The following is a 57063-nucleotide window of genomic DNA, read 5'->3' as shown; positions in this document are numbered from 1 at the left end:
GTACGCATCCGGGTAAGTTTTTTGCTTTGCCTCAATCACCGCAGTTGTTCAAACAAATGCTGATGATGAGTGGCTTTGACCGCTATTACCAGATTGTCCGCTGTTTCCGTGATGAGGATTTACGCGCTGATCGGCAGCCGGAATTCACCCAGCTCGATATTGAAGCATCTTTTATCGCCGAAGAAGATCTCATGGCGATGATGGAAGAGATGGTTCAAGGTCTGTTCAAAGAGCATATGAATGTAAGCTTTGATGCGTTCCCGCGTATGCCTTATGCCGAAGCGATACGCCGATTTGCCTCTGATAAGCCTGATTTACGTATTCCGTTGGAACTGCAAGATATTGACGATCTGGTTAAAGACTGTGAATTCAAGGTCTTTGCAGCGCCTGCAAAACAAGCTGATGGTCGCGTGGTGGCGCTTAATATTCCAAACGGCGCTCAGCTAACCCGTAAAGAAATCGATACCTACACCCAATACGTTGGGCGTTATGGCGCGAAAGGTCTGGCGTATATTAAAGTCAACGATCGCAGTCAAGGCGCTGCAGGTCTGCAGTCACCGATTGTTAAATTCTTAGGCGATGAGGTGGCTAACGCGATTGTTGAGCGCGTTGGCGCGCAAGATGGCGATTTAATCTTCTTTGGCGCCGATAAAGCGACTGTAGTTAACGATGCTATTGGTGCGTTACGGGTTAAGGTTGGTCATGATCTAGAGATGCTGACCTGTGATTGGGCGCCATTATGGGTGGTTGATTTCCCGATGTTTGAATACGACGAGAAAACCCAGCGCTGGTACTCAATGCACCATCCATTTACCGCACCTAGCACAGATAACCTTGATGAGCTTGATACCAAGCCGGGTGAGGTCAATTCTCGCGCCTATGACATGGTGCTTAATGGCACAGAAGTCGGCGGTGGCTCGATTCGTATTCACGACCAAGCCGTCCAGCAACGCGTATTTAAGAGCTTAGGCATCGACGCTGAAGAAGCGCAAGAAAAATTCGGCTTCTTGTTGAACGCCCTGAAATACGGCTGTCCGCCGCATGGTGGGATCGCTTTTGGCTTAGATCGCTTGATTATGCTGATGGCGGGTGCGAAATCTATCCGCGATGTGATGGCGTTTCCAAAAACCCAAACCGCGTATTGCTTGCTCACTGATGCACCAGCTGATGTCAGCGACGCGCAGCTTCGTGAACTGCATATTCGCCGTCGGCAAAGCACAGAGCAGGCGTGAGTAATCCATTATTAATGCGATGACTTCGAAACATTCAGGCAACGGTTAAGGAGCGTATCATGCGTCAGATTATTTTCGATACCGAAACCACCGGTATGAATAAAGGTGGCCATAACGTTGCCGAAGGTCATCGTATTATTGAAATTGGCTGTGTGGAGCTCGTGAATCGCTTGCCGACAGGTAATCATTTTCATGTCTATCTCAAGCCCGATCGCAGTGTTGATCCGGAAGCGGTGAATGTGCATGGGATTACCGATGAATTTCTTGCCGATAAACCGAGCTTTAAAGAGATCGCTGGCCAATTGTGGGCGTATCTGAACGGCGCTGATGAGCTGATCGCGCACAATATGGCCTTTGACCAGGCCTTTTTTGATGAGGAAATACGACTGCTCGATGGCGGCAGCCCGTTAGCTGATCGCTTTCATTTAATCGATTCGTTAGAGATTGCGCGTGAGCGACATCCAGGGCAACGCAACAATCTTGATGCCCTGTGTAAACGCTACAATGTCGATAACCGCAGTCGTGATTTACACGGAGCGTTACTTGATGCTGAATTGCTCGCCGAGGTGTATTTACGCCTAACCGGTGGGCAGAACAGTTTGGATTTGAGTATGCAAGCCCCAAGCCCCCAGGCTACGGCGCCTGGGGTAATCCCTGAGGATCAAGGCTCTTGGGTGATAGCGAGCGTGAGTGAGGCCGAACAGGCTGAGCATCAGCGTATTCTCGCTGAGATTGGCCGTCAATAAAGGCCAAACGGCACTTTATTGACTTGCCCTTGGGTTAGATCAGCACTAATGGCTCATCACCGGACTTCATTTCGCCGATAAGCATTGCCTGCTCACCTTCAGTACGCAGGGTGTCTAACACCGCATCACGTTCTTCTGCCGGCACAATCAACACAAAACCAATACCCATATTGAAGGTACCAAAGCATTCTTCTCGGCTGACATGTTCACTAATTGCCGACATTAACGGCAGCGTTGGTAGCTTGGCTGTATCGATCTGTGCGGATAGACCAGCGCCATAGGCGCGTGGCAAGTTCTCTGGTAATCCACCACCAGTAATATGAGCCAGGCCATGAATACGGTGTTTACTTAACGCGCTAAGTACTGACTTAACATAGATACGTGTTGGGGTGAGTAACCATTCGCCTACACTTTTACCCTCAACCTCCTGCGTGAAATCGGTAAATATTTTGCGTAGCAGTGAATAGCCATTACTGTGAAAACCGCTCGCCGCTAAGCCGATGATGCTATCGCCTGCTTGTACGCGGCTGCCATCAATCAGTGCATCTTTTTCAACTACACCAACTGAGAACCCTGCGACATCGTACTCGCCATCGTCGTAAAATCCAGGCATTTCAGCAGTTTCTCCACCGATCAGCGCCGCACCGGCTTGGCTGCAACCTTCAGCGATTCCTTTAACCATATCAGCGGCCACGCTCGGCTCAAGTTTGCCGCAGGCGAGGTAATCGAGGAAAAATTGTGGCGCAGCGCCGTGGCAAAGAATATCGTTAACGCACATCGCCACCGCATCAATACCGATGGTGTCGTAGCGCTCCATCGCAAAAGCAACTTTGAGCTTGGTGCCCACGCCGTCGGTCCCGGAAACCAAAATGGGGTGTTGGTAGCCAGATAAATCATAAAACGCACCAAAGGCGCCAATTTGCCCTAAAACCCGTGGGTTATGGGTAGCTTTAGCAAAGTCTTTGATGCGACGCACGGTATCGTAGCCAGCTTCTTTATCAACCCCGCTGGATTTGTAATCAATCTGACTCATGCCATCTCACTCCATGCCTGTAAACGTTCCAGCACATCTTGATAGGCATTGGTGAGCCCGCCCAAGTCACGGCGGAAGCGGTCTTTATCGAGTTTCTCTTGGGTATCAGCATCCCACAGGCGACAGGTATCAGGAGAAATTTCATCGGCTAAGACGATATTGCCTTGCGCGTTGCGGCCAAATTCAATTTTGAAATCGACCAAGATGATGCTGCAATCAGCGAACAGGTTATCAAGTGTTTGGTTGATTTTGTCCGTCATTTCATAGACGACATCAAGTTCCTCATAACTTGCTGCACCCAAGGTAACTGCGTGATCGTCGTTAATCAGCGGATCGCCGAGGGCGTCATTTTTATAACACAGCTCATAAATCACATTGGGTGGCAGTGTGCCTTCTTCAATACCTAAGCGTTTGGCCATCGAGCCGGCAATTCGATTACGCACAATCACTTCCAGCGGAATGATCTCGACTTTTTCACAGAGTTGTTCACGCTCGTTAAGGGTTTCGCGGTAGTGGGTGGCAATGCCCGCTTCGTTTAAGGCTTGGTAAATGATGGTGGTAATTTGGTTATTCAGAATCCCTTTATTGTCAATAACATCATGTTTTTCACCATTACCCGCAGTCGCGTCATCGTTGTAATGAATGATCACTAAATTCGGATCATCTGTGCTGTAAACGGCTTTGGCTTTGCCGGTGTAGAGTAAGTCTTTTTTGTCCATGGGGCGTTCCTTAAATTGAAGCAGGCAAGATGGTGTGGATGAGATAGGCATTGTAGGCGATAAATGCACAAAGCAACAGTGCACCTTCGACTCGATTGATACGACCGCCGCGACGGCGTGAGAGCTGTAAGCCCATCAGCATTAAAATAACCGTCATCGCCGCCATCACCGGCATATCTCGGGTAAAAATGGCCGGTGAGACGTCCATTGGATGGATAATCCCGGCGATACCAACCACGGCGAGGGTGTTAAATAAATTGGAACCAATGATGTTGCCGATGGCGATATCCGGCTGATTTTTACGCACCGCGGTGAGGGTGGAAGCAAGCTCAGGGAGCGAAGTGCCGACGGCAAAAACGGTTAGGCCAATCAGTAAATCATCGACGCCAAAGTGGCTGGCGATATTTGCAGCACCCCAAACCATGCCTCGCGAGGCAGCCATTAGAACGAGCAAGCCAACAACCGTCATCATCCACGCGCGCCGAACAGGCAGCTTTGGTGAATCATCACGATCATAATCGTTGGGGTGGCGCATGCCTTGATAGATGGTCCAAGCCATTAAGGCAAAAAATACCGCAAGCAACCCCCAAGCTTCTAAGCGTGTGATGCTGGCATCTGATACCTGCCACGCGGCAAGTCCTGTGACCGCTAGTAGGATAGGGAATTCTTTTTTCAATACCTGTGAATGTACGGCAATCGGCATAAGCAGCGCGGTGACGCCAATAATCAAGCCAATATTGGCGATATTAGAGCCGTAGGCGTTACCTAGGGCCAGCCCTGGGGTCCCTTGCCAGGCGGCAAACGCTGAGACGACCATTTCTGGTGCTGAGGTGCCAAAACCAATGATCACCATACCAACCAGCAGTGGCGGCATACCATATTGTCTGGCTAAACCAGCAGCGCCGTCTATAAAGTAATCGGCGCTCCAAATGAGCGCCAATAGGCCAATGATAATGGCAATAACAGAAAATGGTATCATTCGTTCAGTCCATAGAAAATTGTCATCAATAGGGCGCGTATCTTATCTACGTCTTTATGTGAATTGTCAAGGTGTGTGCGCATGATCTGTCGTCCTAGGTTAAAACGCACGAATACCGGCGCGGAAAATATCTTGCGCTCTGAAGTCAGGATAGTTCTGCTGTCCATGCAACTGATGACGCTCGCTATGGCCCATTTTGCCGTAAATTTGCCCACATGGGCTGGTGATGCCTTCAACTGCATAGTCGGAGCCATTAGGGTTGTATCTAGGCTCTAATGATGGTTCACCGGTAAACGGATGGGCGTATTGGGTGGCAATTTGCCCATTGCGCACTAATTGCAAAATAACCTGATCATTAGCAACAAAGCGGCCTTCACCATGGGAAAATGCGACATCATGAATCTCGCCAACCTTAAAATCAGCCAGCCACGGACTATGGTTGTTTGCAACCACTGTGCTCGCGACTCGGGCAATATGACGATCAATCAGGTTGTGCGTTAGCGTCGGATCGCCAGGTTCAGGGGTACGAATGATGCCGTGTGGCAATAAGCCAGATTTAATCAGCGCCTGAAAGCCGTTACAAATCCCTAAAATTAGCCCGCCACGCTCTAAAAATGCCGCAACAGCATCCGCAATTTGGGGGTTTGATAGAACAGCGACAATAAATTTACCTGAACCATCAGGCTCGTCACCGGCGCTAAATCCACCGCTAAGTGCCATAATCTGGCTGTTATTGAGGTTATCGACCAGTGCGGTGAGTGAGTGCTCAATATCGCTGCGGTTACGGTTGCAGATAAGTGTTTCTTCGACAATGCCCCCGGCGCGTTGGAAAGCGCGCGCAGTGTCGAGTTCGCTGTTAATCCCTGGGAATACCGGTAAACATACACGCGGTTTAGCAGTGTGTGGTGCCTGATGGTTAATCGATTGCTCGGCGCTTGCGAGCGCTACAGGGCCACTACGTGTTGGTTGGCTTGGGTTGAGTGGGTAAACCGATTCAAGCACATTTTCTGCGATTTCATGCAGCGTATCAATGTCTTCGCTCACCCCGTTAATCGAGAGCGTTGCTTCGTCAACCGTATAACCAATATTAAAGAGGTTCGGCGCAATACCTAATCCGCCTTCAGCACTAATTAAATAACCGCCGTATTCTGGGCCAAATAAATCATCGAGTTGTTCAATTTCAACGCCAATACGGTTGCCCAATGCACTCTCATAAAGTGCTTGCATGATGCCACCATGGCGCACGCTACGAATGCTTTGGATCAGTCCTTCATTGATCGCTTCATGAATAAATTGATTATTGGCGATAAACGCATCCATATCTGGGAGGCCTAGCGCATTTTGTGGACAACGTAACCAATAGAGTTGGTGGCCGGCTGCTTTAAATTCGGGGCTAATCACCTGGCGTGTGTCTACTGTGCTCACAGCAAAAGCGATTAATGTTGGTGGGACATGCAAATCATTAAAGCTGCCGCTCATCGAGTCTTTGCCGCCAATTGCTGCGCGTTCCAAGCGCGATAGGGCGTAGTGTGCGCCTAATAAGGCCGCATATGGCAGTCCCCAATATTCTGGGTTATCGCCTAAGCGACGGAAATATTCTTGTAAAGAAAAGTGCGCCTTGTTCGCATCTCCACCACAAGCCACCAAACGTGCGGTTGCTTCAATAACCGCGTAAACGCCACCATGATACGGGCTCCATGCGCTCAGGTTGGGATTAAATCCGTAGGCAAGGATAGAGGCGGTATGGGTTTGTCCCTCAGTGGGTAACATATACACTGAAGCTTCAGCCGGGGTGCGTTGGCTATAACCGCCATAAGGTAATAATACGCCTGCTGCACCGACGCTATGATCAAAACGATCGCCAAGACCGCGTTGATCGGCAAATTCAAGGCTCGCAAGCTGCGTTTTAAGGGTCTCTGACCAATCATTATCTGACTGATCACTCGCGAGTGGCGATTCATTTTGATTGATATCCGGCAGACGTACGACGCTTTGGCTCAAATCAGCACCAGCGGTATCTAAAAAGGCACGCTTCAGCGATACAATCACTTCACCACGCCAGCGCATGGTCAAGGTGTCATCGTCGGTAATATCGGCAATATGGGTAGCAGTTAGGTTTTCTTCGGCCGCTAGCGCTTGCATCGTTGCCACGTGTTGCGGGTTAACAACTACTGCCATTCGCTCTTGCGATTCAGAGATCGCTAATTCTGTGCCTGACAGGCCTTGGTATTTTACCGGTAATTGGTCTAGATCGATTGAGAGTCCATCGGCAAGCTCACCAATGGCTACGGCAACACCACCAGCGCCAAAATCATTACAGCGTTTGATATGACGGGCGAAAGCTTTTTTGCGGAATAGGCGCTGTAATTTGCGTTCTTCAGGTGGGTTGCCTTTTTGTACTTCCGCGGCACTTTCGCTGAGGGATTCACCATGTTGTGCGCGTGATGAACCAGTGGCACCACCACAACCATCACGGCCGGTTGCGCCACCTAGTAATAGCACAACATCACCGGCTTGGGGTTCTTCACGAACCACATGATCGGCTGGAGTTGCGGCCACCACCGCGCCGACCTCCATATGTTTGGCTTTATAACCAGGATGGTAAAGCTCGACCACTTGTCCGGTAGCCAGACCAATCTGGTTACCATACGATGAGGCACCTGCGGCTGATCCTTCAGCGATCACACTTTGTGGTAATTTTCCGGGTAAGGTTTTACCAATCGGCTCACGTGGGTCAGCGCTGCCGGATAGGCGCAATGCTTGATAGACAAAAGCACGACCTGAAAGTGGATCACGAATGGCCCCACCAATACAGGTTGCCGCACCACCATAGGGTTCAATTTCGGTCGGGTGGTTATGGGTTTCGTTTTTAAACTGCAATAGCCACTTGCTTTGCTGACCATCTTCATCAACGTCAACAAAGACCGAACAGGCGTTCACTTCAGCAGAAAATTCAACGTCATCGATTTTGCCAAGCTGGCGTAAATATTTCGCATCAATGGTGGCTAAATCCATCAGGCTATCGCCTCGAGATTCTGCCTTTGTGCCATAAACGTGTTGGCGTTGATCCTGGTAGCGTGACCATTCCTGGCGCAGGTGATTGCCAAAATCACCTGCAGGGAACTCGAGTGATTCAATCCGTGTGGTGAAGGTTGTGTGGCGGCAGTGATCCGACCAATAGGTATCGAGTACGCGGATTTCTGTTTCACTTGGCGCTCGACCTTGTTCACGGAAATAGTCTTGTACTAAGGCAAGATCGGCTGGAGTCATTGCGAGGCCGTGTGCTTCATGCCAAGCGAGTAATGCGGTATCGTCTAGGGCGTTAAAGTCTTCATAGCGAGGCACAGGCGCAGGTTCATGTGGTTCAGGTAACTCCCAAACCGATAAATCTTTTTCGCGGCTCTCAATCGGGTTGATGAAATGGTTGCGTAACCGCTCGCGCTCATCGTCATTAAGGGCGCCAGTAAATAAATAAGCCACAGCGCTGGTGACAACGGTGTCTGCGAAGTCTGAATCAATCAGACGCAGGCATTGTTCTGCCGAATCAGCGCGTTGATCAAACTGTCCTGGCAGAGGTTCAACAACCAGCGTAAAGTCGCTTTCTGGTAATTTATCTAATACTTCATCGCTGACTGGATCAGCAAATACCTTTGACTGTGCGCGCTCTAATAACGCCTCAGGACAATGATGGATATCGTAAATCGCCACACTTTGCCAAGACAATAAACTCGGGATATTGAGCTGCTCTTTGAGGCGTTCAAGGTGTGCAGCTTGTCGCTGAAAGGCTGGACGTTTAGCGATAAACAGACGATGAGGCATAAGGAGAATTCCACAGTTAAAAAACCGCTCAATTTTAGCATATAAACGACACAAAGCGGATCGCTTAAGGGAATTCTTGAGCGTTCTTAAATAGGGATTAATGTAAGCGCTTTAAAACAGGTTTTGTCCGAAAGCCAGGTAGAAGTTGGGAAATTATTAAAAGCCAAGGCTAAATGTGCAAATAATGAATCAGGCTACTTGGTTTGGATAAGAGGGGGAAGATGGTGGGTTGTGAAGGATTCGAACCTTCGAGCCCATATTGATCAAGGGTTAAAAGCCAAGGCTAAATGCGCAAATAATGAATCAGGCTACTTGGTTTGGATAAGAGGGGGAAGATGGTGGGTTGTGAAGGATTCGAACCTTCGAGCCCATATTGATCAAGGGTTAAAAGCCAAGGCTAAATGCGCAAATAATGAATCAGGCTACTTGGTTTAGATAAGAAGGGGGAGATGGTGGGTTGTGAAGGATTCGAACCTTCGAGCCCATATTGATCAAGGGTTAAAAGCCAAGGCTAAATGTGCAAATAATGAATCAGGCTACTTGGTTTGGATAAGAAGAGGGAGATGGTGGGTTGTGAAGGATTCGAACCTTCGACCAATTGGTTAAAAGCCAACTGCTCTACCACTGAGCTAACAACCCATCTGTGTTGGAAGGCGCACATTATAAATGCTCTAGATGATGATGCAAGCTTTTTGTTAAAAAAAAATGCTATTTTTTCGTAAACACAGGAAAACGCGCACAAAGTATTGCTTCACGATGGTTGAGTTGTGCGCAAATTTGTTCGTATTGTTGGTGCTCGGGGGTGATCAGGCCATGACGGATAAAGAGATCAATGAGTACAATATTGGCGTTAAATTTGAACTGATCGGTGCGTGAGACTAGTTCCATCACCTCTTCAAGCGGCAAACAGTCAAAAGAAGCCACTTCGCCATCTTGGTTATGCGGGATGAAGCTTTCTGGTAACCAGAGGTCGTAATTGAAGAGTTGATCCGCGCGGATGCCATTTTCTACCGCATAAAAATAGCTACTCATACTCACCGCAGTCGCGGTTTCGCTAAGTGATAGAGGGATGGACGCCTCTTCGTCGCACTCTTTTTGCATATTGGCAAATACATCGATGCCATGCGGGATGCCCCCAGCGGCAATTTGATCGAGTTTGCCCGGGTCGGTGGGTTTGTCATCAGCGCGTTTAGCGATCCATAGGTGGGTTTTGCCCTGTTTTTTGGTGAGTCCGTTTACATGCACGCCATAGCCACAGGCGCCAAAAATAGGCATCGAAGCGCGCTCGATCAACGCTTTAGGTGGGGCGTAAAAATCACGACTCAGTGCATACTGTTCGCCTCGCCAACCGGGAACAAAACCTTCTGTGGCTAGCGAGAGAATGATGTCGTTTAAATAGGCGCTACGCGTTTGACAATCTCCATCATAGTCCCAGTGGTAAGCGTTTTCTTGCACATCAAGCGCTAAGCCTTGCTCATTAAGCCGAACGACATTGGTGTGATGTATTAAGCCAACCGCGCAGCCGTCAATCACAAAAGGCGCATAATCATCTAAACGCGCATTGTTGGCGGATTCAATATGGGCAAGAAAATCGAGCATGCTTATAAGGCCGCGTTATCGCTGATCCGTCCATTGTAATAAAGCAGCGGTTGGCGTGAAGTATCGACTTCGCTACTGATGACTTCTGCGATAAAAATATCATGATCGCCTTGGGCGATTTGTTCGCGGATTTTAAGCAGCATTGTTGCCTGGGCGTGTTCAATCATCGGACACGATTGTTCGTTACGCTGATGAATGATGGACTCTAAATTAGTGCGGTCCGGGCCGGCAAAGCGATAGGCGATGTCGGTTTGTTCGGCAGAGAGAATGCTCAAGCCGACATGGTTTTGCATGCTGATTTCAGGAAAAATATAGGCGTTGTGATCAATACAAAATAAAACCAAAGGTGGGTTCAGCGACAGCGAAGCGAAGGAACTCACCGTAATGCCTTGAGTTTGATTTCCTTCATGCCAGGTAATCACTGTCACACCGCTGGCGAAAAGCGCCATCGTTTGTTTGAATTGTTGTTCGTTAATCATAAAATACTTCTTTTAAGGGGCACTGACTTCTAAAAACAGTTCATGATACTAAAGTTGGGCTTTATTTGAAGTTGAATTCGTCTTACAATCGTTTGCTAAGATATAGATAATATCTTTTTTACTCGCAAAACAGACTAACGAATAGGTTGGTGCTTGATAAGCATCGGCGACAAGATACACTGAAATAAAAGGAACACGCATGAGTGAAGTAAGCTTGACCTCTTTAGACAGACCATGGCTAGAGCATTATCCACCAGGGCGTCCCGCTGAAATCGAATCATTTCATCATCAAAATCTTGCTGACTACTTACAAGCAGTATTTGTCGAATATGCGGATGAACCAAGTTATACCAACTTTGGCACTACACTGACTTTTCGTCAGGTGAGCGAGCGAGCCCATGCGTTTGCCGCTTACTTGCAGCACGAGTTAGGCTATAAGAAGGGCGATCGTATTGCCTTAATGATGCCGAATTTATTGCAATATCCGGTGTGCTTTTATGGCTGCCAGTTAGCGGGTTTGGTGGTAGTGAATGTGAATCCACTCTATACTGCACGTGAATTAGAGCATCAACTGCATGATGCGCAAGTTAAAGGGATAGTGATCGCTGAGAACTTCGCCCACACTTTAGCCGATGCGCGCAATCAGTTACCAGAAATCGAAGATATTATCGTTACCAAATTTGGCGATGAACTCGGTTTTTTCAAAGGCATGGCGCTGAATTTTGCGATTCGCTACATTAAAAAATTAGTCCCTAATTATTATTTAGCCGGTGCGCTGAACTATAGCGACGTGGTCAGTAAGGGTAAATCGCTTGAATTAAAACGCGTCGAAATGACGCTTGATGACGTGGCGATGCTGCAATATACCGGTGGAACGACGGGTGTTGCCAAGGGGGCAATGCTCACCCATAAAAATATTCTCGCCAACGTTGAGCAAGTGAATTTATGGGTCGGCGAGGAAGTAAAAGAATCTGGCTTGATTATGATTACCGCATTGCCGCTTTATCATATTTTCTGCTGTACAGTCAATTGCTTATTGTTCCCGAGTAAAGGGATGCACAGCGTGCTAGTGACCAATCCAAGAGACATGAAATCGTTTGTTAAACTCTTGGCCAAATATCCACCAGCGGTGACCACTGGGGTGAATACCCTATTTAAAGGGCTACTCAATACGGATGGTTTTGATCGCTTGGATTTCTCAGATTTAAAATTTGTGATTTCTGGCGGGATGCCACTGGAAAAAGTGGTTTCTGAAGAATGGCAGGCGGTGACCGGTAATGTGATTATTGAAGGTTACGGCCTCACTGAAACCTCCCCCATTGTTTGTGTGAACTGGCTTTACGCCGATGGGTTTACGAATGGTATTGGCTATCCGATGCCGTCAACCGAAGTGATGCTGTGTGATGAAGATGGTGAAGTGGTCGGCGTTGATACACCAGGTGAAATGTGGGTGCGTGGACCACAAGTGATGAAAGGGTATTGGAATCAGCCAGAAGAAAACAAAACGGCGATTACCGAAGAAGGCTGGTTTAAAACTGGCGATATGGCGCAGATGGATGAAACCGGCTTCTTCAAGATTGTTGACCGTAAGAAAGATATGATTCTGGTTTCTGGCTTTAACGTCTATCCAACAGAAGTGGAAGGCGTGATTATGGAGCATCCGGCAGTGCTTGAAGTCGGTTGTATTGGCGTACCATCAGAAGAATCTGGTGAGGTGGTTAAGGCTTATATCGTCTTGAAAAAAGGCAAGAAAGTCAGCGAAGAAGAATTACGTAAATTTGCCAAGGAAAATTTAACCGGCTATAAACGTCCGAAGTTTTATCAGTTCTGTGACGAGCTACCAAAATCCAATGTGGGTAAGATCTTACGTCGTAAATTACCGGAGCTTGATCCACAAGATAACGATTGATCAATCGATTGGTTAATCTTGAATGGTGCGGTGGCGTTAAACCACCGCACTTTTCATATGCTTAGCTTAGAAAGCGAAAACGAACCGTGTCGCCGGGCTTGCTTTGCGCTAATGCACAGCGACTGCTCTCGCTAAGCGCGCCAATTTTAGGGTAGCCACCGAGCGATTGCGCGTCTTGTTGTAACACAATCGGTTGTCCTTCATTGGTGATCTGGATTGCGCCAGGCAGTAGACCTTCTGAGAGTAGTTCACCGCCGGTAAAAGATAACGCTTCTTCAGCTCGTAAGCGCGTCCCCATACGGTCTCCGGCCTGTATTTGATAATCTTGCGCAGTAAAAAGTTCGTGCATCTCCAGACTAAAATTGTCGTACTGGTAGGCTGGGATAACATCGAGTGTGTGCTGTTGTAGGGTATCAATATTCCCACGCGATACCCCGCGGGGTTCACTGATTTGCGTTATTGCTTGAGCAGATAGAATGCTGCCGTCACCAATGGTTTGTGCGCTAATCCCTAAGCGATCGGTGGTGGCATAACTCTCTAGAAAAGCTTTACCAGCAAAGCCACCTTTAACCGCTAAATAAGCGTAGATACCGTACTTAGCAAAGGCGAACTGTAGCCGTTGGCCTTGCTTGAGATTATGGGCGCAATAATTGGTTAAAGGTTTGTTATCGAGCGTAGGCTTCATATACGCGCCACTGATGGCAATGGTACAGTCAGCTAACACCTCAAGCATCAATCCGCCTAGAGCGATTTCAACTTGCGCGGCGTGTTCATTATCATCAAGCAGTTGGTAATTATGGGTAAAGGCGCGACTGTCCATCGGGCCGCTATGGCTAAAGCCTAAATGCAGCGCACCAAAACGACCACCATCTTGAAGCTGGGTAAGCGGGGCTGCTCGAATCACGCGCAAGATAGGTTGTGCTTGATTTGGATTCATGAAGCGCTAGCCTCGTTGTCCTGCCACGCGTGAAATTCATCGATACTGATTGGCTGGAAGCGTACTTCATCACCAATAGCAAAGCGTGAATATAGCTCCTGCTGCGGATCGTAGAGCAGCTCTGGGCAGCGGCCAATGATTTGCCAGCCACCAGGTGAGTCTGCAGGGTAAATACCGGTTTGACGGCCGGCAATCCCCACGCTACCGGCAGCAACCTTTGCGCGTGGGTTTTGGTGTCTTGGGGTGGCTATCGCTTCATCGACATAACCAAGAAAGGCAAATCCGGGAATAAACCCTAGGCAGCATACTTGGTAGCTTTGCGCACTATGCTTGGCGATAACTTGATCGGTGCTTAAGTCGTGGGTTTGTGCAAGTGTTGCTAAATCAGGGGCTAAAGATTCGTCATAGCATACTTCGATGGTGTGACGGGTAATCTCTGGGGGGGTATCTTGTGGGTCGTGGCTGTGTAAAAACTGTTGCGCTGCATGGCAAATCTGCTTTCCCTCATGATCGCTGATGGGGTTATCAAAGACCAATAACAAGCTGCGATACGCCGGAACGACATCACGCAAAGAAGCGCTGTATTGCTCGCGGCAATGCTCAAGCAAGGCACGACAGATCAGCGGATACGTTGGTGTGACAGGCTCAGGTAAATAGAGTAAGAGCGCGCACTCGTTGGCGCGTCGCCAAGTTAGTTGTGCCACTGCGCGATCGCTTGAACAGAGGGTTCATGATCCCCATGAATACAAATGGTACTGGCGTGAGCAATGTCTAATTGGGTGCCATCGATAGCGGTTATTTGCCCACGGCTGGTAATTTCATCAAGCTGCGAGAGTATCCGCGCTGGGGTGGCATGAAGTGCATCATCATACTTTCGTGGACGCAGTAAGCCGCTTGGCTCATAGGCACGATCGGCAAAAACTTCCCACCAAATCGTCAGTCCGCGTCGTTTGGCAATCGCTTGTTGGGCATCCTGACGCGCGTTTGTTGGTACCATGATCGCTAAATCAGGGCTTAGCGCATAGGTCACACGACAGATGGTGTCGAAAATCTCGTCGTGTTGCAGCATGTCATGATTGAGTGCACCATGGGGTTTGACGTAGTGTAGGGGATGGGTGATGTTGAGCGCCATCTCGCTAAGGGTGGTGATTTGCTCAGTCAGTGTGCGCTCGAGTTCAGCAATCGGCAGATCGAGCGAGTGACGACCAAAATGTTCGCGGTCCGGGTATCCAGGATGTGCACCAGGCATCACTTGATGGGTTTTAGCCAGCTCAAGGGTTTGTTGCATCACGGTTTGATCACCTGCGTGCGCACCGCAGGCTATATTGGCGCAGTCAATATACGGCATCACCAAGCTGTCATCACAGCCTTCGCCAACATCAGCGTTGAGTAACCAGTGTGTCATTGAGCCTCCGTCATTGTGGTTGGTAGCCACGTTGCAATTTCTGGGAAGAACCAAAGTAGCACAATCGCGAGCATCATAAGTAAGAAAAATGGCAGGGTGTAGCGGGCAATTTGTAAAAGGTCTCGTCCAGTTAAGCTTTGTAGCACAAATAAGTTAAATCCTACTGGTGGGGTGATTTGTGACATTTCAACCACCAGCACCAGATAGATACCAAACCACAGTGGATCAATACCGGCGGCCTGCACCATCGGTAAAATGGTTGCTGTAGTCAGCAAAATCACTGAAATACCGTCTAAGAAACATCCTAAGACAATAAAAAGCAGGGTGAGCATGACGATCAGCATACCGAGCGATAAATCCATATCAGCAACGACATTCGCGAGCGCACGCGGCAGACCAATAAAGCCCATCGCGTTGGTCAATACAGACGCGGTGACGATAATAAATAACAGCATAGCTGTGGTGCGTACCGCGGCCATCAAGCCTTCACAAAAAGTGGCAAAATCCAAGCTGCCTTCAATACGTGTGAGCACTAAAGCGCCGAGCACCCCTAAGCCTGAAGCTTCAATAGGTGAGGCCAGCCCAGTATAGATAGAGCCAAGGACGGCGATTATCAGTAATACTACCGGCAGGAGTTTTAAGGTGGCTTTGACTTTATTATCTTGCGCGTTTTCGCTGGCTTCTTGTGGTACGGCCTCGGGGTTTAACCAGCAATATACTGCGGTATAGCCCATAAACAGGACAATCAATAAAATCCCGGGAAGGACGCCGGCCATAAACAATCTCGATACTGAAACTTCTGCTGCCACCCCATAAATGATCATCATGATTGATGGGGGGATGAGCAGGCCAAGCGTGCCAGAGCCGCCTAGGCCACCAATGGCGAACGACTCACGGTAGCCTAAGCGTTTGAGCTGTGGCAAGGTGATGTTGCCCACCGTTGCGACGGTCGCAGCAGATGATCCGGAAACGGCGGCAAAAATACCACAGCTTAAGGTGTTAACGTGAAATAGCTTGCCGGGAATACGATTGAGCCATACCGACAAACCGTCGAATAAGTTCTTTGACAGCCCGGAGCGAAAGAGAATTTCGCCCATCCAGATAAACATTGGTAGCGGGGCGAGCTTCCAATCGGCAATCGAGCCCCAGCTGATGGTCGCGGTAATGTTGCCCCATTGACTGTTATCAATCAGCCAGTAACCACTGACCGCCATCAGCAGTAACGCCAAAGAAACCCACAGTCCCATGGCCAAACTGATAAATAAGATAGTCAGTAAAATAGCGGCAATTTCCATATGGCCCATGAGGTGTCCTTAGGTGATTTCGGTTGCCGCTGGTTTGGCGAAAAAATCCTCAAACATCGCACTGAGCATCGATAGGGTGAAAAGTACCGCACCAACGGCCATAGGCAGCTGCATGAGCCAAAGTGGCATCGCAATTTCTCCATCGGTTACATCGCCGTAGTGCCAAGATTCGTAGACCAATTGAATAATAAAATAGCTAAATATCGAGAGCATCGTGCAGGCAAAAGCCGCGACTAACAATAATAACCAGCGACGGTGTTCGCGACGCATTCTGGTAATGAAAAGCTCTACGCGGATATGTCCGCGCGCTTGCATGGTATAAGGCAGGCCAAGAAAGGTTGCCCACACCACTGCAAACCCAATCAAATCACCGGATGACGGGATATGGGTATCGAGTTGTCGGGCAATGATTTGCGCAATAATTAAAACAAATACGATGATAATTGAGAGCGCAGCGCATAAGCCTGCTAAACGGTACAGACCATTTAGCAGGCGGTTTAAGCGATTAAACACGGTTTATTGATTGCTGCGATAAGCGTCAAGAATAGCCGCGCCATCTTCACCGGTTTCAGCAGACCAGGCTTCAGCCATTTCGTGACCAATGTCGTTAAGTTTCTCTTTTAGAGCATCGCTGGCATCAGCAACGTTCATGCCGTTTTCAGCCAAAATAGCCTCGCTGTTCGCGTTTTTCTCTTGTGACATTTCCCAACCGCGTTTTTCAGCCGCTGCTGCAGCGTCAAGAATGGCTTGTTGGGTGGCTTCATCCAGGCGATTCCAAGTGCGCTGGTTAATAAAGATCATGTTTTTCGGCAACCAAGCATTTACACGGGTGTAATTTGAAACAAAATCCCATGCTTGAGAAGACGCACCGGTGGCACTCGAGGTGATCATCGCGTCAATCTGTCCGGTTGAAAATGCCTGTGCAATATCAGAGACTTCAATTGTGGTTGGTGCAGCGTCAAGTTTGGCCGCAATTTCAGAAGTCATCGCGTTGTAGGCGCGCATTTTTTTACCCTTGAGACCCTCAGCATCAGTCAAAGGCTCTTTGGTGTAGAAGTTTTGCCCTGGCCATGGTGTGGTATAGAGCAAAATAGCGCCTTCTTCTTTGAGTGCTTCGGTGATATACGGCTTAGAAGCGGCCCAAAGTTTTTGTGCGTCGTCATAGTCGCTGGCGAGAAACGGTAGGGTGTCTACCTGGAAAATCGGGTTGTCGTTACCCAAGCTTGATACCAGCAGCTCACCTAGTTGAATCTGGTTTGAGCGTACCGCTTTAAAAATCTCCGGTGCTTTATACAGTGAAGCGCCGGAATGGAGGGTGATTTGAATATCTCCATTGGTATTCTCGGCAACGTCTTCGACAAATTGTTTGATGTTTTGGGTGTGGAATTCAGCATCAGGATAAGGGGAAGCCATATTCCATGTGGTGGCGGCTTGTGCGCTACCAATGGCAACGGCTAATGATAAAGCAAGTGGTTTTAACATCTTGGGCTCCTGTGTTCAGTAGAGCTTTTTATTATTACTAAAGCACTAAGTAAATGCAAATTTAACCCTGTTAGCTTATTAATCATGCTTGCAAATAATGCTTATGGGCTGTTTTCGGTTACTTCACTACGTTGTAAGGTGATGGTTGGTGTAGCAGCAGTCGGTGCGTTATCGAGGCTAAATCGAGCGCTGGCGCTTTCGCCTTGTTGATCGATCACACTCAGGTAATAGGTGCCACCGGTTTGTGGCTGAAATTGGGCGCGCGGGGTAGCAGTCTGTGCAACAACCTCATCGTTGATAAACCATAAATACGGCGCTTGACCGCCTTTAACCACTAAGCTAATCGGGCTATTCTCTCGCCAATCAATTTGGCTGTTCGATAATGGGCTGACGATATGTAAGACGTTTTGTTTAACCGTGGTGCTGGGTTGTACTGCGCGTCGGGTTTGTGTGATATAGCGTTCAAGTGGCGGTAGCGCCGTGTAAGGGGTTTTCTCTTTAGGTAGTAATGCGACCAACTGACGCATTGGGCTGAGCAACGCTTCACCACCGCTGCGCTGTTCACCAGCGCTACCATCAGCGCGACCTTCCCAGAGTAATAAAGTAACATCGCGTGTGTAGCCAATTAACCACCCATCACGCCAGCCGTACGATGTTCCGGTTTTTAGTGCCACCGGTTCGTCACCATAGCGTAGATCACTGACCTGATAAAGGATACGTGTCACATTAATACAAGCGCGTTGTTCGGCGAGCTCTTGGCGTGGATTAAAGGTACAGTTCGCCAAATCACGGTATAGATGAATAAGCTCGTCAGCACGCACACCGACACCGCCTAAAGCGATTGCTAAATTGGCTTGCTTATTGCCAGGAAAGAATAACGATAACCCACGGCGTCGAAGGGCTGCTGCGAAATAATCAGGGTCAATAGCCGCGAGTAAGCGTACAGCAGGAACGTTACGTGAGCGCGCTAGTGCATCAGCCAGGGTAATTTCTCCACTAAATCTGCCATCATAATTGACCGGACGATATGAGCCTCTGGTGATTGGTGTGTCGTTTATATGGCTACTGGGGTGATAATTCAACCAATCAAAAGCGAATAGGGTGATAAAGGGTTTTAAGGTGGATCCGGGTGAGCGCACCGCGCGGAGCATATCGATTTGCCCATCACGTTTTAGGGAGAAAAAGTCGGCACTACCAACATAGGCTAAATACTCACCACTGCTATTATCAAGCACCGCGCCAGCCATATTGCTCTTGGCATCACGCGAGCGCAGGGTTTGTGCTAACAACGTTTCTAAAGCGGTTTGCAGGTTGGCATCGAGTGTGCTGCCTATCACGCATTGTTCAGGCTGACGATTGCGTAGATAGGCAGAGATATGCGGGGCATGGCGCGGCATCGGTCGGGCTTTAATGATTATAGGTTCGGCGAGTGCACGTTCAATTTCTTCGCGCGCAATAACGTCTTGTGTTAATGCACGCTGTAAGACTTTATCGCGCGCTTCTTGGGCGTATATTGGATCGCTGTAGCGTTTAGGCGATTGCGGTAAGGCGACCAGCCAGGCGGCTTCACTCAAGGTTAAATCGCGTGCAGGTTTGGCAAAATAGTACCAGGAAGCGGTTTCAACGCCTTGAACATTACCGCCCATTGGCGCAAGCGTTGCGTACATCTCGAGGATAGTTTTTTTATCATAATGCCACTCGAGCTGAAGGGCGCGTAACGCTTCAATCGCTTTGTTTGCTAGAGTACGGGGGCGAGGCTCGAGCAGGCGTGCGGTTTGCATGGTTAGCGTTGACGCACCAGAAATCACCCGCATATTGCTGATGTTTTGCCAGGTGGCGCGAGCAATGGCCAGTGGGTCAACACCAATATGCGCGAAAAAAGATTGATCTTCATAAGCAATCAGTAGCTTAAGATAGTGTGGTGAGAGTTGCGCGACACTGAGCCGCCACTGTTCGTCTTGGCTTAAAGCGATGTTGAGGACTTTGCCTTCGCGATCAACGACGACCGATGAACAATCTTGATAGCGGCTTAAATCAGGGGGAAAAAGTCTATCGAGCAACCAAGCGAGTGCAACCAGCAAGATAGCGGTGATGACCAGCCATTTAACCGTCTTCAAAAGTTCGCACCTGAGGATCAATTCTAAAGCGACGTTGACTGAGCATCGGCATTTGCGTGCGCGCTTGTACCAAACACTCGGATTCAAGGGTAGCGTAGAGCTCACCAGGTTGTGCGCCAAGTTGGGCAATCGCCACCCCATAAGGATCGACCACACGGCTCATGCCAATTCGCCGTGTGCTACAACTATCAATAGCTACCAGATACACACCATTTTCAATCGCTCGCGCGGCGCATAATACCTGCCAATGCCACTCTTTTAACGGGCCGGCAAACCAAGCGGTAGGCACGATAATGACATCAGCGCCACGTTCAGCCAAGAGTCGTGCAAGCTCTGGAAAGCGTAAGTCATAGCACGTCATTAGCCCACAATGCAGGCCACTAACCTCAAAAATGGGCGGTAATTCATCACCAGCAACAAACTCATCGGATTCGCGGTAGCTAAAGGCATCATAGAGATGCAATTTACGGTAGTGATGTTGTAGTGCACCGTCTGCAAGTACCACGGTCGTATTATAAACCCGTGAATCTGTGGCAGGCTCGCTCATTCCGGCAACAATGGTGATCGATAACTCTTCAGATAGCGTACTCAACGCTTGCACGAAAGGCCCATCAAGCGGTTGAGCGTAGAGGGTTTGATCGCCTGGTTCTCGAGTGTAGAGTGAGGATTCAGGCAGGACAATCAGTTTTGCGTCACGTGCGGCCGCACGACGAATGGCTTGTTCGCTGGTGGTTAAATTCAGTGACCAATTACTGCTTGGAGCAAATTGAATACCGGCAACGTTTAAGGAAGGCATGTGGACCTCTGGCAAAACTTTTCTCTATTTTAGAAGGTTTAGCGAGATAAATCAGTATGCTTATTGTTTTATAGTAATTGAATGTATCGTAATGACTGCACTGCAGTGGGTGATTGATGTCACCTATATCGTTTTGTCGAATCTTGATGGACTAGTTAGAACGCTTTGTTTAATCATAGACTTTAGCAAAAAAAGACGTGTTTATTTTTCGTGTTCCAACTGTGCTTTTTGCCTGTGTGGTAACCACAGGTATTTTTTTGTTTATCCACTTAAACAAGTAAAGAACAGAACTAGATGAATATCTTTCCGGTAAGTGCAAAATAGTTAGTATTGCTCTCGACCTTGTTGGCACTGAGTTAGTGATGGTGTTTGAACGGGATATGGTGGCGGGTTAGAACGTAAAAAATGGTTGTTAGATTTTGAAAAACAGCAAAATCATCAATCTAATGCATATTGATTTTGTTGCATGAATGTTCAGCGACATGGCGATGACTTGTTTTCGTACGCCAATAGCCGCAGAGTGAGTTTTTGTACCATTGGTGCCAGCAACAACACGCCGATAAACGCTGCAGGAAAGGCCATCAGCCATGCTTTGAACCAAAGATTTATAAATTGCTCAGTAAAGCCGAGGTTAATCCATGTGACGTAAAAAGTCATGAATAACGATAAGAATATGCTCATGATGGCGGTATTGACGATGCGAAATTTGAAAGACATGGTGTGCTCCTATTGCTCGATACCGGACCAACCCGCGTCGGGGTAACGTTTTCCGGTGATGCTGTCTGTGTGAAAAAGTTTATCTAGGCGGGCGATTTGCGAGGGTGTCAAGATGACGTCGGCGGCTGCGCTATTTTCAATTAAATAGTGTTCGCGACGCGTACCGGCGATTGGAATCACGTGTGCGTATTTGTTGAGCATCCACGCGAGACAAAGCTGGGCATTGCTAAGTTGCCAAGTGTTGGCAAGTTGGCTTAATGTATCGACTAATGTCTGGTTGTGGACGGCGGCTTGACCATGAAAGCGCGGCAGTATTCGACGAAAGTCATTATCTGTGAGTGTGCTGGTGTCGACTTTTCCGGTTAAAAACGCGCGTCCTAAAGGGCTATAGGCAACAAATTGAATGCCCAGTTCTGCGCAAACAGGGATAATTTCTGTTTCCACTTCGCGTGTCCATAATGAATATTCGCTTTGCACGGCGCTAAGCGGATGGATGGCGTGTGCACGGCGAATGGTTTTGGCATTGACTTCTGAAAGACCAATGCCACGAATTTTTCCGGTATCGAGGAGATGCCCAAGCGCATGCATCATTTCTTCAAGCGGTGTGTCAGGGTTGCGGCGGTGGCAGTAATAAACATCAATATAATCGGTTTGCAACCGCTTTAGTGATGCATCGCAGGCGTATCGAATGTAGTCGGGAGAATTGTCGATATAGCGTTCATATTGTCCCGGCTGGCGAACAATGCCGAATTTCGTGGCAATAACGAGTTGTTCACGAAGTTGGTGGTTTGTGTCGCGGGTTTTTAGCCACTCGCCAAGCAACGCTTCGTTGTGTCCAAAACCATAAGTATCGGCGCTATCCCAGAAATTCACGCCCAGCTCGTAAGCTTTGTCGAGGAGCGCTAAGGACGCCTGGTCATCACTGTCACCATAAAACTCACTCATGCCCATACACCCCAGACCAATGGGAAAAATGGGGGTGTTGGCTAATGATTTTTGTTGCATGGTTTGCTCGCCTTTATCCAGGAGTTGAGAGTAGTATAAACAAACCAATTTTGCATAAAAATAGCAGGAATAAGCATATAATGTGCAAATTTACACAGTAAGAGCGTCGTAATGAACTGGAATGATGTACGTTATTTTATTTGTCTGGTCAATGAACAAACATTGTCAGCGGCGGCCGAGAAGCTTGATGTGCAGCATACCACTGTTGCCAGACGTGTCGCGGCGCTTGAAGAAGCGCTTAATGTACGATTATTCGACCGCATGGGTAAACGTTATACCTTGACCCAGGAAGGGCAGATACTTTATGGACAAGCCTGCGACATCGAAAACAGCATGCATACGTTACACCGCATGGCCATAAAGCAAACAGTGATGCAAGGCGTGGTGACATTATCAGCGCCACCTGTGCTCGTCAATGAAATTTTAGCACCTAAATTGTCAGATTTTTATAAGCAATACCCTGATATTTATTTGAATATTCAAGGTGAAGTGCGCCATAGTAATTTGTATCACAGAGAGTCTGATATTGCGTTGCGCCTTAATCGTCCCAGCGAACAGGATTTGGTCATCCGTAAATTAGGTGACATCGATTACCATTTTTATGCACATAAAGATTATTGGCAGCGCTGCCAAAATGGGTTTTGTGCTTGGCGTTGGGTGGCATTTCAGGCCAATACACGTTTGCAGAGTTGGTTTGAGCAGATTAAACAGCGGCGTGACGGAAATGTCGTATTTTCGACTAATGATTTCTATCTGGCTAAAAATGCTATTAAGAATCAGTTGGGTATGGGTATTTTACCGGCGTTTTTGGCTTGCGACGACACGCAATTGGTTGCTGTTAATCCAATAAAAGGGGATTTGCTCGTCGCAAATCCTAATCAAGACAGCGATATATTTCGTCGCTTCGCACTCTATTTGGTAATGCACGAAGACCTCAGGCACACGCCACGGATTCGCGCCGTGGCAGATTGGCTGATTTCTGCATTTGCTCGTGTTTGAGGCGTTTTGTGAAGAATTTGCCTGTCCAGACAGCATCTATCGATTATCCGTAATGGATACTGTCAGGCAAAAGCATACCGGCAAAACCGAGGGCGAGGAAGAGGCTGCCGCTGCACAGCATGATGAAGGCGTGCCAGTGTTGTCGCCGATAAGCGATGATGGGGGCGAGTGGTAGGATGATGCTGATTAACCCGTCTAGCCAGTGGCGGGTAAAAAACGATGAAAAAACGATGATTAACCAGCCTGCGGTGAGTGCGCCAACGCCAAGCAGGCTGAGTAAGACGCATAGGGCATTGAGTGTTTGCATGGATTAAGGAAGTAGTCTGCGATGGCCGATACCTTGAAAGCCGAAGCGATCGGCGTCTTCGGCAGTACGTGTACAAGGCCGCTCTACAATTGCGGATTGCCCGTTAATAAGCGCGCTTTCACGTAGATAGCAAGGGGCGAACTCGTTGGTATACACATCAAGCGTGGGGCGTAAGCGGATGATGCGCGGTTGTGGGTCGATAATCTGCACTCGACCATCAGCAAATAGAGCAATGGCGGCTTGTTTGCTGATGTTGGCGTGATCGCGCCAGGCACCATCGCTAATCGCTGCTTGTGCGTTATGCGGGGTAGTGCTTTGACAAGCACTCAGTAAGAAACCCAGTAGTATGAGTGCAAGATAACGGTATTTGCGACTAACTAACATGGCGTAATCCCCGGGATGATGGTTTTGCGTTGTATCAAAGGTCCTTGGTTCTTTGGCGCTTGCTGACAGGGTTGGCGCGTTGGCACGATGATGACATTAACCGGCTGCGGTGGTGGCACTGCTTCGATAGTCAGTGCGCCACGGCCATCTTGATCGATCCGCCCTTTGATGACGGGCGCAACCTGTTCACGATCATGCCATTGCGCTTGATGGGTTTGGGTAATCTGTTCACCACGATAATTGAGCGTCGTGGTGTTTTGATACTCGTGGTAGCTAGATTGTTGCACGCAGCCGCTGAGCGTCCATAAAACGCTTAAGCTTGCGAGCGCTAAGCTACAGCGATGGCTCTTTGTCTTCTTTGAGCGCATAGATGCCCGGTAAATGACGGAGATAACCATGATAATCCATGCCGCAGCCGTAAATATAGCGATCAACGACCTCGCGACCAATAAAATCCGCTTTAAAGTTAGGAACTTTGCGGTCATGGTTTTTATTCAGCAGTACACAGCAATTCAGCGTAGCTGGTGATTCCTGGCTTAATTCATCAACAATCGCTTTCAGTGTGTAGCCTTCATCGAAAATATCATCAATCAGCAGTACATGTTCGCCGCGTAAATCGATATTTGGGCGCATTTTCCATTGCAGGTCATCGGTGCCTTGGTTATCACGGTAACGCGTGGCGTGGATGTACTCCATGCGGTGAAAGAAAAACAGTTTGGTCAGTAGCTGGCCGGCAGGAATAAGTCCCCCGTTCATCACCACCATCACAATAGGATTGAGTCCGGCGTAATGCAGGTTCAGCTGGGCAGCAAGTTTGTCGTAGGCGGCGTTGACTTCTGCTGTGGTAATCAGGCATTCAGAGTTGCGTAGAACGTTTTCGAGTTCTTGGTTGCTTAGTTGGCTCATGGTCTTCTTTATATTGGGTTAATTTATAAGGGGTTAATAGGTTAGGGTGGTGACATTGCTGTTCATGATTTCGCCAACGATATAGCCACCACTGACCACCTCGCTGACTTCGGCAATCAAATTATCGCCCCATTTTTGTACCACAAATTTACTGACTTTAATCTGCACGCCGCTTTGGTAGGCTTCTTTTAATAAATCATAAACCGTTTCATCGGTTTTACGTGGCGATTCGATGGCCTCAGCGACACCACGAATGGCGATTTCGCCCGCACGACCAGCGAGAATGATTTCCGCTTCATAGTCCATTGAGGCGGCAATGGTAGCATGATAAATCGGCTCAACCATTTCGCTTTGATTTTCCGGGTTGCTGTTGAGTATGACGACGACAAGTTTTTCAGCCATCAGATCGCTCCTGGTGAGAAAAAAGGGTTAAATAGTGGGTGTTAAAAAGTGCTTTAGCATGATTGTAGCGTTGTAGCGCATCGTTTGAGGGTTGGAATCGGTGACGCAGCGCTGCTATCCGGGTTTGTGAATGTTTTGCCTGTGGTTGGTCGTAGTTGGCAGCTAGCGCTGCATCGATTGCCACAAAATTGTTACAGATTAACGTCAAATCAGCACCAGCAGTCAGCGCTTTTTGTACTTTCGCTGGTCCGTCACCAATGATATCGGCACCGGCCATATCTAAATCATCGCTGATAATTGCACCATCAAAGCCATAATCACGCAGGCGTTGTAACATGAGCGACGAAAATCCCGCTGGCAAGCCGTCACTTTCCGGATAGACGATATGCGCAGGCATCAGCGCTTCGATACCATCGTGGATTTGGGTGAGAAACGGCGCTAAATCGGCCTCACGCTCACATTCTGAGCGTGTGTCATGAGGGAGCACATGATGTGAATCGCCACAGACGCGGCCATGTCCAGGATAGTGTTTACCAACCGCGACCATACCCATATCGGCAAGCCCTTTACGCAGCGCACTGGCGAGGATGCTGACTTCGGCAGGATGTGCTGAAAGGGCACGTTCACCAATTACGCTCGATGCGCTGTCTTGTAAATCGAGTACCGGAGTGAAGCTAAAATCAATATCGAGCGAGGCGAGCTCGTAAGCGATAATCACCCCGCAAGCGTGGGCGAGCTGTAGCGCCAAGACTGGACGTTCGCTAAATATTTTGCCGAATGTGGCCATTGCAGGAATGCGGGTAAAGCCATCCATGAACCGTTGTACGCGGCCACCTTCATGATCCACACATACTAAGGCATCAGGTTTGCATGCGCGAATATCTTCAATAAGCGTGCGCAGTTGATCATAAGAGGAAAAATTACGCGTGAATAAAATGGCGCCGGCACAGTTTGTTGCGCGCAGACGGCGTTGGTCTGCAGCGCATAATGTCTGTTCTTCGATGCCAATAATGATTGCCGACATAAACAGGGTTTATCACAAAAAGGCAATTTTACCAGAGCAGGGCGCTATTTGGTATGCTGTATACCAGCATTTAGTGATGAGGAGCTTTTATGAAGGTTTTTTGCCAAAAACTTCAACGTGAAGGAGAAGCGTTAACACGTAAACCGATGCCAGGTGAGCTTGGTGAGCGGATTGTCAATCATATCTCGCAAGAAGCATGGAGTATGTGGCTTGAACAGCAAACGATGTTAATTAATGAGCATCATTTATCTTCCTTCGAGCCTGAGGCTCAGGCTTTTTTGCGTGAGCAAATGCAGGCATTTTTGTTTAATGACGAAGCGGTTGCGCCTAAGGCTTATGTTCCTGGCTCATCTGAAGCATAAAATACGTTCACTATTTGATGTGTAAAGTATTTAACAGGCACTATAAGTGTGCCGGAAGTGTGCCGAATTAAGGGAAAAAGTAAAAAAGTTATGGAAAGAGTTGACGCAGGGCGCAAAATGCTGTTTAATGCGCAGCCTTCCGGGGCCAAGTAGCTCAGTTGGTAGAGCAGCGGATTGAAAATCCGCGTGTCGGTGGTTCGATTCCGCCCTTGGCCACCATTGTATGGTTTTTAATTTAATATAAGAGGTACGGCTATGGCCCGCATTTGCCAGGTGACCGGTAAAAAGCCGATGGTCGGTAATACCGTTTCCCACGCGAACAACAAATCTAAGCGCCGTTTTCTGCCGAACATCCAAGAGCATCGCTTTTGGGTTCAGAGCGAGAACCGGTTTGTGAAACTAAAAGTATCCACCCACGGGATGCGCATTATCGATAAAAAAGGTATTGATGCCGTTTTGAGCGATATCCGTGCACGTGGCGATAAGGTGTAAGGAGTAAGCGATGGCTAAGAAAAACGTTCGCGAGAAAATTCGTTTGGTTTCTTCTGAAGGAACTGGGCATTTTTACACCACGACCAAAAATAAGCGCAACATGCCTGAGAAAATGGAGATCAAGAAATTTGATCCTGTTGTCCGTAAGCATGTGATCTATAAAGAAGCGAAGATTAAGTAATTTAATCACACATTGCGCTAAAAACCCGCTAATATGCGGGTTTTTTTACGCATCTTTTTTATGACCCTAATCCAAGCCAACGCGATTAGCTATCGCCACCACGCAAAGTGCATTCTTGATGATTGTTCGCTTAGCGTAGGTGCGCAAGAGATCGTTGCCTTGGTAGGTGAGAATGGGTCAGGAAAAACAACGCTGCTTCAATTGCTTGCTGGTATGAAAACGCCACAAAAAGGCACAATTGATTATCGCGACGGTGTTGCTGAGCATTTAGCTATGATGCCGGATAAAGCCCCCATCTATCCTGATTGGAGCGTCTATGAAGCGTTGTGTCGCCTGCAAAATACGTATCGACAAGATAGTGTACACCTTGATGAAATCATTGAGCTCTGCGCCTTAGAGAAGGTACTTAATCAGCGTGGTTGTGCATTGTCTCATGGTTATCGCCAACGCTTAGCGCTGGCACAAGTGTTGCTGACTAGTCCGCAAGTGTTACTGCTTGATGAGCCCAGTAATGGTTTGGATGTAGCGCAACGTCAAGCGATGAAGGTTTTGTTTAAACAGATCGCACAAACGAGCGCTATTGTCTTAGTGAGTCATGATTTAGGCGAAGTGGCGGCACTTGCTGACCGTGTGTATGTGCTTAGAGAAGGCCGCTGTTTGGCGCTCGATTTACCAGAGCCGCGACATGATTTACAGTGGTTGGCGTTTAAGAATCGACATATAGCAGAGCAAATTCCTGATGCTGTGGTGCGTGATGGGCGATTTATTGGGTTATCCGCCGAGCAATCGATGTTGCCTGAAGGTGTGTTGAGTGTGAGCCAAGACTATCCGGCTGAAGCGCTACAGGAGAAAATCGATGCGCTTTCGTGACGTGTTTGCCAAAGAGTGGCGCTTGCTGTGCGGCGGCGCTTTTTATGTGAGTCTCCTACTGATGTGGCTGGGTTTGACGATTTATCTCCTCGCTGCTTTTGAAGCCTATCAAGACCTGGCACCCAAGCTTGCACAACTGAATAATCAACGTGGTGCTACCGAGCTATTGCTCGGTCAGGGCAGTCGTGTGGTGGTGTGGTTGATTATCATCTTTAGTCTTTATTTTGCCGCGCGGTGCTTAGGAATAGAGCGAGAGTGGCGTACTGACCAATTATGGCGATTCAATCAAGGACGCTGGCGCGTCATTTGGGCAAAGTTGCTGGTCTTATTGATTGGCAGCATGTTGGTAGCGTTGCCATTTTGGTTGTTTGTTGGCGCACTCACGCCAGGAACCGATTGGGATAACGGTTTGTTATGGGCTATGGTGCTTGCTCAAGGGTTAGTGATCATTTATGCCTTGTTACTTGGCCTGATGGTTTCAGCAAAACTACCGCCGTTAGTAGCCTCACTCTGTTTGGCACTTATCTGGCTGCTATTGTGGCTTATGCCGATTTTGTTGAGTTCACCGGATTGGCTGGTGGCGATTACGCGCTGGCTATCACCGTTTGAACATATTGAGTTATTACATCAAGGGATTCTCAGCATGCAAACGGTGTTTTTTTTGCTGCTGCATATTTTGTGTTTTACGACGCTTTTGTCATTATTTTTAACTGAGGAATCATAAGTTTATGAGCGCTTTTTTCTACGAGTATGGATTGTTTTTTGCCAAGATCGCAACATTCGTCCTCGCATTAGTCATTATCATCGGCGTGGCAGCGGCCGCGCGCAAACATAAAAATGACGATGATAAGCTGCACATTCGTTCGTTGAATGAATCGTTTGCCGCTCAGCGTGAACAACTCAAAACGGTCTTGCTCGATAAAAAAGCATTAAAAGCACACCATAAAGCGGAAAAAAAGCTGAAAAGAACCGTCAAGAACAACAAGCCGAGAAGCCGAATATGTATATTCTCGATTTTGATGGCGATATCGAGGCGAGCGCGGTGGTTAGTTTACGCGAACAGATTAGTGCGGTACTGCAAGTGGCGGGTAGCAATGATCATGTCATGCTTCGCTTAGAAAGCGCTGGTGGTTTGGTACACGCTTACGGCCTTGCAGCCTCGCAATTGGCACGCCTGCGCGCACAATCGGTACGCTTAGTGATTTGTGTCGATAAGGTTGCTGCAAGTGGCGGTTATATGATGGCGTGTGTGGCGGATGAATTACTCGCTGCACCTTTTGCGATTATGGGTTCGGTAGGGGTAATCGGTGCGCTGCCAAACTTCCATGATTTACTGGAAAAAAATGCGATTCATTACGAACAACACACCGCTGGCAAGCACAAACGTAGCCTGACGATGTTTGCTGAGAATACTGATGAGGATCGCGCACAATTTAAGCACGAACTGGCGATGACCCACGATCTGTTTAAAGACCATATTCGTGCCGCACGCCCACAATTAGATGTGGATAGTATTGCCACCGGCGAAACCTGGTATGGCACACAGGCGGTTGAAAATGGCTTGATTGATGGTGTGCGTACCAGCGACGATTACATTTTGGCGCACTTGGATAGCCATAACCTATTACTGATTGAGGACGAAGTGCATGAAAGCTTGTTCGATAAGCTGAAATCGCGCTTTCTCGGTAAAGCGATGGTACAAGGACCATTTAAAGCGCATATTCAATAGATTTGCCAAGCGGTAATCGCCTCATCTTGTACCTGCAAGGTGCTGGCGATACCATAGCCCAATCGATTATTTAAGGACGTTCTATGACCATTAAAGACCTTCAACCGCAGCTATTGTGGGGCTATTTTCATGCCTTAACGCAAATTCCGCGGCCGTCGTATCATGAAGAGGCCGTGCGCCAGTACGTGCTCGACGAAGCGGCGCGTCTCGGTTTGTTTGCAGAGATAGATGAAGTAGGCAATGTATTGGTGCGTAAACCAGCAACCGCTGGTAAGGAATATTCTCCTGGGGTTATCTTACAATCACATTTGGATATGGTGGCGCAAAAAAATAATGACAGCGATCATGATTTCCAGCGTGATCCGATCCGCACACAGGTCGATGGCGACTGGTTGCGCGCACAAGGCACAACGCTCGGTGCGGATAACGGCATTGGTGCAGCTGCGGCATTGGCTGTATTAGCTGATAAAAACCTCGTCCATGGTCCGATTGAAGCGCTTTTTACGGCGACAGAAGAATGCGGGATGGATGGTGCGAAAGGGTTGCGCGAAGGATGGCTGCAAGGCGATATTCTGTTGAACCTTGATTCTGAAGAAGAAGGAGAGCTCTATATTGGCTGCGCGGGTGGGGTTGATGCTGAAATTACCTTGCCGCTAACCCGTGAAAATAATACTCAGACACACGCGTATCATCTGACGATCAGTGGCTTATCCGGTGGTCACTCAGGGCTGAACATTATCGATCAACGTGGTAATGCGACTATTATCCTTATGCGGGTGATTGATGAACTGGTAGAGCATTATGAGATCAAGCTTGCCAGCGCTGAAGGCGGTAATATGCGTAATGCGATTCCTCGTGAGGCAGAGGCGGTACTGTGTGGCGAGATCGATGAATCAACCCTGCAGGCACACATTGAGGCGATTAATAAGGCGTTACGTGCTGAGTTACCGAAAGAAGATCAAAAGCTTGCGATTGGCTTGAAGAAGGCTGAACGTCCGGCAACCGTTCTCGAGCAAAGCTCGCTGCAACGCTTGATTGCCGGTGTGTTAGGTTGCCCAAATGGTGTGGTGCGCATGGATCTTGCGATGTCAAACTTGGTAGAAACCTCGAGCAATTTAGCCATTATTCGCGTCGGCGAAGACCAAGCCAGCCTGCAAGCGCTGATCCGCTCATCGCATGAAGATGCAAAAGCAGATTTGGCACGCCGTTTCTCAATCCTGGCTGCTGCTTTAGAGGGTAGTGCAACATTTGAAGGCGATTATCCAGGCTGGCAACCGGATCCTGAGGCAGCCATTGTGCAAACGATGCTCAAAACCGGAGAGGCTTTGTTCGGGAAAACCCCACAACTTAAAGCCATCCATGCGGGATTAGAGTGTGGCATTTTGGGTGAACATTACCCCGATTGGCAGATGATCTCTTTTGGCCCAACCATCACCGGCGCGCATTCACCCGATGAACAGGTGCATATCCCTTCGGTGGTGACGTTTTGGCAATGGCTGTCCGCATCATTGAGCAGCATCGCAGATCAAGATAGTGCAGCATAATTTCCACTAGCAACACGCTGAATTCACGCTTATGCTTTGGTATTAAATGCGCTATATTGAGTGCATAAACCGCTCATTGAGCGTGATTAAGAGGGTTGGCTATGTTTAAACATACACTCACGCAAACTGAGATTGAAGATACGCTTGCGAAGCTGCGTGGATTTTATCAAAGTGGGCAGAGTAAACCGCTTGCTTGGCGACTTGAACAACTCAAAGCACTCGCGCGAATGCTTGATGAGCAGGAAGCGGCATTTACCGAAGCATTAAAGCAAGATTTAGGCAAGGCGGCGTGCGAAAGCGCGTTAACCGAAATTGGTTTTGTCGCCAGCGAAATCCGCTACACCTTAAAGCATTTAAAAAAATGGTTGAAACCAAAGCGCGTGCGCATACCGTTGTCGTTGCAACCAGCCAGTGGGCGCTTGATCTATGAGCCTTTGGGCACAGTGTTAATCATCGCACCGTGGAATTATCCGCTGATGTTATTACTCTCACCATTAGTTGGCGCACTAGCCGCGGGTAATACTGCGTTACTTAAACCCAGTGAACATGCGCCGAATGTCGCGCGTCTGTGTGCCGAATTATTACCGAAATACCTCGATCAACGCGCGATAGCGGTGATCATCACTGATGGTGCCGGTAGTGCAAAATTATTAGAAGCGCGCTTTGATCATATTTTCTACACCGGTGGTGCAGCAGTCGCACAAAAGGTGATGGCCGCGGCTGCCCGTCACCTGACACCAGTCACTCTTGAACTCGGCGGTAAATCGCCGCTATGGATCGATGGTAGCGTTCATTTAGAGAATGCGGCCTACCGTATTGCTTGGGCGAAATGGCTTAACGCTGGGCAAACCTGTGTCGCCCCGGATTATATTTTAACCACTGAAGCAATGGCTGAGCCCTTGATTGCTGCGCTCAAAAAAGCTGTGGTGCAGATCTATAGCGAGCACGTTCGTGAGAGTGCGGATTATGGGCGGATTATTCATGAGCAACATCTAGAGCGTCTAAAAGGGTTATTAACAGACGTTGACCCACAACAGGTTGTGTTGGGCGGTGAGATCGATGCCGAGACGCGTTATATCGCGCCAACGATTGTTGATCGCGTATTAAATGATGCGCAGTTGATGCAAGAAGAAATCTTTGGCCCGATATTACCGATTGTGCGCGTAGCTGATGTTGATGAAGCGATTGCGTTTATTAATGCTCGTGAGAAACCGTTAGCGCTCTATGTGTTTAGCGACGATGAAATAATACGCACAAAATATAGAGAACAAACAAGCTCAGGGGCGCTTTGTTTTAATATCGCTGTTGCGCATCTAAGTGCGCCAGAATTGCCATTTGGCGGCGTGGGGCAAAGCGGCTTTGGTCGTTATATGGGGCGCTACTCATTAGAGACCTTTAGTCACCAAAAGCCGATCATGAGTAAACCGCTATGGCTAGAGACGATGCGATGGATTGCACCACCGTATAATCGACTGACCCAATGGGTTATTAAACATATCGTTAATCGCTAGGAGTGGACTATGGGATATGGCGTTTCAGGAAAAAATGTGCTGATTACCGGCGCTGCTATGGGCATGGGGCGGCTTTATGCACTCAGAGCAGCAAGAGAAGGTGCCACAACGCTCCATTTATGGGACCAAGATGTTGCTGGTATGCAAGAAACCGCAGATCTTGTTCGTGAAGCGTCTAACACGCCTATCGAGGTGATCACTACTGAGGTCGATTTAAGTGATAGCGCAGTAATTGACCAACAGTTAACCACGCTGCTTGAGCGTGGGGCGGCCGGTGAGATTGATGTGTTGATTAATAATGCCGGCGTGGTGTCCGGTAATGCGTATTTCTGGCAAGATGAAAAACCACCTGAATGGTGTATGCAAATCAATACGCTTGCGCCAATGCAAATCACACGCGCTCTATTGCCACAAATGATAGAGCGTAAGTCGCAAGAGATGCGGATTTTAAATATTGCCTCCGCTGCGGCTACGGTATCAAATCCACGTATGGCGGTCTATTGTGCGTCAAAATGGGCGATGTTAGGTTGGGGTGATTCGCTACGTTTGGAGCTGATCAACGCCGGCCACGAGCACATTAAACTAACCACATTTTGCCCGAGTTATATCAGCACTGGTATGTTTGCAGGTGCGAAAAAGATGTTCCTCACCCCGATATTAACCCCAGAACAAGCAGTAAATGCCGCTTGGCAGGCTATGCTGGATGGCAAAGCAGTTCGTTATTTGCCGTGGTCGGTGCGTTTAGCGATGATCATTAAGGCACTGTTGCCTCAGCCGTGGTGGGACTGGACGGCAAAACATATCCTCAAAGTGACCTCATCGATGGACGAGTTTCGCGGGCACTAAAGCAGTAGCTGCCAACTAGCTTTCCCTGCTGACACTGAGTGGCGCAAATGCCTGACACGTTGGCATGATTTCGATGGTGTTGACGTTCATATGCGCCGGTGTACTGGCAATCCAGGCAACGGTTTCGGCGATATCTTCAGGGGTGAGCGCAGATGTGCCTTGATAAACGGCTTGTGCTTTCGCATCATCACCATGAAAGCGCACGTTGGAAAACTCACTGCCACCAGCCAAGCCTGGCTCGATATTACTTACGCGCACGCCGCTACCGGCTAAATCAGCGCGTAAATTGAGACTAAATTGGTGGACAAACGCTTTGGTAGCGCCATAGACATTACCGCCTGGATACGGGTAAGTGCCGGCGATCGAGCCGATATTAATCACCAGTCCACTACCACGAGAAACCATCTGCGGTAGGATAGCGCGTGTAAGAACCACCAGGCCTTTGATATTGGTGTCGATCATCGTTAGCCAATCATCGAGTTGCGCTTCATGCGCTGGCTCTAATCCTAACGCTAAACCGGCATTATTCACCAATACATCAATGGCTTGCCAATCTTCAGGTAAGCGTTCACTCAACTGCGTTAGCGCTTGTTGATCACAAACATCGAGCGGGAGTGGGTATACGGCTTCGCCGAGTTCTTGCGCGAGGGCATGTAACCTATCCTCACGTCTGGCGGCAGCAATCACCTGATGGCCATCGCTGACCAAGCGTCTGGTGATTGCTTCGCCAAATCCGGAACTAGCCCCTGTGACCAAAAAACGCATGACGGTCTCCTTATAGATTTATTGAGCGAAGGTAACGGTCGTGCTGATTTTAGCTCATGGTGTTGGTTGCATCATCAGCAGCTTCATCACCATTGACTTCAGGTAGTGTGTTAGGGCTGGTTTTGAGCACGGGTTTATCATCTTCGATCAGCACATCAACATGCCCACCATGTTCAGCAAGTTCACCAAAGAGCAGCATTTCTGCTAAAGGCTGTTTGATGTGTTGCTGAATGAGGCGGTTCATCGGTCGGGCACCCATTTTCGCGTCATAACCTTTATCGGCCAACCAATCTTTGGCTTGAGGAGACAACGTTAAGGTGACATGTTTTTCCTCAAGCTGGTGTTCGAGATCAATAATGAATTTATCCACCACATGGGTTATTGTGGTGCCCGAGAGTGGCGCAAAGCGGATGATCGCGTCAAGCCGGTTACGGAACTCCGGACTGAAATGGCGTTTAATCGCGGCTTCAGATTGCGCATTCGCGGCATCTTTAGAGCTTGCTTGGGCAAAGCCGATACGGTTTTTATCCATTTCAAAAGCGCCGACGTTACTGGTCAGGACAATAATCAATTGCCGACAATTCACTTCACGCCCATTGGCATCAGTAATTTTCCCGTGATCCATGATTTGCAGCAGCAGGTTCATGATGTCGGGGTGCGCTTTCTCGATTTCATCGAGCAACAGCACAGCATGCGGATTTTTCAAAATCTGTTCAGTCAGCAGGCCAGCTTGTTCATAACCGACATAGCCCGGTGGTGCGCCAATTAAGCGCGATACGGTATGCGCTTCCATATATTCCGACATATCAAAGCGTAATAACTTAATCCCGAGCACATGTGAGAGTTGACGACAAACTTCAGTTTTACCAACCCCTGTTGGCCCGGTAAAGAGGAATGAGCCGATCGGTTTTTCTGCCTCTCGCAAGCCTGCGCGCGCCAATTTGATCGCTGAGGCAAGGTTATCAATCGCCTCATCTTGGCCGAAGACCACGGTTTTTAGATCGCGCGCTAAGGTGCGTAACAGGTTGCGGTCATCCTGGTTGACGCTTTTCTCAGGGATGCGCGCCATAGAAGCGACTAGCTGCTCAATCATTAGCGCATCAATATACTCCTTACGCTCATCCGGCGGTACAATACGCGAGCGCGCGCCGGCTTCATCGATTAAGTCGATCGCTTTATCGGGCAAGCGACGTTCATTAAGATAGCGGTTCGATAGCTTAACCGCAGCATCAAGCGCCTCATCTAAATACGTGATGTCGTGATATTCTTCATAGCGCGATTTCAAGCCGCGCAAAATAGCAATCGCATCATCGATACTCGGCTCTGTAATATCAATTTTCTGAAAACGGCGCGCCAAGGCATGGTCTTTTTCAAAAATCTGGCGGAACTCCTGATCGGTGGTCGCGCCAATACAACGTAACTCACCATTAGCGAGCGCTGGTTTGATCAGGTTTGAAGCATCCATGGTACTGCCAGACGTGGCACCAGCGCCGATAATGGTATGGATTTCGTCAATGAATAAAATCGCGTTATCGATTTTGCTGAGTTCATCGAGTAGCGCCTTGATGCGGTTTTCAAAATCGCCACGGTATTTGGTGCCCGCGAGTAGCGAGCCGATATCCAGGCTATAAATAACCGCATCTTCGAGCACTTCCGGCACGTCACCATCGACAATCGCTTTCGCAAGCCCCTCAGCAATCGCGGTTTTACCAACCCCTGCTTCACCAACCAGAATCGGGTTGTTCTTGCGGCGTCGACACAGGCTTTGTATGGTGCGCTCAATCTCTTTATCACGTCCAATGAGCGGGTCAATTCGGCCTTCTTTGGCTTTATGGTTTAAGTTGCTCGCGTATTCTGCTAATGCGCTTTTCTTTTCCGGTAGACTCTCAGCCTTTTCTGATGAGGATTCTTGCTCGGCTTGTTCTGCTTGGGTGGCAGGGCGGCCGTGAGCAATGTAGGTCAGTAAGTCCAAACGGCTGATGTCTTGTTTTTTCAAGAAAAAAGCGGCATAGGAATCACGCTCAGACATAATCGCCACCAACACATTCAAGCAGCTGACTTCTGTTTTACCGGCATTTCGGGCATGCAAAACAGCACGCTGGATCATGCGCTGGAAGGTGGTGGTTGGTTGTGTGCTGCGACTTTCATCATCGACATCAAGCTTAGGCGTATGTTCGTTGATATAGCGATTGATGTCTTCACGGAGCTTCACAAGGTCGCCACCAAAGCTTAGAACCGCATCAGTGACGCTGGTTTCATCTAACAGCGCGAGCAATAAATGTTCTAAAGTTAAAAATTCGTGATGCGCACTTTGCGCGCTGCGAAAGGCGCGATCAATGGCTTGTTCTAGTGCGGTAGATAACATCTTCTTCTCCAATCAATGCGGCTGCATGACACACAGCAGGGGGTATTCATGCGCACGGGCGTGGTCAACAACTTGTTTGACGCGCATCTCGGCAATTTCACGACTGTAGATCGCACAAACCGCTGATCCTTGTTCATGGATGGTAAACATAAGTAATTCAGCTTCGCTATAGCTTTTACGAAAAAACTGCATCAATACATCAATGACAAAATCCATTGTGGTGTAGTCATCGTTGAGCAGCATCACTTCATAAAGCTGCGGTTCTTCAAGTTGTGGATCGCTGATCTCGGCGTCCACTTCCTGGGCAAAGTTGGGCTGTTCGCTCATGGTTCGTTTCCAAGGAATATAGTTCTATTATGGCGACTGATTGGGGGTTTGCAAGGGCAATGCTAGAATAGTTTCCTTTTTATTTAGACAGATTATGATTCAATACAACGTTCGCACAAGTCAAGGTGGACACCGTTATCACATCCGCCAAACGATCTCGCAGTGTGCTGGTCAAGCGCTAACCCTGTATTTGCCGATTTGGATTCCCGGTAGCTACACCCGCCGCGATTTTGCCAAACATATTCGCGATATGCGTATCACAGCGGATGATCACGTACTGAATTGGCAGTTGCTCGACCCGTCCACTTGGCAGGTTGATGTGCCTGATGGCTGTGACGAACTGGTGTTGGAATACAGCGTGTATGCACGCGATATCTCAGTACGAGGGTGTTATTCAGATGATGAACGTGGTTTGTTTAACCCCTGCTGTGCGTGTCTTGCGGTAGAAGGGCAAGAAAATAAAGCGCATCGCTTACAGCTGAGCTTTGATGAACAGCGCACAGGTTGGTCTCTGTATGGAGCGGATTTGGTAGATCAAGCGCTGAGCTTCACTGACTACGACGCACTGATCGACACACCGCTGATCCTTGGTGCACATCTTGATTGTGCGCGCTTTGAGGTACATGGTAAAACCCACGAATTGATTGTTAGTGGCGCAGCTATGGCGACCGATACTGCCCGTCTGGTTAACGATGTGCGTCAGATTTGTGCTGCCGCACAGGAAGTTTTTGGCGACTGGCCGGCTCAAGTGGGTACCTATCGTTTTATGCTCCATGTGACCGATAATGTGTACGGTGGTCTAGAGCATCGCAGCAGCACGCTGCTGATGGCGCCACGGCGGTTATTACCGCGTAAAGATTACCCCATTGATGACCATTACCTGCGTTTATTAGGCCTGTGTTCACATGAATATTTCCATACCTGGAATATTAAAGACCTAAAGCCGCACGATTATCAACCCTATGATCTGCGCCACGAGCAACCCAGTGAGATGCTGTGGTTATTTGAAGGTTTTACCGCCTTTTTTGATAACTGGCTGTTAGTGCGCAGTGGGGTGATCAGTGCGCAGCAGTATTGGCGATTGCTCGCGGGTGACATTAGCAATCATCTGCGTCGCCGCGGGCGACATAAACAAACGCTGGCGCATTCAAGCTTTGAAGCGTGGACAAAGCTCTATAACGGTGGTGAGGATGCGATTAATAGCAGCACCAACTATTACGTTCATGGTGCACTTTTTGCGCTCTGTTTGGATGTCTTTTTACGAAAAAATACTCATGACCAATGGCATTTGCCGCGAGTGATGCGTAACTTATGGCAAGACTACCAAGCGAGCGGTAAAGGATTAACCGAAGCGCACTTTAGCGCCTTTGTGCGCGAGCAATTACCAGCAGACGCTCATGAAGCATTTAACGAGTTTATGTACGACGGGCTGCACACAACCAAACCTTTGCCATTAGAAGAAACGCTCAGCGCACTCGCGATGTGCTTGCATTACCGTCTTGCCAAACATAAAGACGAGCCGATAAAGGTCGATCCTGGTTTTCGCTGGCAAAAGGTTAATGGCGCGTGGCGAGTGAGTGCACTCGATGAAGCGAGCGTTGCTGCCGCTGCTGGGGTTGCGGTGGATGATGTTCTGGTTGCAGTCAATCAGTTACAGGTGAGCAGTGAGGTATTGCGTGATGAGCTACAGCTTGCACCAGAAAACAGCCGTGTTGATGTACACGTTTTTCGCGATGGTGTGCTAAAACGGAAAACCTTTAGCCTGCAAGCTGCCGAACTCGATGAAGCGCATGTTGAGCCAGATTCTCATGCCAGCGCCGCTGCAAAATTGCGCCTCAGACAATGGCTTAATCTCAGCTTAGACGTATAATCAGCATAAAGCTATAAGGAAACACCGTGAGCAAACTAACGATCCCCACTCCTGATGATTTTCATATCCACCTGCGCGATGGAGCTGCGCTGGCTCGGACGGTTGCTGATGCGGCAAGCCAGTGTGCGCGTGCGCTGGTGATGCCTAATTTAACTCCGGCACTCGATAGTGTGGCAGCCGTTGAGGGGTATCGTGAGCGAATTATTGCCCATATTCCAGAAGGCACAACTTTTACGCCATTGATGAGCCTTTATCTCAGCGACGGGTTAACCCCACAAACGGTTATTGAAGCGAAAGCTGCAGGGGTGGTGGCCGTTAAATGGTATCCACGTGGGGCGACGACGAATTCAGCGCAAGGTGTGGCCGAGGTAAGCGCAATTTATCCGCTGCTTGAAGCGCTTGAGGCTGAAGATATGCTACTGCTCATCCATGGTGAGGTGACCGATCCTGAGATCGATATTTTTGATCGTGAAGCGCGTTTTATCGATGAGGTGCTGTGTGATTTACGTGTGCGCTTTCCACGGCTGCGTATGGTACTTGAGCATATCACCACTAAACGAGGCGTGGAATTTGTCCGTAGTCAAGCGAAAAACACTGCAGCGACCATCACACCACAGCATTTATTGTTTAACCGCAATGCGCTGTTGGTCGGTGGCATTAAACCGCATTATTACTGCTTGCCGATCTTAAAAACCGAAGCCGATCGTGCGGCGTTAGTTGAAGCTGCGACCAGCGGTGATCCACGGTTTTTCCTTGGTACAGACAGTGCACCGCACGCACAGAGTGCAAAAGAAAACGCCTGTGGTTGTGCCGGTTGCTATAGCGCGCACGCCAGTTTGGCTTTATATGCAGCCGTGTTTGATCAAGCTGGGGCACTCGATAAGCTGGGCAATTTTGCCGCGCGCTTTGGTGCGGATTTTTACCGTCTGCCGTATAACCCTGGCACGGTTACACTTGAGCGCGTTGAACAGCGCTTTCCAGAAACGCTGCCTTATGGCGATACCACGATTGTGCCGTTTTTAGCCGGTGAGCGTTGGCCTTGGCGCTTGCTTGCATGAAGACAGGAGATCAGCGGCTAACTAAATTCGTTGCATTAGGCGCACTTATCGCTGTTGGCGTGATTTTTTATAGCAGCTATGGTGGGGCGAATTGGTTGGCCGGGCAACGTGACTCGGTGCCAGAGATTGCTTTTGCGTGGGAACGCTCGATTCCTTTTTGGCCGTGGACGATTGTCCCTTATTGGACGCTCAATCTGTTTTATGCTGCCGCTTTTTTTCTCTGTCGCACAAAAAAAGCCTTATGGCGTTATGTGCAGCAGCTTCTGCTTGCACAAACGATTGCGGTGCTGTGTTTTATACTTTGGCCGCTGCAATTCAGTTGGTCGAAGCCTGCCTCTGACGGCCTTTCTGCTTGGTTGTTTCAAGCGCTAGGGGCGTTTGATCAGCCGTATAATCAAGCACCATCGCTGCATATTATGCTCTCAATCATCGTGGGCTATTTTTATTGGCTGCGTTTTCCGGCTTGGCGTACTGCAATTGTTGGCTGGTTTAGTTTAATTGCTGTATCGGTACTCACCACTTGGCAGCACCATTTTATCGACATTCCAACCGGCGTGTTAGCGGCTGCTGTCGTGTTATGGTTGCTGCCAACCAATCAACCGTCGCCTGTGTGTCGTATGGCGAAGCGTCTTCATCCGCGCTGCAGCCTCGCCTACGCTCTGCTGACCGCAGTGGCTGTTTTATTGATGTTCTTTGCTGGCAGCTGGTTATGGACAGGCTGGATTGCTGCTGCGTGTGTATTCCTGGTGCTTGCTTACGCCGGCCTTGGCGCACAAGCTTTTCAAAAGCAAAGCAATGGACGCCATAGTATGCCGGTAACCCTGTTATTGGCGCCGTATTATCTGGCGTGCCGTGCGAATATCGCTTTTTGGTTGCGCGGTAAACCGCGGGTGGTGCGCGTTACAGATCGGGTACAACTAGGCAGTATTGTTGCAGCCAAACATAACCAAGCGATGCTCGATGTGTGCGCGGAATATCCTTTGTGGAATACGCCAACGCATTATCAGAGCGTGCCGATGTTGGATTTAGTGTCGCCAAAGGTCGAGGATTTGCGCCGGGCTGCTGATGGGTTGGAAGATCTGTTAGGCACGCAATCAGGGCCTGTATTGGTGGCGTGTGCGCTAGGCTATGGTCGTAGTGCGGCTGTAGTACTGACTTGGCTGGTTCGTTATGGTAATGCAGACACTCTGACTGAGGCGAAAGCGTTGCTTTTAGCGGCGCAGCCGCATATCGTAATATCTGAGACCACCCAACGAGCGATTGAGGAGGCGATTAATGACTGATAATGAGCGGGCTTTAGCAACGCTAACGGCGGCAAGCTTGCGTGCTTACCGTACGCTGTGGGCGTTAAATATCGTCGTGGTGATACTGGGATGGATTAATTTTGGGTTTTATATCGGCCTCGTGTTGCTGTTCATTCTCTTGGTTCAAGGCTATTTTGTGCTGCGTATTACGATTGATGAGCGATTGTTTGACCGCCTTGGTTCTGGTGCGCTCACCTTGGAAGCCTTGGATGAAGCGCTAGAAAGTCTATACGCTAGAAAAACGGGAGCCCGGAGTATGGCTGAGCGCTGTCAAGCGGCCCAACGCTTAGGACGCTGGACATTGATATTAAGTGTGCTACAGATTGTTTGTTTATTCTTAACCATATCCTATAGATTACTTCTATAGCATCATGATCTTTCCCGCTATATAATGCGCGGTTTGCTTTTTCATTGATCATGTTGCATATTCATCGGCGCTATCCACGCCTCACGTTACCCTCAGCCCCGGCGCTGGCAATCGGGAACTTTGACGGCGTTCACCTCGGTCACCAGGCGGTGATTGCGGCATTGCATGCGCGCGCTGAAACGTTGGGCTTAACCCCGATGCTGATGAGTTTCTTCCCACACCCACGTGCAGTGATCAACAAAAAAGAGCCGCCTCTGATTACGCCATTGCGTGATCGTGCACACTGGCTGGCGCATTATGGGGTCACGCACTGGACGTTGCGCTCATTTACCCAAGCACTGCGTCAATCATCACCTGAAGACTTTGTGCAAGAGTATTTGTTGGCGGATCTCGGGGTGAAGCATTTATTGGTTGGCGATGATTTTCGCTTTGGTTATCGTGGACGCGGCGATTTTGCGCTACTCCAAGCGATGGCTGATAAAGGTGGCTATACGGTTGAAAGCATGGATAGTGTCTGCACGACCGATGGTGAACGTATCTCGAGTTCAGCGATTCGTGAAGCCGTTGATCGGCATAACTTAACCCGCGCACGTGCCTTATTAGGGCACGGATTGACCTATACTGGACGGGTGCGCCATGGCGCGAAACGTGGGCGTTCGATGAATACACCAACCGCGAATATACATGTGCCGAATGCGTGGTGTTTACCCGATGGCGTGTATGTGGTAAAAATACAGGTTTTGTCTGCAGCACAAAGTGTGTGGGGGGTGGCAAACCTTGGTGTCGCGCCCACTTTTGCAGGCCAGCAGCGCAAATTGGAAGTTCATGCTTTTTCACCACTTGGTGAGGTATATGGCGCGTTGCTGCGGGTAGAGATGGTTGAATTTTTACGCGAAGAACGTTGCTTTGCCGACAGCACCACGTTGCAAGCACAAATTAAACAAGATATCGCGCACGCGCAAGCGTTGATTGCGCAGTATCAACATTAACGGAAATTATATGGCTGACTACAAACATACGCTCAATCTCCCACAAACCGATTTTCCGATGCGCGGAAACTTACCGCAGCGCGAACCGGAAATGCTCGCTTTTTGGCAGGAACGCGACATTTATAACAAACAACGCGAGCAATTTGCGGATAAGCCACGGTTTTTATTACATGATGGGCCTCCATATGCCAATGGCGCGATCCATGTCGGTCATGCGCTGAATAAAATCTTAAAAGACATCATCACCAAATCACGCCATCAATTAGGCTACGACAGTCCGTATGTACCAGGCTGGGATTGCCATGGTTTGCCGATTGAGCAAAAAGTTGAGCAAAAAATCGGTAAACCGGGGCCGAAAGTCAGCGCGAGTGAGTTTCGCCATGCCTGTCGCGAATTTGCTGAAAGTCAGGTCGCGCTGCAAAAAGATGATTTTATTCGCTTAGGTGTTTTTGGCTATTGGGACAAGCCGTATATTACCGCAGCGCCACAAACCGAGGCCGGTATCGTACGTGGTTTGGCCGAGATTGTTCGCCGTGGACATGTGGTTAATGGCTTTAAACCGATTAACTGGTGTTTGGACTGTGGTTCGTCGCTGGCTGAGGCGGAAGTGGAGTATCAGGATAAAACATCCATTTCCATTGATGTGCGTTTTGCGGTGCGTGATATCGCCGACTTACAAAAGCGCTTTGCCTATGATGGGGCGATTGATGCTGCGGATGTGGTGATTTGGACAACAACCCCGTGGACGATTCCAGCAAACGTTGCGGTGAGCGTACATCCAGAGTTTAGCTATGTTCTGGTTCGCGCTTCAGCGGGTGTCTTTATTGTCGCGGCAGATTTGTTAGAAGGTTTGGTTGAACGTTGGCAATTAGATGATGCTGAAGTGTTAGCGCAGATCGATGGCAAGCAGTTAGACGGCTTAAAACTCGCGCATCCTTTTGTCGATGAGCGCGTAGTGCCGGTGGTGTGCGGTGAGCATGTCACACTCGAACAAGGCACTGGCTGTGTGCATACCGCGCCTGCTCATGGGGTTGAAGACTACGATGTCTGTCGCCGCTATGGTTTAGAAATGATCAACATTGTGCTCGGTAACGGGTGTTATAGCGATGATACGCCATATTTTGCCGGGCAGCACGTGTTTAAAGCCAATAGTGCGGTGGTTGATTTATTGCGTGAGCGTGGACGTCTACTACACGATAATAGCTTCACCCACAGTTACCCACATTGCTGGCGCCATAAATCACCAACGATTTATCGCGCGACCACGCAGTGGTTCATCAGCATGGATCAACAAGGTTTGCGTGATACCGCACTGAGTGGTTTAGAAGGCGTGCAGTTTACGCCCGAATGGGGGCGTGCACGCTTAACCAATATGATCGCTGGTCGCCCAGATTGGTGTATCTCACGTCAACGCTATTGGGGTGTGCCGCTGTGTTTCGTGGTGCACAACGAAACCGGTGAGTTACATCCGGATGTGGCGTCAATTATGGAAGAGGCGGCACAGGCGATTGAGAAAAACGGGATCGAAGCGTGGTTTGATTTACCGCTAGAAGTGCTCATTCCTGCAGAAGATCTTGCGAACTATCACAAACTCGATGATGTGCTCGATGTGTGGTTTGATTCGGGTATCACCCATTACGCGGTGTTGCGCGAACGTCCAGAGTTGTCTTATCCGGCGGACCTGTATCTCGAAGGTTCGGATCAGCATCGCGGTTGGTTTCATTCCTCATTACTTACCGGTAGCGCGATTGATGGGCAACCACCTTATCGTGGTTTGCTGACCCATGGCTTTACCGTCGATGAAAAGGGCCACAAGATGAGTAAATCGCTGGGTAATGTGGTCGATCCACAAACGGTGATTAAACAAATGGGCGCTGATGTGCTGCGTCTTTGGGTAGCTTCTGCGGATTACAGCGCCGAAATCAGCCTGTCAAACAATATCTTAAAGCAACGCGCGGATGCCTATCGCCGCATTCGTAATACCTGCCGCTTTTTGCTTGCTAATTTGCATGATTTTGATCCGGCTGCGGATCAAGTCGCGCGTGAGGACATGGTCGCGCTTGACCGTTATGCGGTCTCGCTTGCCTATCAGTTGCAAGAAAAACTACGCCATGCGTATGAGCATTACGAATTCCATCTCATTTATCAGCAGTTGTTTAACTTCTGTTCGGTCGATATGGGTGGGTTCTATCTTGATGTGATTAAAGACCGCCAATACACGATTGCTACCGATAACCGCGCGCGTCGTTCGGCACAAACCGCGATTTATCATATCCTGGAAGCGATGGTGCGCTGGTTGGCGCCAATTTTGAGCTTTACCGCAGAAGAAATTTGGCAGTATATGCCGGGAGAGCGCGCCGAATCGGTCTTTTTAAGCGAATTTTACGATGGTTTGTTTGCCCTTGATGAAGATGATTACGACGCCTCATTCTGGCGATTGTTAATGCAATACCGTGAGCGGGTGAATACGGCGCTAGAACAAGCACGTAAAGAAGGTAGCATTGGTGGTTCTTTAGAAGCCGAAGTGACGCTAACCTTGCCTGAAACAGATCGCGAACAGCTGGCACGACTCGGTGATGAACTGCGCTTTGCCTTTATTGTGTCTTCAGTGACCTTGCACACTGGCGAGCCTGCGGTTGCTGTGAAGCAATCAAGCGCGGCTAAATGTGAGCGCTGCTGGCATCATGTGCCAAGTGTGGGTGAAAATGCTGAACACCCTGATCTTTGCACCCGTTGTGTGGACAATATCAGCAGCGATGGCGAAAATCGCCAGTACGTATAAGGAATACACAATGAGAATAGCAGCGTTAGTACTGGCTTTGCTGTGGGTTGCTTTTGACTATGTCACCAAGCAATGGGCGTTAAGCACACTGGCCGATCAATCGATAGTGGTTAACGAGTATATGAATTTTGCTTTGGCTTTTAACCGCGGGGCGGCCTTTAGTTTTCTTGCAGATCACGGCGGCTGGCAACGCTGGTTGTTTCTTGGCCTGGCTGTGGTGGTGAGTATTTGGTTGATCTACGCCATTCTCACCGAAAAGCCGCAGTGGTTGATGTTGCTGGGTTATGGTTCGATTTTAGGTGGGGCGATTGGTAATGGCTATGACCGCATGGCGCATGGTTATGTGGTTGATTTCATCCAGTGGCATTACCAAAATTATTATTGGCCAACCTTTAATGTTGCTGATATCGCAATTTGTACGGGTGTGGCGCTGATCATCGGCGGATGGTTATTCACTAAATCAGCTGCAAAGACTTGAAGACAGGAACAATGCCGGAGTGGATCCGGCATTGTTCATCAGCTTTACTGCGCAGTAATTTGTGTCAACCCGCCCATATAAGGCTTAAGAACCTCAGGAATCGTGATAGAACCATCCGCGTTTTGGTAGTTCTCTAAAATCGCGACCATGGTGCGGCCTACGGCAAGCCCGGAACCATTAAGTGTGTGAACCAGTTGTGGCTTTTTCTCGCCTGGTTTGCGGTAGCGCGCTTGCATGCGTCGCGCCTGGAAATCGCCACAATTGCTACAAGAAGAGATTTCGCGATAAGCATTTTGTCCGGGTAGCCAGACTTCTATATCATAGGTTTTACGTGCGCCAAAACCCATGTCACCAGTACACAATACGACCGTACGGTAGGGGAGCTCGAGCTTCTGCAGAATCGTTTCCGCGTGTGCGGTAAGCGCTTCGAGTGCATCGTTAGACTCTTCCGGACGAACAATCTGCACCATTTCTACTTTTTCAAACTGATGTTGGCGGATCATGCCACGTACGTCTTTACCGTGCGCACCCGCTTCAGAACGGAAGCATGGCGTTTGTGCAGTGAGACGCAGCGGGAGCTGTTTGTCGTCTAAAATCGTGTCGCGAACTAAATTGGTCAAACTCACTTCTGCGGTTGGGATGAGATAAAAAGCGCGTTCACCAAGCTCGGTTTGGAATAGGTCTTCGCCAAATTTAGGCAGCTGACCTGTGCCGAATAAGCTATCAGCGTTCGCGAGATAAGGCACATAGGTTTCCTGGTAGCCGTGTTCTGCGGTATGCGTGTCGAGCATGAATTGCGCCAGCGCACGGTGCAGGCGAGCTAAAGCGCCGTGTAAAACGGTAAAACGTGCGCCCGCGAGTTTCGCACCTGCGGCAAAATCCAAGCCAATGTGTTCTAAATCGGCGTGTTCTTTAACCGGGAAATCAAATGCACGTGGGCTGCCCCAGCGTCGCACTTCAACGTTATCGTCTTCACTTTCTCCTAACGGTACGCTGTCATCAGGGATATTCGGTAACCCTAACAGTAAATCATTGAGTGCGGCTTGGGTTTCAGCTAAAGCCGCATCAGTACTTTTTTGCTCGTCACCAATGCTCGCGACTTTTGCCATCAACGCATCAGCGCTCTGGCCATTGGCTTTCGCTTTACCAATCGCTTGGGAGAGTGTTTTGCGCTCTGATTGCAGGGTTTCGCTGCGGACTTGTTGTTCTTTACGTGCGGCTTCTAAGCTGGCGTATTGTTCAGCAGGAAAATCAAAACCGCGCTTAGCAAGCGCGGCACGAACAGCTTCTGCGTCTTGGCGCAGCCATTGAATATCGAGCATGGTTAATCCTTCGTGACGTGCAACGGGGTTTGTTGCACCTGAGTAACTTGATTATTGGTATCGTAATCGATGATTAAATCGCGTTGATAGCGGGTGTTGGACTCACCGCTTTTAAAGCGATATAAATAATGATCGCGTTGTGCATGAAAAGGATCATCGAGCAACGGCGCACCAAGTAAGCGATGCACTTGTTGACGGGTCATGCCGGGCTGGATTTGTGCCACCTTTTGCTCATCAAACACATTACCTTGCGCCACATCGACTTGATAAAGAAAGGGCATGCGCGTGCAAGCTGCGGTGAATATCAGCGTGGTTACGATCAGCGGCAAATGTAAACGCATTCTCATGAATAATCCTTGTGGGTAAATGATGGCATTATAAGGTGTTAGCGTGGGAAATTCATCCTCGACGATGATTGTCTGCTGCATCGAGCATGGCTTGTGCATGGCCACGCGAGGTTTCGCTTTCAGCGCTGCCTAACATGCGGGCAATTTCTTGTATGCGTTTTGTCTGATCCAGCGTATGAACGCTCGTGAGTGTACTGTTTTGATCGCTGGTTTTTTCGATATACAAATGATGGTCGGCATAGACTGCGACTTGCGGCAAATGAGTGATACACAGAACCTGTCGATTTTGACTGAGGCGTTGCAGCAATCTTCCTACCGTATCGGCCACTTCGCCACCAATACCGGCATCAATTTCATCAAAAATCACCGTCGGCACCGGGGCTTCATCCAGACAAGCCACTTCTATCGCCAGACTCACGCGCGATAACTCACCCCCAGAGGCGACTTTCGCTAAGGGCTGCAAAGCCTGCCCTGGGTTGGCGCATAAGTGAAAGGTTACCCGATCGAGTCCATGGATGCTCGCTCGCTCACTCGCTTCAACCTCTATTTTAAATTCAGCTTGCACCATACCGAGTTGGCGAATCCATTGTTGAACGTCTTTGGCTAACTGTAAAGTGGCTTTTTTACGGGCCTCACGAAGTTCTAAAGCGGCTTTTTGGTAGTGAGCTTCCGCTTGCTGACATTGTGCTTCTAGCTGGTTTTGACTGTCTTGTTGCGAACTAAGTGCGTCATATTCTTGCTGCAAGTCTTGCCAATGTGCGCCTAATTCATCAGGCGAGCGGTGGTGTTTGCGCGCTAAAGTGTGTAGTGCATTCATCCGCGTTTCAATCTCAGCGAGCTGCTGGGGATCATGCTCGATGCGACTTAGCTGGCGATTGAGTGCATCTGCTGCCTCATCTAAGTAAATAGCGCTCTGACTGAGTAGCTCGGCGATTTCAGCAAAGCGAGGGTCAATCCCATGCAGCGCGTCAGCGCTGTGTTGTGCTTGACGGACGCCGCTGGTTAATGCCTGATCGCTGTCTTGCAGCATATCAAGCAAACGGCCACCTTGGCTCAGGATGTTATCGGCATTAGCCAGGATATGTTGTTCTGCAGAAATTGTCTCAAACTCACCAGTTTGAGGATTAATTTCTTCAAGTTCGTCGAGTTGGTAGCGCAACAGGCTTAAACGTTCTTCGTGTTCACTACGCGCATTTTGCCAATCCTGGTATTGGGCTGTTAATTGTTGCCAGCTGCGATAGGCGGCGCTGGTTTTCTCTAATAATTGCTCATTGCTGGCAAAGCGATCTAAACGTTCTCGTTGTGCTTCGCTTTTGATTAATGATTGATTGCTATGCTGACCATGAATACTTAGCAACGACTCGCTTAAGTTTCTCAGCTTTGCGCTAGTCACGGATTTATCGTTACAAAAAGCTTTACTGCCGTTTTCACGCACGCTGCGACGAATAATACATTCGCTCGGCATGTCATCATTGGCTAAAGCTTCGTCAGCAAGGGTATTTTGTAGTGGCTCTGGAATAGCACTAAAAAGCGCTTGCACTAACGCTTGCTCAGCTCCATGGCGAATAGCACTGGAATCTGCACGCTCACCAAGCGCTAAGGAAACCGCATCGATCAAAATGGATTTACCAGCACCCGTTTCACCGGTTAATACGTTAAAACCAGGTTGAAAATGAATACTGCTACGCTCAATGATTGCTAATTGTTCGATGCTGAGTGCTTCAAGCATCATCGCTCCCGGGGCTGCGGTCATAGCTTATTTCGCCAGCAACACCCCAATGGAATTTTTCACGTAAGCGCTGCTGGAATTTATACTGCGCAGGGTGGATGACGTTGAGCTCTTGTGCTTGTCGCACAACCACCTGATCACCAGCTTGCATGATGTATTCTTCCTGTCCATCGATGGTCAGCTGAACGTCTTTAAAGCGTTCACGGTTCAAGCAGGCGCGAATGACGCGTTGGGCGTCAAGAACCACCGGGCGCTGCATTAAAGTATGCGGACAAATCGGCACGAGCAGGGTGGCTGGTAAAGAAGGTTCGACAATTGGCCCACCTGCCGATAGTGCGTAAGCAGTCGATCCGGTCGGGGTGGCAATAATCAAGCCGTCGGCGCGGTAGTGCGCGAGAAAGCGCTCGCGGGTATAAACCTCTAAATCAATCATCCGCGCCATATTGCGCTTGTGAATGACCGCATCATTGACGGCATAAAAAGTTGCCTGACAAACGCCATCATTTTCCACGCTTACATGCAAGGTATGGCGGATTTCGCTGCAGTAGTGACCTTCGAAGATGGTTGAAAGCTCCTGTTCTAAGGTGGCTCCGGGAATATCTGCGAGAAAGCCTAAATGACCAGCGTTGATGCCCACTAAGGGGATTTGGTGCTCAAGCAGCATGCGGCCAGCGTACAGGAATGTTCCATCACCGCCGATCACCACACATAAATCGACTTCATCGGGCCATGCGCTAATCGACATACTACGCGGATGATCCTGCAGCGCTTCAGGCATGGTGTGTTGATCAAGGCTATAAGCGATGTGCTGATCATCGAGCAGCGCAATGACGCGGCGAATGGTGTCTTCAACATCATGCAAGCGGTATTTGCCGATGATGCCGATGTGCTTAAAAACAGGTTGTGGCATAAATAGTAACGCACGCAAAAAATAATCTATTCATTATATCGTTAATTAAAAGCCATGCCCACCGCAAACCATCTGCGTTTAAAACAACGATAGCTGCGGACTCTCTTCATCATCTTTAGGAGTAACTTTTTTCGGTTGTTCGGTGGGTGTTTTACGTTTATTAGCGTTAAACAAATCGAGCTGACGGGGCGTTGGTTGAGTGGGCGCATGTTGACGCTCGGCAACGCTTTGTAAGTAAGCTGCGCGTTTATACGCCAGTTTGCGGCGATAACATTTGCGTAATACACGCCGCTTTTCCTCATCATCGTATTCTTCCCAATGTATGCGCTCATCCATATGCCGCATGCAGGTACGGCAATAGCGTTGTCGATTAAAGCGACAAATCTGCTGACAGGGGTTTTCAATAGGGAAAGATTCAAGCTGCTTCATTGCGTTATTATAACCTGTACAGGGCGTTTATTTTGCTATTGTTTAGGGGAATCATTAGTGAGGGAGCGCTATGAAGATTGCGGTAACAGGGGGCACAGGTTTTGTTGGACAAGCTGTTGTGGCCAGATTGCGTGAAAAAGATCACGAGGTGGTGATTTTATCGTCCTCACAATCGGGAATCAAGGATGGAGTGCTTTTACGCCAGGTTGATTATCATGATGTGAATGCATTGGCTGAAGCGATGGATGGCTGTGATGGGGCGATTCATCTGGTCGGTATTTTGCACGAACACGGTGAGCAATCCTTTGAATGGGTACATCATGCCTTAGTTCGCAATGTGGTTAAGGCGACCGCTCAGGCAGGGATTAAAGACTATATCCACATGTCCGCCCTCGGGGTGGAACATCGAGGTCCAAGTCAGTATCTTAAAACAAAAGCGGCAGGTGAGGCAGCCGCTTTTGAATTGGCTAAAACACACGATATACGTATGGTCAGCCTGCGCCCATCGATTATCTTTGGTGAGGATGATAACTTTTTTAATCAGTTTGCGCGTCTGTTGCGCTATCTGCCGGTGATGCCGCTGGTTTGCCACAAAGCTCAGTTTCAGCCGGTGGCTGTAGAAGATGTTGCACACGCTTTTGTATGGGCGCTGGAATCGTCAGTAGATCGCACAAGCTATGAGCTTGGTGGCAGGGAAGTGTTAACCATGCGTGAGGTGATCGCCAGGGTGTGCGAAACCTACGATTGGAAGCGTTTGATTATTCCACTACCCGATAGTGTGTCAAGAATTCAGGGTAAGATTATGGGGATGATGCCTAATGCACCGTTTACCTACGATAATTATTTAAGCATGCAAGTGCCGAATACTACCCAACAAGCACCATGGTCAGAAATGGGGATTGAACCTAAACCAATCACCATTAAACGCTTATTTTAAGCAGCTTTTTTCTTGGCCACTGAACCAAGATAGATCGCAAGCAGGGTGAGTGACGCGCCTGTCCACTGTAAACCATTAATCGATTTGTCGAGTAATAAATAATCAATAATTAACGCAGCAACGGGTTCGCTGAGCAAAATAAGTCCGGTGAGTGCCAATGAGAGGCGCGGAATCGCCCAAGCAATCATCGTCCATGCCAAACTTTGCATCACTAAGCCATAAGTGGCGACTAAGGCGATATCGTGCCAGTTAGTCGGGAAAAACGCAGCATCACTCAATAGTGCAATTGGTAGGATCGCAAACGCGCCACTGAAATTGAGTACCACCATCAATGGGACTAATGGCGTGGGTTCACTGGCATGAGTGAGACGAATCGCGGTCATCGAAGCCGCAAGCATCGCTGCTGATAGACCGCCGCTAATAAATCCCCAAGTCGCCGCGCTGTTATGTGCGAACTCAGGACTGGCAATCAGGCCAACGCCAATAATGGCTAAAAACAGGCTGAAAGTTTGCTGCAGGCTAAGGCGTTCCTGAAAGAGTATCCAACCCAGAGCAGCGAGGAAAAATATCTGCAGGCTATTGAGTAGGGTGGAAATCCCAGGGCCAACCGCGTAAATGCTTTCATGCCATAGTGATAAATCAACGGCAAGAAAAATCCCTGACAAACCGGCAAAAACGATGGCGCGTCGGTTTTTGGGCAGGTGATCACGACGAAGCATAAATAGAGCGCCAAATACCACGCCACCAATCAACATTCGCCAAAAAGCAATCGCATAGGCACCAATCGGCACAAAGGCAACGATTAAGCTGCCTAAGCCGAAAATCACACAGCCAATCATCAATCCGGTGATTGCTGTGGCGCGCTCGCGTCGTGTAATACTCATGAGTGTACTTTACTGAGTAATAGCCGTAGTGCGAACAAACATAACACCCCACCCATCACCCGATCAAACCAATGGCCGACGCAATTAAACCAAGCCCTTATTGACTGACGAGAAAATAGAGTAGCGACTAAAACAAACCACAGTGCGGTAGTGATACACATCCAAAGACCATAAAACGCCTGCACGGTGAGCGGCGTACTGGGTGCAACCACGGTGGTGAAAATAGCTAAGAAAAAGAGCGTGGCTTTGGGGTTGGTTGCGTTGGTGAGAAAGCCTCGCCAAAACGCTTTCTTTGCACTCAATGTATCGGGCATTGTGCAGGCTGTGTCCTGGATGGGGGATGTGGCAGGGCGGGCGCGCAGTAGATGCCAGCTTAGCCACAATAAATACCCCGCACCAAGCAATTTGGCCGTCCACATTAGCCAAAGATGACTTTTCAGCAGGATGCCAATCCCGAGCAAAGTATAGGCCACATGCACGCCAATGCCACAACCGATGCCTAAGGCGGTAATAATACCTAAGCGCCGGCCGTGACGAACACTTTGACTGATAATCACCGCAAAATCGGGCCCTGGCGACATCAGCGCTAAAAAATGCGCGATCGCCAGCAACGTAAATTGCGACAAACCCGGGTAATCAGCGCTCATACGCTTATGCGTTTTTACTCAAAGAAACGGCTAGGCCAATATACTCGCCTGGTTTCAGCGTACGTAAGCGTGCTTTTGCCTCATCAGGTAAGTCTAGGGTATCGATAAACTCAGCCAGCTTTTCTGGAGTGATTTTTTGTCCACGGGTCAGCGCTTTAAGTTTTTCATAAGGCTCTGGGATGTCGTAGCGGCGCATAACCGTTTGTACGGCCTCACCGAGTACTTCTGGGTTGGCGGCAAGATCGGCAGCAATCACTTCATGGTTGGTTTCGAGTTTGCCAATCCCTTTTTCTAATGCAGCTAAGGCAATAAGGGTGTGACCAAAGGCGGTACCAAGACTTCGTAGCGCGGTAGAATCGCTCAAATCGCGCTGAAAACGCGACACAGGGAGTTTTGCTGCAAGATGCTGAGCCAGTGCGTTGGCGATACCAAAGTTTCCTTCGGCGTTTTCAAAATCAATCGGGTTGACTTTATGCGGCATGGTTGACGAACCTACCTCACCAGCAATCACTTTTTGTTTGAAATAGTTGACGCTGATATAGCCCCAGATATCACGCGCAAAATCGAGCAGGATGGTGTTGATTCGCGCCACATTATCGAGCAATTCTGCAATGTAATCGTGTGGCTCGATTTGGGTGGTCATTGGGTTGTAGGTGAGTTGCAACGTCTCGCTAACAAAAGTTTGCGCCAATGCGGGCCAATCAATATCTGGGTAGGTAATGTGGTGGGCATTAAAGTTTCCGACTGCGCCGTTGATTTTACCGAGCATTTCTTGATGTTTAAGCTGATTGAGCTGGCGAGAAAGGCGGGCGTGCACATTAGCGATTTCTTTACCCAAGGTGGTCGGGGAGGCTGGTTGGCCGTGGGTGCGCGCGAGCATCGCGGTTTGGGCTTCGCGCGCGCTGAGCTCGGCAAGCGCATCAGTAATCCGTTGATAGCGCGCGAGCAGTAGATCACGGCCATCACGCAGCATTAACGCATAAGAGAGGTTGTTGATGTCTTCAGAGGTACAGGCAAAATGGGTGAATTCGATTTTGCCTTTAAGTTCATCGTTGGCGCTCAAATCTTCTTTTAAGCGGTATTCAACCGCTTTAACATCATGGTTGGTAGTGCGCTCAATCGTTTTAATCGCTTCAGCGGTTTCTAAATCAAAGCCTTCATACAATGCGTTGATAAATGCAGCGCCTTCATCACTTAGTGGTTGTAATTCTTCAATTTGCGGGTGGTTGGCGAGTGTTTGGAGCCAACGCAGCTCAACGCGATAGCGGTATTTGATTAAACCGTATTCACTGAAAATCTCACGAAGATCGGCTGTTTTATCGCCATAGCGGCCATCAACGGCAGAAACAGCGGTCAAAGCATTGAACGAAAGCGTCATAAAAGGTTCCTTTTAATAAAATAATTCGGCAGATAGCCATAGTACGATTAGCGCAAAAATACCCGCCAGTACGTCGTCAATCATAATCCCTAGACCACCAGGGACACGTTGATCGAGCCAATGAATCGGTGGTGGTTTAACGATGTCAAAGAATCGAAATAGGATAAAGGCAGCGAGGGCGCACCACCATAATCCCCAATGGGCTAATAAACTTGGTGGCAAACACACAAGCACCAACCACACGCCAACAAATTCATCCCAAACAATGCCGGAAAAATCATGTACGCCTAAATCTTTGGCGGTTTGTCCACATAAATAGATGCCAATAATAAAGCTTGCCAGTAGTAATAGTACACCAAACCAACTGCCAATCAGCCATTGTTGAAAGGGCAAAAATAGCACCACAGCGGCTAAAGTGCCCCAAGTGCCAGGTGCCGGGGTGATTAAGCCGCTACCCAAACCAAAAGCCAAAAAATGGGTTGGGTTTTTAATCAGTTGTGACAATGTCATGTTTTTGCAGCCTGCAAGCACTCACGTACCAAGCGTGGGCCATGATAAATCAAACCACTATAGACTTGTACGAGATCCGCACCAGCGGCAAGTTTGTCCTGATAGTCGGTCGCGCTCATCACACCACCAGCCGCGATTAACGCGATATCAGGCAATTGACCGCGGATGCTGTGAATAATCTGGGTACTGTGTTCGGTTAGTGGTGCGCCAGAAAGGCCGCCTTCTTGGTCGGCATATTTATGTGTGCGAACGCGGCTTTTGTCCAATGTCGTATTCGTTGCGATAATCCCATCAATACCGCTATCGCTGATAATGGTTAACATCTCGCGCAAAGCTTGATCGTCATTATCAGGGGCGATTTTAACCACTAACGGCACATAACGCCCATGCTGTTCTTGTGCCTTGGTTTGCGCCTGCTTTAAACCTGTGAGCAGATCTCCTAAGGCCTGGCCGTGTTGCAGGTCACGTAATCCGGCGGTGTTCGGTGAGGAAATATTGATCGTTAGATAATCCGCTGAAGGGTAGGCTTTATTTAGCCCGATAAGGTAGTCATCTAAGGCCCGTTCATTCGGCGTGTGTTTGTTTTTACCAAGGTTAATCCCGAGCAGGGTGTCTCGTTGTTGTGCGCTACGGCGCAGGTTATTTAACAGCGCGTCAATGCCGTGGTTATTAAACCCCATGCGGTTGATGATTGCTTGATGTTCGGGCAAGCGAAACAGGCGCGGTTTAGGGTTGCCGGGTTGTGCGAGCGGGGTGACGGTGCCGACTTCGATAAAACCAAAACCCATGCGTGCAAACGCATCGACTGCGACCCCGTTTTTATCCAATCCTGCAGCAAGCCCTAATCGATTAGGAAAGCGTAGGCCCATGAGGGTGATCGGATCACGGTGGGTAAAGAGGGGATCAGCCATGGGAAATGGCTGAGCGTATCTAAGGTCAGATTGTGAATGCGTTCGGCATCAAAACGAAAAAGTAGCGGGCGGATGAATTTATACATGACGCGTGGCGAAATCGTTCATAAAGTCGATTAAGGCATCGACACTACGCATTTCCAAGGCGTTATACAAACTCGCACGTAGTCCACCAACTGAGCGGTGACCTTTCAAGCCATTCAACCCTTGGGCTTCTGCTTCGCGAGCAAAGGCGATGTCTAAATCTTGTGATGGGGTGCGGAAAATGACGTTCATTGTCGAACGGTAGCGCGGATCAACATCGTTATGATAAAAATCAAGCCCGTCAATTGCTGCGTATAATTTAGTGGATTTTTCTTGCGCATAGTCAGCAAAATACGTGATCCCACCTTTTTCTTCCATCCAATGCAGGACTTTATTGAGTAAATAAATTTGCCAGGTTGGCGGGGTGTTATACAAAGAATTGGCATCGGCATGGGTTTTATAACAATAGAATTTTGCCAGTTCAGGATGGTCTTCTAAATAGTCTTCACGCACAAAAACCAGCGCAAGGCCAGATGGCGCAAGGTTTTTTTGCACTCCACCATAGACCACGGCACAACGTTCCCAGGGCAACTCACGGCTAAAATAATCCGATGACGCATCTATCACTAAAGGCACATCAACTTCAGGAAATACCGGAAATTGTAAGCCATTAACCGTCTCATTACTGGTGAGATGTAGATAAGAAAATGGTTTCTCAAGTTCGAGTGATTCAGGCAGGGTGGTGTAATCGTTGATCGCGCCATCCCAAACGACTTCCATACGACCAACGCGATTGGCTTCCTGCAACGCTTTTTTCGCCCAAATCCCGGATTTAACAATCGCGGCAATATCATTGTTACCAAGCAAATTTTGCGCGCTCATGGCAAATTGCTGG

The 57063-nt window shown here is 48.8% G+C and carries 56 protein-coding genes, 2 tRNA genes and 1 pseudogene (2 of these 59 cut by a window edge); 22 read left to right on the top strand and 37 right to left on the bottom strand.

All coding sequences use genetic code 11. The features are described 5' to 3' along the window. Both aspS and dnaQ read left to right on the top strand, forming a co-directional pair. Positions 1 to 1232, top strand: partial view of an aspartate--tRNA ligase gene (gene aspS, locus L0B52_RS02265; RefSeq protein WP_235064919.1) — the 3' portion only. It extends 547 nt beyond the left edge of the window; 1232 of the gene's 1779 nt are visible here — the last part of the coding sequence; the start codon falls outside the window, past its left edge; it ends in the stop codon at positions 1230 to 1232. Positions 1233 to 1291: 59 nt separating this feature from the next. Then, entirely contained in the window at positions 1292 to 1978 is a 687-nt protein-coding gene (dnaQ, locus tag L0B52_RS02260) for a DNA polymerase III subunit epsilon (RefSeq protein WP_235064918.1), read from the top strand. A gap of 34 nt (positions 1979 to 2012) precedes the next feature. Here dnaQ and purM read toward each other — a convergent pair whose 3' ends face one another. From purM to L0B52_RS02225, 7 genes are all read right to left on the bottom strand, one after another. After that, a complete protein-coding gene (gene purM, locus L0B52_RS02255) occupies positions 2013 to 3011 on the bottom strand; it encodes a phosphoribosylformylglycinamidine cyclo-ligase (RefSeq protein WP_235064917.1) in 999 nt (332 codons plus the stop codon). Next, on the bottom strand, positions 3008 to 3730 hold the full coding sequence (gene purC, locus L0B52_RS02250; protein ID WP_235064916.1) for a phosphoribosylaminoimidazolesuccinocarboxamide synthase: 723 nt from the start codon (positions 3728 to 3730) through the stop codon (positions 3008 to 3010). The genes purM and purC overlap by 4 nt, the downstream gene beginning before the upstream one ends. Before the next feature lie 10 nt (positions 3731 to 3740). Beyond that, on the bottom strand, positions 3741 to 4706 hold the full coding sequence (locus L0B52_RS02245) for a calcium/sodium antiporter (protein ID WP_409202308.1): 966 nt from the start codon (positions 4704 to 4706) through the stop codon (positions 3741 to 3743). A gap of 102 nt (positions 4707 to 4808) precedes the next feature. Further along, the gene (locus L0B52_RS02240) at positions 4809 to 8528 is read right to left on the bottom strand and encodes a phosphoribosylformylglycinamidine synthase (protein WP_235064914.1); all 3720 of its coding nucleotides are present in this window, start codon (positions 8526 to 8528) and stop codon (positions 4809 to 4811) included. Between the two features lie 564 nt (positions 8529 to 9092). Then, positions 9093 to 9167, bottom strand: a tRNA-Lys gene (locus L0B52_RS02235). Between the two features lie 69 nt (positions 9168 to 9236). Beyond that, positions 9237 to 10127 (bottom strand): NUDIX hydrolase family protein, encoded by an 891-nt coding sequence (locus L0B52_RS02230; RefSeq protein WP_235064913.1) that lies wholly within the window; start codon positions 10125 to 10127, stop codon positions 9237 to 9239. 2 nt (positions 10128 to 10129) lie between these two features. After that, positions 10130 to 10606, bottom strand: a complete 477-nt coding sequence (locus L0B52_RS02225; protein ID WP_235064912.1) for a flavin reductase family protein — start codon at positions 10604 to 10606, stop codon at positions 10130 to 10132. A 199-nt stretch (positions 10607 to 10805) separates the two neighbouring features. On the opposite strand from L0B52_RS02225, the gene L0B52_RS02220 reads away from it, so the two are divergent. Next, a complete protein-coding gene (locus tag L0B52_RS02220; protein WP_235064911.1) occupies positions 10806 to 12515 on the top strand; it encodes an AMP-binding protein in 1710 nt (569 codons plus the stop codon). A gap of 61 nt (positions 12516 to 12576) precedes the next feature. Here L0B52_RS02220 and L0B52_RS02215 read toward each other — a convergent pair whose 3' ends face one another. The 10 genes from L0B52_RS02215 to L0B52_RS02170 form a co-directional block, all read right to left on the bottom strand. Then, the gene (locus L0B52_RS02215; RefSeq protein ID WP_235064910.1) at positions 12577 to 13452 is read right to left on the bottom strand and encodes a biotin-dependent carboxyltransferase family protein; all 876 of its coding nucleotides are present in this window, start codon (positions 13450 to 13452) and stop codon (positions 12577 to 12579) included. Beyond that, positions 13449 to 14156 carry an allophanate hydrolase subunit 1 gene (locus tag L0B52_RS02210; RefSeq protein ID WP_235064909.1) on the bottom strand — a complete coding sequence of 236 codons (708 nt, stop codon included), beginning with the start codon at positions 14154 to 14156 and terminating at the stop codon, positions 13449 to 13451. Before L0B52_RS02210 ends, L0B52_RS02215 begins: the two co-directional genes overlap by 4 nt. Beyond that, a complete protein-coding gene (locus L0B52_RS02205) occupies positions 14144 to 14857 on the bottom strand; it encodes a 5-oxoprolinase subunit PxpA (protein WP_235064908.1) in 714 nt (237 codons plus the stop codon). Before L0B52_RS02205 ends, L0B52_RS02210 begins: the two co-directional genes overlap by 13 nt. Then, entirely contained in the window at positions 14854 to 16161 is a 1308-nt protein-coding gene (locus L0B52_RS02200) for a TRAP transporter large permease (RefSeq protein WP_235064907.1), read from the bottom strand. The genes L0B52_RS02205 and L0B52_RS02200 overlap by 4 nt, the downstream gene beginning before the upstream one ends. A 9-nt stretch (positions 16162 to 16170) precedes the next feature. Next, positions 16171 to 16674: a TRAP transporter small permease gene (locus tag L0B52_RS02195; protein ID WP_235064906.1), complete on the bottom strand. Its 504-nt coding sequence runs from the start codon at positions 16672 to 16674 to the stop codon at positions 16171 to 16173. Positions 16675 to 16677: 3 nt separating this feature from the next. After that, positions 16678 to 17643 carry a TRAP transporter substrate-binding protein gene (locus tag L0B52_RS02190; RefSeq protein ID WP_235064905.1) on the bottom strand — a complete coding sequence of 322 codons (966 nt, stop codon included), beginning with the start codon at positions 17641 to 17643 and terminating at the stop codon, positions 16678 to 16680. Between the two features lie 101 nt (positions 17644 to 17744). Beyond that, a complete protein-coding gene (pbpC, locus tag L0B52_RS02185; RefSeq protein WP_235064904.1) occupies positions 17745 to 19760 on the bottom strand; it encodes a penicillin-binding protein 1C in 2016 nt (671 codons plus the stop codon). Then, on the bottom strand, positions 19747 to 20556 hold the full coding sequence (locus L0B52_RS02180) for a carbon-nitrogen hydrolase family protein (protein ID WP_235064903.1): 810 nt from the start codon (positions 20554 to 20556) through the stop codon (positions 19747 to 19749). The genes pbpC and L0B52_RS02180 overlap by 14 nt, the downstream gene beginning before the upstream one ends. A gap of 474 nt (positions 20557 to 21030) precedes the next feature. After that, positions 21031 to 21273 (bottom strand): DUF2798 domain-containing protein, encoded by a 243-nt coding sequence (locus L0B52_RS02175; RefSeq protein ID WP_235064902.1) that lies wholly within the window; start codon positions 21271 to 21273, stop codon positions 21031 to 21033. Positions 21274 to 21282: 9 nt separating this feature from the next. Beyond that, the gene (locus tag L0B52_RS02170; RefSeq protein WP_235064901.1) at positions 21283 to 22278 is read right to left on the bottom strand and encodes an aldo/keto reductase; all 996 of its coding nucleotides are present in this window, start codon (positions 22276 to 22278) and stop codon (positions 21283 to 21285) included. 111 nt (positions 22279 to 22389) lie between these two features. Here L0B52_RS02170 and L0B52_RS02165 point away from each other — a divergent pair, with 111 nt between their 5' ends. Then, the gene (locus tag L0B52_RS02165) at positions 22390 to 23277 is read left to right on the top strand and encodes a LysR family transcriptional regulator (protein WP_235064900.1); all 888 of its coding nucleotides are present in this window, start codon (positions 22390 to 22392) and stop codon (positions 23275 to 23277) included. 43 nt (positions 23278 to 23320) lie between these two features. Here L0B52_RS02165 and L0B52_RS02160 read toward each other — a convergent pair whose 3' ends face one another. From L0B52_RS02160 to nagZ, 6 genes are read right to left on the bottom strand one after another with little or no spacing between them, the layout of a single operon-like run. Continuing rightward, positions 23321 to 23584 carry a hypothetical protein gene (locus L0B52_RS02160; protein ID WP_235064899.1) on the bottom strand — a complete coding sequence of 88 codons (264 nt, stop codon included), beginning with the start codon at positions 23582 to 23584 and terminating at the stop codon, positions 23321 to 23323. A 3-nt stretch (positions 23585 to 23587) separates the two neighbouring features. Next, complete coding sequence (locus tag L0B52_RS02155; RefSeq protein WP_235064898.1) at positions 23588 to 23968, bottom strand: hypothetical protein; 381 nt, start codon at positions 23966 to 23968, stop codon at positions 23588 to 23590. Next, positions 23962 to 24255 (bottom strand): hypothetical protein, encoded by a 294-nt coding sequence (locus L0B52_RS02150; RefSeq protein WP_235064897.1) that lies wholly within the window; start codon positions 24253 to 24255, stop codon positions 23962 to 23964. Before L0B52_RS02150 ends, L0B52_RS02155 begins: the two co-directional genes overlap by 7 nt. 46 nt (positions 24256 to 24301) lie before the next feature. After that, positions 24302 to 24874: a hypoxanthine-guanine phosphoribosyltransferase gene (locus L0B52_RS02145; RefSeq protein ID WP_235064896.1), complete on the bottom strand. Its 573-nt coding sequence runs from the start codon at positions 24872 to 24874 to the stop codon at positions 24302 to 24304. Between the two features lie 33 nt (positions 24875 to 24907). Continuing rightward, entirely contained in the window at positions 24908 to 25276 is a 369-nt protein-coding gene (locus L0B52_RS02140; protein ID WP_235064895.1) for a peroxiredoxin, read from the bottom strand. Next, complete coding sequence (gene nagZ, locus L0B52_RS02135) at positions 25269 to 26300, bottom strand: beta-N-acetylhexosaminidase (protein ID WP_235064894.1); 1032 nt, start codon at positions 26298 to 26300, stop codon at positions 25269 to 25271. The genes L0B52_RS02140 and nagZ overlap by 8 nt, the downstream gene beginning before the upstream one ends. 89 nt (positions 26301 to 26389) lie before the next feature. Here nagZ and L0B52_RS02130 point away from each other — a divergent pair, with 89 nt between their 5' ends. The 10 genes from L0B52_RS02130 (at position 26390) to L0B52_RS02080 (ending at position 33835) form a co-directional block, all read left to right on the top strand. Continuing rightward, positions 26390 to 26662 carry an oxidative damage protection protein gene (locus L0B52_RS02130; protein WP_235064893.1) on the top strand — a complete coding sequence of 91 codons (273 nt, stop codon included), beginning with the start codon at positions 26390 to 26392 and terminating at the stop codon, positions 26660 to 26662. Positions 26663 to 26805: 143 nt separating this feature from the next. Next, a tRNA-Phe gene (locus L0B52_RS02125) sits at positions 26806 to 26881 on the top strand. Positions 26882 to 26917: 36 nt separating this feature from the next. Continuing rightward, positions 26918 to 27154, top strand: a complete 237-nt coding sequence (rpmB, locus tag L0B52_RS02120) for a 50S ribosomal protein L28 (RefSeq protein WP_235064892.1) — start codon at positions 26918 to 26920, stop codon at positions 27152 to 27154. Positions 27155 to 27164: 10 nt separating this feature from the next. After that, positions 27165 to 27335: a 50S ribosomal protein L33 gene (rpmG, locus tag L0B52_RS02115; RefSeq protein ID WP_235064891.1), complete on the top strand. Its 171-nt coding sequence runs from the start codon at positions 27165 to 27167 to the stop codon at positions 27333 to 27335. Positions 27336 to 27395: 60 nt separating this feature from the next. After that, positions 27396 to 28205, top strand: coding sequence for an ABC transporter ATP-binding protein (locus tag L0B52_RS02110; RefSeq protein ID WP_235064890.1), 810 nt, complete (start codon positions 27396 to 27398; stop codon positions 28203 to 28205). Next, positions 28192 to 28929 (top strand): hypothetical protein, encoded by a 738-nt coding sequence (locus tag L0B52_RS02105; protein ID WP_235064889.1) that lies wholly within the window; start codon positions 28192 to 28194, stop codon positions 28927 to 28929. Before L0B52_RS02110 ends, L0B52_RS02105 begins: the two co-directional genes overlap by 14 nt. A gap of 276 nt (positions 28930 to 29205) precedes the next feature. Then, complete coding sequence (gene sohB / locus L0B52_RS02095) at positions 29206 to 29934, top strand: protease SohB (RefSeq protein ID WP_235064887.1); 729 nt, start codon at positions 29206 to 29208, stop codon at positions 29932 to 29934. Between the two features lie 83 nt (positions 29935 to 30017). Next, positions 30018 to 31478 (top strand): aminoacyl-histidine dipeptidase, encoded by a 1461-nt coding sequence (locus L0B52_RS02090; protein ID WP_235064886.1) that lies wholly within the window; start codon positions 30018 to 30020, stop codon positions 31476 to 31478. Positions 31479 to 31579: 101 nt separating this feature from the next. Beyond that, entirely contained in the window at positions 31580 to 32989 is a 1410-nt protein-coding gene (locus tag L0B52_RS02085) for an aldehyde dehydrogenase family protein (protein ID WP_235064885.1), read from the top strand. Positions 32990 to 32998: 9 nt separating this feature from the next. Beyond that, a complete protein-coding gene (locus tag L0B52_RS02080; RefSeq protein ID WP_235064884.1) occupies positions 32999 to 33835 on the top strand; it encodes an SDR family NAD(P)-dependent oxidoreductase in 837 nt (278 codons plus the stop codon). Between the two features lie 15 nt (positions 33836 to 33850). Here the strand turns inward: L0B52_RS02080 and L0B52_RS02075 are convergent, their stop codons facing one another. From L0B52_RS02075 to clpS, 3 genes are read right to left on the bottom strand one after another with little or no spacing between them, the layout of a single operon-like run. Then, positions 33851 to 34600, bottom strand: a complete 750-nt coding sequence (locus L0B52_RS02075; RefSeq protein WP_235064883.1) for an SDR family NAD(P)-dependent oxidoreductase — start codon at positions 34598 to 34600, stop codon at positions 33851 to 33853. Between the two features lie 49 nt (positions 34601 to 34649). After that, positions 34650 to 36965 (bottom strand): ATP-dependent Clp protease ATP-binding subunit ClpA, encoded by a 2316-nt coding sequence (gene clpA / locus L0B52_RS02070; protein WP_235064882.1) that lies wholly within the window; start codon positions 36963 to 36965, stop codon positions 34650 to 34652. A 12-nt stretch (positions 36966 to 36977) separates the two neighbouring features. Beyond that, the gene (gene clpS / locus L0B52_RS02065) at positions 36978 to 37292 is read right to left on the bottom strand and encodes an ATP-dependent Clp protease adapter ClpS (protein ID WP_235064881.1); all 315 of its coding nucleotides are present in this window, start codon (positions 37290 to 37292) and stop codon (positions 36978 to 36980) included. Positions 37293 to 37386: 94 nt separating this feature from the next. Between clpS and L0B52_RS02060 the strand changes: the two genes are divergently transcribed. The 7 genes from L0B52_RS02060 to lspA are packed head-to-tail and all read left to right on the top strand — an operon-like array spanning position 37387 to position 46140. Continuing rightward, complete coding sequence (locus tag L0B52_RS02060; RefSeq protein ID WP_235064880.1) at positions 37387 to 39162, top strand: M61 family metallopeptidase; 1776 nt, start codon at positions 37387 to 37389, stop codon at positions 39160 to 39162. A gap of 26 nt (positions 39163 to 39188) precedes the next feature. Beyond that, positions 39189 to 40220 carry a dihydroorotase gene (pyrC, locus tag L0B52_RS02055; RefSeq protein WP_235064879.1) on the top strand — a complete coding sequence of 344 codons (1032 nt, stop codon included), beginning with the start codon at positions 39189 to 39191 and terminating at the stop codon, positions 40218 to 40220. After that, the gene (locus tag L0B52_RS02050) at positions 40217 to 41503 is read left to right on the top strand and encodes a phosphatase PAP2/dual specificity phosphatase family protein (protein WP_235064878.1); all 1287 of its coding nucleotides are present in this window, start codon (positions 40217 to 40219) and stop codon (positions 41501 to 41503) included. Before pyrC ends, L0B52_RS02050 begins: the two co-directional genes overlap by 4 nt. Then, the gene (locus L0B52_RS02045) at positions 41496 to 41891 is read left to right on the top strand and encodes a hypothetical protein (RefSeq protein WP_235064877.1); all 396 of its coding nucleotides are present in this window, start codon (positions 41496 to 41498) and stop codon (positions 41889 to 41891) included. Before L0B52_RS02050 ends, L0B52_RS02045 begins: the two co-directional genes overlap by 8 nt. A 50-nt stretch (positions 41892 to 41941) precedes the next feature. Then, positions 41942 to 42880, top strand: a complete 939-nt coding sequence (ribF, locus tag L0B52_RS02040) for a riboflavin biosynthesis protein RibF (RefSeq protein WP_235064876.1) — start codon at positions 41942 to 41944, stop codon at positions 42878 to 42880. Positions 42881 to 42890: 10 nt separating this feature from the next. Next, complete coding sequence (gene ileS / locus L0B52_RS02035) at positions 42891 to 45662, top strand: isoleucine--tRNA ligase (protein WP_235064875.1); 2772 nt, start codon at positions 42891 to 42893, stop codon at positions 45660 to 45662. A 10-nt stretch (positions 45663 to 45672) separates the two neighbouring features. Further along, positions 45673 to 46140, top strand: a complete 468-nt coding sequence (lspA, locus tag L0B52_RS02030; RefSeq protein WP_235064874.1) for a signal peptidase II — start codon at positions 45673 to 45675, stop codon at positions 46138 to 46140. Positions 46141 to 46184: 44 nt separating this feature from the next. Here the strand turns inward: lspA and serS are convergent, their stop codons facing one another. The 5 genes from serS to L0B52_RS02005 all read right to left on the bottom strand — a co-directional run bounded on the left by serS (position 46185) and on the right by L0B52_RS02005 (position 50877). Further along, positions 46185 to 47462: a serine--tRNA ligase gene (gene serS / locus L0B52_RS02025; RefSeq protein WP_235064873.1), complete on the bottom strand. Its 1278-nt coding sequence runs from the start codon at positions 47460 to 47462 to the stop codon at positions 46185 to 46187. Between the two features lie 2 nt (positions 47463 to 47464). Further along, a complete protein-coding gene (locus L0B52_RS02020; RefSeq protein ID WP_235064872.1) occupies positions 47465 to 47809 on the bottom strand; it encodes an outer membrane protein assembly factor BamE in 345 nt (114 codons plus the stop codon). Between the two features lie 52 nt (positions 47810 to 47861). After that, the gene (recN, locus tag L0B52_RS02015; RefSeq protein ID WP_235064871.1) at positions 47862 to 49562 is read right to left on the bottom strand and encodes a DNA repair protein RecN; all 1701 of its coding nucleotides are present in this window, start codon (positions 49560 to 49562) and stop codon (positions 47862 to 47864) included. Further along, a complete protein-coding gene (locus L0B52_RS02010; RefSeq protein ID WP_235064870.1) occupies positions 49531 to 50448 on the bottom strand; it encodes an NAD(+)/NADH kinase in 918 nt (305 codons plus the stop codon). The genes recN and L0B52_RS02010 overlap by 32 nt, the downstream gene beginning before the upstream one ends. A 78-nt stretch (positions 50449 to 50526) precedes the next feature. Then, on the bottom strand, positions 50527 to 50877 hold the full coding sequence (locus tag L0B52_RS02005; protein WP_235064869.1) for a DUF1289 domain-containing protein: 351 nt from the start codon (positions 50875 to 50877) through the stop codon (positions 50527 to 50529). A gap of 70 nt (positions 50878 to 50947) precedes the next feature. Between L0B52_RS02005 and L0B52_RS02000 the strand changes: the two genes are divergently transcribed. Then, positions 50948 to 51814 (top strand): complex I NDUFA9 subunit family protein, encoded by an 867-nt coding sequence (locus L0B52_RS02000; RefSeq protein WP_235064868.1) that lies wholly within the window; start codon positions 50948 to 50950, stop codon positions 51812 to 51814. Here L0B52_RS02000 and L0B52_RS01995 read toward each other — a convergent pair. From L0B52_RS01995 to serC, 6 genes and pseudogenes are all read right to left on the bottom strand, one after another. Beyond that, entirely contained in the window at positions 51811 to 52698 is an 888-nt protein-coding gene (locus L0B52_RS01995) for a DMT family transporter (RefSeq protein WP_235064867.1), read from the bottom strand. The two genes, L0B52_RS02000 and L0B52_RS01995, sit on opposite strands and share 4 nt — an antisense overlap. Beyond that, positions 52695 to 53345 (bottom strand): LysE family translocator, encoded by a 651-nt coding sequence (locus tag L0B52_RS01990; RefSeq protein ID WP_235064866.1) that lies wholly within the window; start codon positions 53343 to 53345, stop codon positions 52695 to 52697. Before L0B52_RS01990 ends, L0B52_RS01995 begins: the two co-directional genes overlap by 4 nt. A gap of 4 nt (positions 53346 to 53349) precedes the next feature. Then, positions 53350 to 54723, bottom strand: a complete 1374-nt coding sequence (purB, locus tag L0B52_RS01985) for an adenylosuccinate lyase (RefSeq protein ID WP_235064865.1) — start codon at positions 54721 to 54723, stop codon at positions 53350 to 53352. Between the two features lie 12 nt (positions 54724 to 54735). Then, positions 54736 to 55233 (bottom strand): phosphatidylglycerophosphatase A, encoded by a 498-nt coding sequence (locus tag L0B52_RS01980; RefSeq protein ID WP_235064864.1) that lies wholly within the window; start codon positions 55231 to 55233, stop codon positions 54736 to 54738. Continuing rightward, positions 55230 to 56230: pseudogene (locus L0B52_RS01975) on the bottom strand (quinone-dependent dihydroorotate dehydrogenase). Before L0B52_RS01975 ends, L0B52_RS01980 begins: the two are co-directional and overlap by 4 nt. Next, a protein-coding gene (gene serC / locus L0B52_RS01970) for a 3-phosphoserine/phosphohydroxythreonine transaminase (protein WP_235064862.1) crosses the window boundary here: on the bottom strand, positions 56223 to 57063 show its 3' portion. 227 nt of this gene lie beyond the right edge of the window; 841 of the gene's 1068 nt are visible here — the last part of the coding sequence; the start codon falls outside the window, past its right edge; its stop codon occupies positions 56223 to 56225. Before serC ends, L0B52_RS01975 begins: the two are co-directional and overlap by 8 nt.

This window comes from Suttonella sp. R2A3 (genome assembly GCF_021513215.1).
In the GTDB taxonomy this organism is placed as follows: domain Bacteria; phylum Pseudomonadota; class Gammaproteobacteria; order Cardiobacteriales; family Cardiobacteriaceae; genus JAHUUI01.
This window is presented reverse-complemented; position numbering and strand designations above follow the sequence as displayed.

What these genes read in the sequence shown, in the direction of transcription:
- L0B52_RS02240 (WP_235064914.1), bottom strand. Translation starts at nt 8,528, where the DNA reads ATGCCTCATCGTCTGTTTATCGCTAAACGTCCAGCCTTTCAGCGACAA.
- clpA (WP_235064882.1), bottom strand. Translation starts at nt 36,965, where the DNA reads ATGTTATCTACCGCACTAGAACAAGCCATTGATCGCGCCTTTCGCAGC.
- L0B52_RS01995 (WP_235064867.1), bottom strand. Translation starts at nt 52,698, where the DNA reads ATGAGTATTACACGACGCGAGCGCGCCACAGCAATCACCGGATTGATG.
- L0B52_RS02145 (WP_235064896.1), bottom strand. Translation starts at nt 24,874, where the DNA reads ATGAGCCAACTAAGCAACCAAGAACTCGAAAACGTTCTACGCAACTCT.
- sohB (WP_235064887.1), top strand. Translation starts at nt 29,206, where the DNA reads ATGTATATTCTCGATTTTGATGGCGATATCGAGGCGAGCGCGGTGGTT.
- purB (WP_235064865.1), bottom strand. Translation starts at nt 54,723, where the DNA reads ATGACGCTTTCGTTCAATGCTTTGACCGCTGTTTCTGCCGTTGATGGC.
- L0B52_RS02105 (WP_235064889.1), top strand. Translation starts at nt 28,192, where the DNA reads ATGCGCTTTCGTGACGTGTTTGCCAAAGAGTGGCGCTTGCTGTGCGGC.
- rpmB (WP_235064892.1), top strand. Translation starts at nt 26,918, where the DNA reads ATGGCCCGCATTTGCCAGGTGACCGGTAAAAAGCCGATGGTCGGTAAT.
- L0B52_RS02000 (WP_235064868.1), top strand. Translation starts at nt 50,948, where the DNA reads ATGAAGATTGCGGTAACAGGGGGCACAGGTTTTGTTGGACAAGCTGTT.
- L0B52_RS02200 (WP_235064907.1), bottom strand. Translation starts at nt 16,161, where the DNA reads ATGGGCCATATGGAAATTGCCGCTATTTTACTGACTATCTTATTTATC.
- purM (WP_235064917.1), bottom strand. Translation starts at nt 3,011, where the DNA reads ATGAGTCAGATTGATTACAAATCCAGCGGGGTTGATAAAGAAGCTGGC.
- L0B52_RS02085 (WP_235064885.1), top strand. Translation starts at nt 31,580, where the DNA reads ATGTTTAAACATACACTCACGCAAACTGAGATTGAAGATACGCTTGCG.
- L0B52_RS02160 (WP_235064899.1), bottom strand. Translation starts at nt 23,584, where the DNA reads ATGCAAACACTCAATGCCCTATGCGTCTTACTCAGCCTGCTTGGCGTT.
- ileS (WP_235064875.1), top strand. Translation starts at nt 42,891, where the DNA reads ATGGCTGACTACAAACATACGCTCAATCTCCCACAAACCGATTTTCCG.
- L0B52_RS02140 (WP_235064895.1), bottom strand. Translation starts at nt 25,276, where the DNA reads ATGGCTGAAAAACTTGTCGTCGTCATACTCAACAGCAACCCGGAAAAT.
- L0B52_RS02060 (WP_235064880.1), top strand. Translation starts at nt 37,387, where the DNA reads ATGATTCAATACAACGTTCGCACAAGTCAAGGTGGACACCGTTATCAC.
- L0B52_RS02225 (WP_235064912.1), bottom strand. Translation starts at nt 10,606, where the DNA reads ATGATTAACGAACAACAATTCAAACAAACGATGGCGCTTTTCGCCAGC.
- L0B52_RS02050 (WP_235064878.1), top strand. Translation starts at nt 40,217, where the DNA reads ATGAAGACAGGAGATCAGCGGCTAACTAAATTCGTTGCATTAGGCGCA.
- L0B52_RS02205 (WP_235064908.1), bottom strand. Translation starts at nt 14,857, where the DNA reads ATGACACACTGGTTACTCAACGCTGATGTTGGCGAAGGCTGTGATGAC.
- L0B52_RS02170 (WP_235064901.1), bottom strand. Translation starts at nt 22,278, where the DNA reads ATGCAACAAAAATCATTAGCCAACACCCCCATTTTTCCCATTGGTCTG.
- L0B52_RS02090 (WP_235064886.1), top strand. Translation starts at nt 30,018, where the DNA reads ATGACCATTAAAGACCTTCAACCGCAGCTATTGTGGGGCTATTTTCAT.
- dnaQ (WP_235064918.1), top strand. Translation starts at nt 1,292, where the DNA reads ATGCGTCAGATTATTTTCGATACCGAAACCACCGGTATGAATAAAGGT.
- serS (WP_235064873.1), bottom strand. Translation starts at nt 47,462, where the DNA reads ATGCTCGATATTCAATGGCTGCGCCAAGACGCAGAAGCTGTTCGTGCC.
- L0B52_RS02215 (WP_235064910.1), bottom strand. Translation starts at nt 13,452, where the DNA reads ATGAATCCAAATCAAGCACAACCTATCTTGCGCGTGATTCGAGCAGCC.
- L0B52_RS02190 (WP_235064905.1), bottom strand. Translation starts at nt 17,643, where the DNA reads ATGTTAAAACCACTTGCTTTATCATTAGCCGTTGCCATTGGTAGCGCA.
- nagZ (WP_235064894.1), bottom strand. Translation starts at nt 26,300, where the DNA reads ATGTCGGCAATCATTATTGGCATCGAAGAACAGACATTATGCGCTGCA.
- recN (WP_235064871.1), bottom strand. Translation starts at nt 49,562, where the DNA reads ATGACCGCAGCCCCGGGAGCGATGATGCTTGAAGCACTCAGCATCGAA.
- L0B52_RS02155 (WP_235064898.1), bottom strand. Translation starts at nt 23,968, where the DNA reads ATGTTAGTTAGTCGCAAATACCGTTATCTTGCACTCATACTACTGGGT.
- L0B52_RS02110 (WP_235064890.1), top strand. Translation starts at nt 27,396, where the DNA reads ATGACCCTAATCCAAGCCAACGCGATTAGCTATCGCCACCACGCAAAG.
- lspA (WP_235064874.1), top strand. Translation starts at nt 45,673, where the DNA reads ATGAGAATAGCAGCGTTAGTACTGGCTTTGCTGTGGGTTGCTTTTGAC.
- L0B52_RS02045 (WP_235064877.1), top strand. Translation starts at nt 41,496, where the DNA reads ATGACTGATAATGAGCGGGCTTTAGCAACGCTAACGGCGGCAAGCTTG.
- purC (WP_235064916.1), bottom strand. Translation starts at nt 3,730, where the DNA reads ATGGACAAAAAAGACTTACTCTACACCGGCAAAGCCAAAGCCGTTTAC.
- L0B52_RS02130 (WP_235064893.1), top strand. Translation starts at nt 26,390, where the DNA reads ATGAAGGTTTTTTGCCAAAAACTTCAACGTGAAGGAGAAGCGTTAACA.
- L0B52_RS02020 (WP_235064872.1), bottom strand. Translation starts at nt 47,809, where the DNA reads ATGAGAATGCGTTTACATTTGCCGCTGATCGTAACCACGCTGATATTC.
- clpS (WP_235064881.1), bottom strand. Translation starts at nt 37,292, where the DNA reads ATGAGCGAACAGCCCAACTTTGCCCAGGAAGTGGACGCCGAGATCAGC.
- L0B52_RS02175 (WP_235064902.1), bottom strand. Translation starts at nt 21,273, where the DNA reads ATGTCTTTCAAATTTCGCATCGTCAATACCGCCATCATGAGCATATTC.
- L0B52_RS01990 (WP_235064866.1), bottom strand. Translation starts at nt 53,345, where the DNA reads ATGAGCGCTGATTACCCGGGTTTGTCGCAATTTACGTTGCTGGCGATC.
- L0B52_RS02230 (WP_235064913.1), bottom strand. Translation starts at nt 10,127, where the DNA reads ATGCTCGATTTTCTTGCCCATATTGAATCCGCCAACAATGCGCGTTTA.
- L0B52_RS02165 (WP_235064900.1), top strand. Translation starts at nt 22,390, where the DNA reads ATGAACTGGAATGATGTACGTTATTTTATTTGTCTGGTCAATGAACAA.
- L0B52_RS02075 (WP_235064883.1), bottom strand. Translation starts at nt 34,600, where the DNA reads ATGCGTTTTTTGGTCACAGGGGCTAGTTCCGGATTTGGCGAAGCAATC.
- ribF (WP_235064876.1), top strand. Translation starts at nt 41,942, where the DNA reads ATGTTGCATATTCATCGGCGCTATCCACGCCTCACGTTACCCTCAGCC.
- rpmG (WP_235064891.1), top strand. Translation starts at nt 27,165, where the DNA reads ATGGCTAAGAAAAACGTTCGCGAGAAAATTCGTTTGGTTTCTTCTGAA.
- L0B52_RS02010 (WP_235064870.1), bottom strand. Translation starts at nt 50,448, where the DNA reads ATGCCACAACCTGTTTTTAAGCACATCGGCATCATCGGCAAATACCGC.
- L0B52_RS02220 (WP_235064911.1), top strand. Translation starts at nt 10,806, where the DNA reads ATGAGTGAAGTAAGCTTGACCTCTTTAGACAGACCATGGCTAGAGCAT.
- L0B52_RS02080 (WP_235064884.1), top strand. Translation starts at nt 32,999, where the DNA reads ATGGGATATGGCGTTTCAGGAAAAAATGTGCTGATTACCGGCGCTGCT.
- L0B52_RS02180 (WP_235064903.1), bottom strand. Translation starts at nt 20,556, where the DNA reads ATGCCTTCCTTAAACGTTGCCGGTATTCAATTTGCTCCAAGCAGTAAT.
- L0B52_RS01980 (WP_235064864.1), bottom strand. Translation starts at nt 55,233, where the DNA reads ATGACATTGTCACAACTGATTAAAAACCCAACCCATTTTTTGGCTTTT.
- L0B52_RS02005 (WP_235064869.1), bottom strand. Translation starts at nt 50,877, where the DNA reads ATGAAGCAGCTTGAATCTTTCCCTATTGAAAACCCCTGTCAGCAGATT.